This is a genomic window from Blastococcus sp. TF02-8, from assembly GCF_003319175.1.
Taxonomy (GTDB): domain Bacteria; phylum Actinomycetota; class Actinomycetes; order Mycobacteriales; family Geodermatophilaceae; genus Blastococcus.
The window spans coordinates 56,154-113,824 of the sequence record NZ_QOHK01000008.1; the positions used below are offsets into that span (position 1 = coordinate 56,154).

At 73.6% G+C, this 57,671-nt stretch carries 51 protein-coding genes and 1 tRNA gene (2 of these 52 cut by a window edge); 34 read left to right on the forward strand and 18 right to left on the reverse strand.

The features are described 5' to 3' along the window. Positions 1-2,732: the 3' portion of a PKD domain-containing protein gene (locus DQ237_RS15595; protein ID WP_113801052.1), read on the forward strand. The gene continues 811 nt to the left of window position 1, outside the view; 2,732 of the gene's 3,543 nt are visible here — the last part of the coding sequence; its start codon lies off the left edge, out of view; its stop codon occupies positions 2,730-2,732. A 64-nt stretch (positions 2,733-2,796) separates the two neighbouring features. Next, positions 2,797-4,059, forward strand: a complete 1,263-nt coding sequence (locus tag DQ237_RS15600; RefSeq protein ID WP_166509647.1) for a hypothetical protein — start codon at positions 2,797-2,799, stop codon at positions 4,057-4,059. Between the two features lie 8 nt (positions 4,060-4,067). On the opposite strand, the gene DQ237_RS15605 is transcribed toward DQ237_RS15600, so the two are convergent. Further along, positions 4,068-5,219: a glycosyltransferase gene (locus DQ237_RS15605; protein ID WP_113801053.1), complete on the reverse strand. Its 1,152-nt coding sequence runs from the start codon at positions 5,217-5,219 to the stop codon at positions 4,068-4,070. Between the two features lie 110 nt (positions 5,220-5,329). On the opposite strand from DQ237_RS15605, the gene DQ237_RS15610 reads away from it, so the two are divergent. After that, on the forward strand, positions 5,330-6,544 hold the full coding sequence (locus DQ237_RS15610) for a hypothetical protein (RefSeq protein WP_113801054.1): 1,215 nt from the start codon (positions 5,330-5,332) through the stop codon (positions 6,542-6,544). 32 nt (positions 6,545-6,576) lie between these two features. On the opposite strand, the gene DQ237_RS15615 is transcribed toward DQ237_RS15610, so the two are convergent. Then, positions 6,577-7,809 carry a YveK family protein gene (locus tag DQ237_RS15615; RefSeq protein WP_113801055.1) on the reverse strand — a complete coding sequence of 411 codons (1,233 nt, stop codon included), beginning with the start codon at positions 7,807-7,809 and terminating at the stop codon, positions 6,577-6,579. A 357-nt stretch (positions 7,810-8,166) separates the two neighbouring features. Between DQ237_RS15615 and DQ237_RS15620 the strand changes: the two genes are divergently transcribed. The 9 genes from DQ237_RS15620 to DQ237_RS15660 all read left to right on the forward strand — a co-directional run bounded on the left by DQ237_RS15620 (position 8,167) and on the right by DQ237_RS15660 (position 18,436). Then, entirely contained in the window at positions 8,167-8,625 is a 459-nt protein-coding gene (locus DQ237_RS15620) for an adenylyltransferase/cytidyltransferase family protein (RefSeq protein ID WP_113801056.1), read from the forward strand. Positions 8,626-8,729: 104 nt separating this feature from the next. Continuing rightward, positions 8,730-12,272: a transcription-repair coupling factor gene (gene mfd, locus DQ237_RS15625; RefSeq protein ID WP_113801057.1), complete on the forward strand. Its 3,543-nt coding sequence runs from the start codon at positions 8,730-8,732 to the stop codon at positions 12,270-12,272. 74 nt (positions 12,273-12,346) lie between these two features. After that, positions 12,347-13,354 (forward strand): SurA N-terminal domain-containing protein, encoded by a 1,008-nt coding sequence (locus DQ237_RS15630; protein ID WP_113801058.1) that lies wholly within the window; start codon positions 12,347-12,349, stop codon positions 13,352-13,354. Between the two features lie 4 nt (positions 13,355-13,358). Continuing rightward, positions 13,359-14,270: a MazG family protein gene (locus tag DQ237_RS15635; protein ID WP_113801151.1), complete on the forward strand. Its 912-nt coding sequence runs from the start codon at positions 13,359-13,361 to the stop codon at positions 14,268-14,270. A gap of 9 nt (positions 14,271-14,279) precedes the next feature. Then, the gene (gene eno / locus DQ237_RS15640) at positions 14,280-15,557 is read left to right on the forward strand and encodes a phosphopyruvate hydratase (RefSeq protein WP_113801059.1); all 1,278 of its coding nucleotides are present in this window, start codon (positions 14,280-14,282) and stop codon (positions 15,555-15,557) included. 10 nt (positions 15,558-15,567) lie between these two features. After that, positions 15,568-16,149, forward strand: coding sequence for a septum formation initiator family protein (locus tag DQ237_RS15645; RefSeq protein ID WP_113801060.1), 582 nt, complete (start codon positions 15,568-15,570; stop codon positions 16,147-16,149). 50 nt (positions 16,150-16,199) lie between these two features. After that, positions 16,200-16,721 (forward strand): DUF501 domain-containing protein, encoded by a 522-nt coding sequence (locus tag DQ237_RS15650; protein WP_113801061.1) that lies wholly within the window; start codon positions 16,200-16,202, stop codon positions 16,719-16,721. Further along, positions 16,718-17,668, forward strand: coding sequence for a Ppx/GppA phosphatase family protein (locus DQ237_RS15655; RefSeq protein WP_113801062.1), 951 nt, complete (start codon positions 16,718-16,720; stop codon positions 17,666-17,668). The genes DQ237_RS15650 and DQ237_RS15655 overlap by 4 nt, the downstream gene beginning before the upstream one ends. A 6-nt stretch (positions 17,669-17,674) precedes the next feature. Further along, entirely contained in the window at positions 17,675-18,436 is a 762-nt protein-coding gene (locus DQ237_RS15660) for a uracil-DNA glycosylase (RefSeq protein WP_113801063.1), read from the forward strand. Here DQ237_RS15660 and DQ237_RS15665 read toward each other — a convergent pair whose 3' ends face one another. Further along, a complete protein-coding gene (locus DQ237_RS15665) occupies positions 18,437-19,348 on the reverse strand; it encodes an alpha/beta hydrolase (RefSeq protein WP_205730243.1) in 912 nt (303 codons plus the stop codon). Between the two features lie 71 nt (positions 19,349-19,419). Between DQ237_RS15665 and DQ237_RS15670 the strand changes: the two genes are divergently transcribed. The 5 genes from DQ237_RS15670 (at position 19,420) to DQ237_RS15690 (ending at position 23,675) form a co-directional block, all read left to right on the forward strand. Beyond that, positions 19,420-19,493, forward strand: a tRNA-Leu gene (locus DQ237_RS15670). A gap of 82 nt (positions 19,494-19,575) precedes the next feature. Next, positions 19,576-20,160 (forward strand): TetR/AcrR family transcriptional regulator, encoded by a 585-nt coding sequence (locus DQ237_RS15675; protein WP_113801064.1) that lies wholly within the window; start codon positions 19,576-19,578, stop codon positions 20,158-20,160. A 13-nt stretch (positions 20,161-20,173) separates the two neighbouring features. After that, complete coding sequence (locus DQ237_RS15680) at positions 20,174-22,348, forward strand: MMPL family transporter (protein ID WP_113801065.1); 2,175 nt, start codon at positions 20,174-20,176, stop codon at positions 22,346-22,348. Positions 22,349-22,389: 41 nt separating this feature from the next. Continuing rightward, complete coding sequence (locus DQ237_RS15685; RefSeq protein ID WP_113801066.1) at positions 22,390-22,683, forward strand: hypothetical protein; 294 nt, start codon at positions 22,390-22,392, stop codon at positions 22,681-22,683. A 131-nt stretch (positions 22,684-22,814) separates the two neighbouring features. After that, positions 22,815-23,675 carry a Bax inhibitor-1/YccA family protein gene (locus DQ237_RS15690; RefSeq protein WP_113801153.1) on the forward strand — a complete coding sequence of 287 codons (861 nt, stop codon included), beginning with the start codon at positions 22,815-22,817 and terminating at the stop codon, positions 23,673-23,675. Between the two features lie 186 nt (positions 23,676-23,861). Here DQ237_RS15690 and DQ237_RS15695 read toward each other — a convergent pair whose 3' ends face one another. Then, the gene (locus tag DQ237_RS15695) at positions 23,862-25,082 is read right to left on the reverse strand and encodes an acetyl-CoA C-acetyltransferase (RefSeq protein ID WP_113801067.1); all 1,221 of its coding nucleotides are present in this window, start codon (positions 25,080-25,082) and stop codon (positions 23,862-23,864) included. A gap of 130 nt (positions 25,083-25,212) precedes the next feature. Continuing rightward, complete coding sequence (locus tag DQ237_RS15700) at positions 25,213-26,250, reverse strand: SGNH/GDSL hydrolase family protein (protein WP_113801068.1); 1,038 nt, start codon at positions 26,248-26,250, stop codon at positions 25,213-25,215. 85 nt (positions 26,251-26,335) lie between these two features. On the opposite strand from DQ237_RS15700, the gene DQ237_RS15705 reads away from it, so the two are divergent. Next, positions 26,336-27,682: a DUF2252 domain-containing protein gene (locus tag DQ237_RS15705; protein WP_240619673.1), complete on the forward strand. Its 1,347-nt coding sequence runs from the start codon at positions 26,336-26,338 to the stop codon at positions 27,680-27,682. Between the two features lie 5 nt (positions 27,683-27,687). Here DQ237_RS15705 and DQ237_RS15710 read toward each other — a convergent pair whose 3' ends face one another. Both DQ237_RS15710 and DQ237_RS15715 read right to left on the reverse strand, forming a co-directional pair. Continuing rightward, positions 27,688-29,673, reverse strand: a complete 1,986-nt coding sequence (locus DQ237_RS15710) for a VWA domain-containing protein (RefSeq protein WP_113801069.1) — start codon at positions 29,671-29,673, stop codon at positions 27,688-27,690. A 2-nt stretch (positions 29,674-29,675) separates the two neighbouring features. Next, a complete protein-coding gene (locus DQ237_RS15715) occupies positions 29,676-31,139 on the reverse strand; it encodes a sigma 54-interacting transcriptional regulator (protein WP_240619674.1) in 1,464 nt (487 codons plus the stop codon). Between the two features lie 132 nt (positions 31,140-31,271). Between DQ237_RS15715 and ilvA the strand changes: the two genes are divergently transcribed. Further along, the gene (ilvA, locus tag DQ237_RS15720; RefSeq protein ID WP_205730244.1) at positions 31,272-32,486 is read left to right on the forward strand and encodes a threonine ammonia-lyase; all 1,215 of its coding nucleotides are present in this window, start codon (positions 31,272-31,274) and stop codon (positions 32,484-32,486) included. On the opposite strand, the gene DQ237_RS15725 is transcribed toward ilvA, so the two are convergent. Continuing rightward, positions 32,473-33,051: a hypothetical protein gene (locus DQ237_RS15725; protein ID WP_113801071.1), complete on the reverse strand. Its 579-nt coding sequence runs from the start codon at positions 33,049-33,051 to the stop codon at positions 32,473-32,475. The genes ilvA and DQ237_RS15725 overlap by 14 nt on opposite strands. Positions 33,052-33,208: 157 nt before the next feature. Here DQ237_RS15725 and DQ237_RS15730 point away from each other — a divergent pair, with 157 nt between their 5' ends. From DQ237_RS15730 to DQ237_RS15745, 4 genes are all read left to right on the forward strand, one after another. After that, a complete protein-coding gene (locus DQ237_RS15730; protein WP_113801072.1) occupies positions 33,209-34,195 on the forward strand; it encodes an ATP-binding cassette domain-containing protein in 987 nt (328 codons plus the stop codon). Then, the gene (locus DQ237_RS15735; RefSeq protein WP_113801073.1) at positions 34,192-34,995 is read left to right on the forward strand and encodes an ABC transporter permease; all 804 of its coding nucleotides are present in this window, start codon (positions 34,192-34,194) and stop codon (positions 34,993-34,995) included. The genes DQ237_RS15730 and DQ237_RS15735 overlap by 4 nt, the downstream gene beginning before the upstream one ends. A gap of 68 nt (positions 34,996-35,063) precedes the next feature. After that, the gene (locus tag DQ237_RS15740) at positions 35,064-37,127 is read left to right on the forward strand and encodes a M3 family metallopeptidase (protein ID WP_113801074.1); all 2,064 of its coding nucleotides are present in this window, start codon (positions 35,064-35,066) and stop codon (positions 37,125-37,127) included. A 63-nt stretch (positions 37,128-37,190) separates the two neighbouring features. After that, positions 37,191-37,511 (forward strand): hypothetical protein, encoded by a 321-nt coding sequence (locus DQ237_RS15745; protein WP_113801075.1) that lies wholly within the window; start codon positions 37,191-37,193, stop codon positions 37,509-37,511. Here the strand turns inward: DQ237_RS15745 and DQ237_RS15750 are convergent. After that, entirely contained in the window at positions 37,508-37,840 is a 333-nt protein-coding gene (locus DQ237_RS15750; protein ID WP_166509648.1) for an RNHCP domain-containing protein, read from the reverse strand. The genes DQ237_RS15745 and DQ237_RS15750 overlap by 4 nt on opposite strands. Before the next feature lie 8 nt (positions 37,841-37,848). Next, entirely contained in the window at positions 37,849-38,352 is a 504-nt protein-coding gene (gene greA, locus DQ237_RS15755) for a transcription elongation factor GreA (protein WP_113801076.1), read from the reverse strand. A 224-nt stretch (positions 38,353-38,576) separates the two neighbouring features. On the opposite strand from greA, the gene mca reads away from it, so the two are divergent. From mca to DQ237_RS15780, 5 genes are all read left to right on the forward strand, one after another. After that, positions 38,577-39,464 carry a mycothiol conjugate amidase Mca gene (gene mca / locus DQ237_RS15760; RefSeq protein WP_113801077.1) on the forward strand — a complete coding sequence of 296 codons (888 nt, stop codon included), beginning with the start codon at positions 38,577-38,579 and terminating at the stop codon, positions 39,462-39,464. Further along, positions 39,461-39,772, forward strand: coding sequence for a hypothetical protein (locus DQ237_RS15765; protein WP_113801078.1), 312 nt, complete (start codon positions 39,461-39,463; stop codon positions 39,770-39,772). Before mca ends, DQ237_RS15765 begins: the two co-directional genes overlap by 4 nt. 91 nt (positions 39,773-39,863) lie before the next feature. Then, positions 39,864-40,451, forward strand: coding sequence for a hypothetical protein (locus DQ237_RS15770; RefSeq protein WP_240619675.1), 588 nt, complete (start codon positions 39,864-39,866; stop codon positions 40,449-40,451). 29 nt (positions 40,452-40,480) lie between these two features. After that, a complete protein-coding gene (locus DQ237_RS15775; RefSeq protein ID WP_166509649.1) occupies positions 40,481-41,146 on the forward strand; it encodes a maleylpyruvate isomerase N-terminal domain-containing protein in 666 nt (221 codons plus the stop codon). 41 nt (positions 41,147-41,187) lie between these two features. Continuing rightward, positions 41,188-42,438: a geranylgeranyl reductase family protein gene (locus DQ237_RS15780; RefSeq protein WP_113801080.1), complete on the forward strand. Its 1,251-nt coding sequence runs from the start codon at positions 41,188-41,190 to the stop codon at positions 42,436-42,438. On the opposite strand, the gene DQ237_RS15785 is transcribed toward DQ237_RS15780, so the two are convergent. Continuing rightward, positions 42,435-43,247, reverse strand: a complete 813-nt coding sequence (locus tag DQ237_RS15785; protein ID WP_113801081.1) for a hemolysin III family protein — start codon at positions 43,245-43,247, stop codon at positions 42,435-42,437. The genes DQ237_RS15780 and DQ237_RS15785 overlap by 4 nt on opposite strands. A 128-nt stretch (positions 43,248-43,375) precedes the next feature. Between DQ237_RS15785 and DQ237_RS15790 the strand changes: the two genes are divergently transcribed. The 6 genes from DQ237_RS15790 (at position 43,376) to DQ237_RS15815 (ending at position 49,226) form a co-directional block, all read left to right on the forward strand. After that, positions 43,376-44,155 (forward strand): isoprenyl transferase, encoded by a 780-nt coding sequence (locus DQ237_RS15790; RefSeq protein ID WP_113801082.1) that lies wholly within the window; start codon positions 43,376-43,378, stop codon positions 44,153-44,155. 22 nt (positions 44,156-44,177) lie between these two features. Continuing rightward, complete coding sequence (locus tag DQ237_RS15795) at positions 44,178-45,395, forward strand: DUF885 domain-containing protein (RefSeq protein ID WP_113801083.1); 1,218 nt, start codon at positions 44,178-44,180, stop codon at positions 45,393-45,395. A 3-nt stretch (positions 45,396-45,398) separates the two neighbouring features. Continuing rightward, on the forward strand, positions 45,399-45,758 hold the full coding sequence (locus DQ237_RS15800) for a hypothetical protein (RefSeq protein WP_113801084.1): 360 nt from the start codon (positions 45,399-45,401) through the stop codon (positions 45,756-45,758). A gap of 69 nt (positions 45,759-45,827) precedes the next feature. After that, on the forward strand, positions 45,828-46,817 hold the full coding sequence (locus DQ237_RS15805; RefSeq protein WP_113801158.1) for an ATP-binding cassette domain-containing protein: 990 nt from the start codon (positions 45,828-45,830) through the stop codon (positions 46,815-46,817). Continuing rightward, on the forward strand, positions 46,814-47,572 hold the full coding sequence (locus DQ237_RS15810) for an ABC transporter permease (protein WP_113801085.1): 759 nt from the start codon (positions 46,814-46,816) through the stop codon (positions 47,570-47,572). Before DQ237_RS15805 ends, DQ237_RS15810 begins: the two co-directional genes overlap by 4 nt. A gap of 361 nt (positions 47,573-47,933) precedes the next feature. Continuing rightward, on the forward strand, positions 47,934-49,226 hold the full coding sequence (locus DQ237_RS15815) for a PhoH family protein (RefSeq protein ID WP_113801159.1): 1,293 nt from the start codon (positions 47,934-47,936) through the stop codon (positions 49,224-49,226). A gap of 25 nt (positions 49,227-49,251) precedes the next feature. Here the strand turns inward: DQ237_RS15815 and DQ237_RS15820 are convergent, their stop codons facing one another. From DQ237_RS15820 to fliP, 7 genes are all read right to left on the reverse strand, one after another. Continuing rightward, the gene (locus DQ237_RS15820) at positions 49,252-49,515 is read right to left on the reverse strand and encodes a hypothetical protein (RefSeq protein ID WP_240619676.1); all 264 of its coding nucleotides are present in this window, start codon (positions 49,513-49,515) and stop codon (positions 49,252-49,254) included. Further along, on the reverse strand, positions 49,512-52,658 hold the full coding sequence (locus tag DQ237_RS15825) for a hypothetical protein (RefSeq protein ID WP_113801086.1): 3,147 nt from the start codon (positions 52,656-52,658) through the stop codon (positions 49,512-49,514). The genes DQ237_RS15820 and DQ237_RS15825 overlap by 4 nt, the downstream gene beginning before the upstream one ends. After that, a complete protein-coding gene (gene flhA / locus DQ237_RS15830) occupies positions 52,639-54,684 on the reverse strand; it encodes a flagellar biosynthesis protein FlhA (RefSeq protein ID WP_113801087.1) in 2,046 nt (681 codons plus the stop codon). Before flhA ends, DQ237_RS15825 begins: the two co-directional genes overlap by 20 nt. A 74-nt stretch (positions 54,685-54,758) precedes the next feature. Further along, positions 54,759-55,907: a flagellar biosynthesis protein FlhB gene (locus tag DQ237_RS15835; RefSeq protein ID WP_113801088.1), complete on the reverse strand. Its 1,149-nt coding sequence runs from the start codon at positions 55,905-55,907 to the stop codon at positions 54,759-54,761. Positions 55,908-55,910: 3 nt separating this feature from the next. Continuing rightward, the gene (fliR, locus tag DQ237_RS15840) at positions 55,911-56,675 is read right to left on the reverse strand and encodes a flagellar biosynthetic protein FliR (protein WP_113801089.1); all 765 of its coding nucleotides are present in this window, start codon (positions 56,673-56,675) and stop codon (positions 55,911-55,913) included. A gap of 5 nt (positions 56,676-56,680) precedes the next feature. Beyond that, on the reverse strand, positions 56,681-56,956 hold the full coding sequence (fliQ, locus tag DQ237_RS15845; protein WP_113801090.1) for a flagellar biosynthesis protein FliQ: 276 nt from the start codon (positions 56,954-56,956) through the stop codon (positions 56,681-56,683). A 2-nt stretch (positions 56,957-56,958) separates the two neighbouring features. Next, on the reverse strand, positions 56,959-57,671 hold the 3' portion of the coding sequence (gene fliP, locus DQ237_RS15850) for a flagellar type III secretion system pore protein FliP (protein WP_205730245.1). The gene runs 130 nt beyond the window's last position; the window shows 713 of its 843 coding nt (coding positions 131-843); the start codon falls outside the window, past its right edge; the stop codon is at positions 56,959-56,961.

Here is a 57,671-nt window from a genome sequence, read left to right on the forward strand (position 1 = left end):
TCGCGATCAACCAGAAGCTGACCAACCAGGGTGCGAACTCTGCGGTGTACAGCCTCAGCACCGACGGGCCGCGTGTCTTCGGTACCGCCTACGACTTCAGCGGGCCGGGCAACCTCGAGGGCAACTTCGTCGTGACGGCCGAGGGTGGCTCGATCCTCGAGATCAACGACTGCCGGGGCGACAGCTACTCCAGCTACCCCAGCGGCGACGTCCTCTACGTCTCCAGCCACGCGCACGACTGCGGCAGCATCGGTGGCTTCCCGGAGCAGAACCCCCGGGTCAACAAGTTCGGCAACGCCTTCACGATCAAGCCGACCGGCACGGTGGGCTCCCGGACGATCAAGAACAGCAACTTCCGCGGTCTCCCGGCCGGCTCGATGCTGCCCTGGTTCCCGACCATGACGCCCGGCACGTTCACCGGGCAGAGCCAGGCCGGGTGGTCGGTCACCGGCAACGGCCAGTACGTCGTGTTCGGCGGGGAGTTCCCGCGGGTGAACGGCGTCGGGCAGCAGGGCCTGGTGAGGTACGCGCTGCCCAACGCTGCGCCCAACAAGGTCGGTCCCGTCGCCTCGGATGCGCTCACGCCGACCGTCACCGCCGTGGCCGCGGGCACCGCCAAGCTCGCCTGGACGGCCACCAGCGACCAGGACAACGAGAACCTCACCTACCGGGTGTACCGGGACGGCAACACCACGACCCCGGTGTACGAGGTCGTGCAGGCTTCCCAGTGGTGGAAGACGCCGGCCATGTCGTTCACCGACTCGGGTCTCAGTGGCGGGACGCACACCTACCAGGTCGTCGCCGCCGACCCCTTCGGTAACCAGGTCGGCTCCCAGCTCGTCTCCGTCGAGGTGACGGGGGCGGTCCCGACGACCCCGCCGGCGACCGCAGGCAGCTACGTCGACGCCGTCAAGGCCGACGGGGCCACCGGTCACTGGCGTCTGGGCGGGACCACCGGTACCACCGCGGCCGACAGCGTCGGCACCGCCGCCATGAGCGTGGGCACGGGCGTCACCCGTGGGCAGGCCGGTGCGCTCGCCGGCGACACCGACACGGCCTTCGGCTTCAACGGCACCGCGAACGCCGCCCTGTCCACGCAGACCGCGGCGGCCGCTCCGAACACCTTCACCCAGGAGGCGTGGTTCCAGACGGGCTCGACGACCGGCGGCCGCATCCTCGGTTTCGGCAACGCCCGGACGGGGACCAGCACCGCCTTCGACCGCCAGGTGTGGCTCGACGCCCAGGGCAAGGTCAACTTCGGCGTCAACTCCCCGTTCCTCTTCTGGACCCAGAAGAGGGTCGTGACCAGCACCGCCAGCTTCAACGACAACAAGTGGCACCACGTGGCCGCCACGATGGGCTCGTCGGGCATGGCGCTGTACGTGGACGGTCAGCTGGTCGGCTCGCGCACCGACACGAAGACCGGGGAGAGCTACTCCGGCTACCTCCGCGTCGGCAGCGACAAGGCCATGGGGGGCGTGGACACGTTCAACGGCCGTATCGACGAGGTGGCGCTGTACCGGACGGTGCTGAGCGCGCAGCAGGTCGCCGCCCACAACAGCCTGGGCCGCACCGGCAAGCCGGCCAACGTGGCGCCCGCCGCGCGGTTCGGTGCGGTGGCCGACGACCTGGAGGTCGCCTTCGACGGCAGCGCGTCGACCGACCCCGACGGCACCGTGAGCGCGTGGGCCTGGACCTTCGGGGACGGCACCACGGGCAGCGGGCGCACCGTGTCGCACACCTTCCCGGCGGCCGGTACCTACGCCGTGAGCCTGGTCGTCACCGACGACCGCGGTGCGACGGCAACGTTGACGCAGCAGGTGACCGTGGTGGCCAACCAGGCGCCGACCGCCGTCTTCGGTTCTCAGGTGGCCGACCGCCTGGTCGCGCTGGACGCCTCCGCGTCGAGCGACACCGACGGCCGCGTCGCGTCGTACGCGTGGAACTTCGGCGACGGGAGCACCGGCACCGGCGCGACGACGTCGCACACCTACGCCGCCGACGGCACGTACCGGGTGACCCTGACGGTGACCGACGACGACGGGGCGACCGCCGTCAGCACGGCCGACCTCGCGGTCTCCGCGCCGGTGGTGCTCGCCGCCGACGCCTTCGACCGGACGGTGACCGGAGGCCTCGGCACGGCTGATGTCGGTGGTGCCTGGACCACCGCGAACGGGACCACGCGGCTGTCGGTGGCACCGGGCACGGCCACCATGGCGCTCGCCGCGCCGGGCAACCTGACCGGCGCCTACCTGGGTGCGGTGTCTCAGACCAGCGCGGACCTCCGCACGACGGTGTCGCTGTCCGCGGCGCCGACCGGAACCGGGACGGCGGTCTACGTGACCGGACGCCGGGTGGGCGCGAACCTGGAGTACCGGGCCCGCCTGCGTTTCCTCCCGAACGGCACCGTGGGCGTCATGATGAGCCGGCTGGCCGGCTCCAGCACGGAGACGGCGATCGGGTCCGAGGTCATCGTGCCCGGCCTGACGTACACGCCGGGCCAGCAGCTCGAGGTGCGGGTGCGTGCCTGGGGGACCGGTACGACGCAGCTGACCGCCTCGGTCTGGGCGGCGGGCGCCACGGAACCGGGCACCCCGACCGTGAGTCGCTCCGACGCGACCCCCGAGCTGCAGGCCGCCGGTGGAGTGGGTCTGTCGGCCTATCTCTTCGGCAGCGCCACGGCGCCGCTGGACGTGCGGTTCACCGGCTTCTCGGTGACCCAGGTCCGCTGAACCGCTCCCCGGGACCGTCCGCTCGCCGCGGGCGGTCCCGGGGCTGGGCCGGGAGGATCCATCCATGGTGCGAGGGCTCCGCGCGCTGCTGCGGCGACCGGCCACGGGGGCGGTGACCGGGCAGGCCACCCAGGCCCTGGCCGGGCTCCTGCTCCAGGTCGCCGCCGCGCGCTACCTGGGCGCGGCGGGGCTGGCCACCTTCGCGGTGATCTACGGGGCCGTCGTGCTCGTGACCGCGGTCGCCAGCGGACTGGTCGGTGACTCGCTGACCGTGCTGGACCGGGCGGAGCCCGGCACCCGAGCGGGCCTGCACGTCTGGGGGACCGCGGTGGCCGTCGTGGCCGGCCTCGTCGCGGGGTGCCTGGCGGCGGTCACCACGGTGGTCCCGCCCCTGGTGGGGGTGGTGCTCGGCGCGGCGGTCACCGCCTTCGTCCTCGAGGACACCTTTCGGCGGCTGCTGATGGCCGCAGGCCGCTACTGGTCCCTGCCGGTGGTGGACGGCACCAGCCTCGTCGTCTCCCTCGGTGTGCTGGTCCTCTGCGGTCTCGCCGGACCGCTGGAGCTCGCCCACTTCCTCCTTGCCCTGGTGGCCGGTCAGGTCGCGGCCGGTGTGGTGGCCTGGTGGGCGATACCGCTGTCGGAGCGACCCCGTGGGCCGTGGCGTTCGCCGGATCTGCGCGGGGTGTGGTCCTTCGGGATCTGGCGGGCCGCGGCGCAGATGGTCCGCCCAGGACTGCTCACCGGTCTGCGACTGGTCGTGGTCGTGCTGGCCGGGGCCGCCGTCTACGGTCCACTGGAGGCGGCGCGCGTGTACACCGCGCCGACCCTGGTGCTGGTGGCGGGACTGGGTTCGTACCTTCTTCCGCACTACGTGGCCATGCGCCACCGTTCCCCGGCGGCGGCGCTGCGGTCGGCGGACCGGGCAGCGCTCGGCCTGGCCGCGGTGGTGGCCGTGGTCACAGGGGTCACCCTGGCATGCCAGCCACTGCTCGAGCCGTTGCTCACGGGTGGCGCCTACGACGTGCCGGTGGCAGCCGTCGCTGGTTGGGGGGCCTACGCGGTGTCGGCTGCCCTCCTCCTGCCCTACTCGGGTCTGGCGACGGTCCACCGGAGGCAGCGTCGGGTGCTCGCGCTCCGGCTGCTCGAGTTCGCACCGCTGGCCGGTGTCGCGCTCCTCGCCTCCGGCAGCGTCGCCGCCCTCGCCTGGGCACCTCTGCTGCTGTCCGCGGGCCCCGTCCTCGTGGCGGTGGCCGTGCGCGCCACCGTGCTCCGGCCGCTCGTGCCAGGGGTCGCCCCCGCACCCGGTGAGATCCGCGTGTCGGCGTGACCGCGTGTTCAGGCCTCCGGCTGCTGGGTGAGCCCCGAGACCACGCCGGCGATCTCCTGCCGGTACCGCTCGACGATGAACCGGCTGCGCGCGGACTGCAGACCCGCCGCGGCGAGGGTGCGGGCCAAGGCCTCGTCACCGAGCACGACGGCCATGGCGTCGGCCAGCGCTCGCGCGTCCCCGGGCGGCACGAGCAGCCCGGTGCTGCCGGGGGTCACGATCTCCCGCAGACCCTGGACGTCGGACGCGATGACCGGCCGGCCGGCCAGCTGCGCCTCCACGGCGGTGTTCCCGAAGGGCTCGGCCCTAGAGGGGACCAGCACCAGCTCGGCCCGGGCCAGTGCAGGCCAGGTGGGCGAGGTGTACCCCGCGAGGTGGACGTGCCCCCGCAGGTCGGCCCGGGCGGCCCGCTCGCGCAGCTCCTCCTCGAACCATTCATAGCCGGGGAAGACCGAACCGTGCAGCTCCAGGTCGACGTCCCAGCCCTCGGAGCGCAGCAGTGCCACCGCCTCCACGGCGACGTCGCTGCCCTTGCGGGGGGAGAGCCGGCCGACCAGGGTGGCTCGCCGCGGGCCGCCCCGAGGTGGCGTCACGGGCAGCGGCTCCTCGTTCGGCCCGGCCACACCGTTGTGCACCACGCGGGTGCGGCGGCGCAGCCGCGGGAGGGCGCGGAACAGCGTGCCCGCCGCGGCATGGCTGTTGACCACCACGACCGTCGCGAGCAACAGGGGTGCGTTGAGCAGCAAGGAGATGAGCCGGGGGACGTCGTCCTCGGCCTCGTGGACGTGCGACAGCACCGGGCGGCCGGCCAGCCGTGCGGCCACCACCCACAGCGGGATGGTGACCGTGTTGACGTAGACGGCGTCGGGACGGAGCCGGCGCAGGGTGGCGATCAGCCGGGGCAGGCCGCGCAGCACCTCGGCGATCAGCCTGAGGAGGCCCACCGGGCTCAGCAGCGCCTTGCGCAGGACGGGGGAGCGGACGAACTCCACGTCCGCGCCGGCGTCGTGCAGGAGCGCGACGAGTGGTCCGGGGCCGGGGAGGCACGCGGTCACCTGCCGGCCGTCGGCGACCAGACCACGCACGCTCTCCACGAGCTGCAGGTCCGAGCCGTAGAGGTCGGCGGACGGATGCGCGATCAGGACGCGGCCGGTGGGCACGGATCCCCCTCGGGGTCGGTCCGACGCGGACGGTCGGATGCGCGGGTCATCGTCGCAGAGCGACTTACCATGCTGCGGCGCGGCAGCGCGCAGCCAGAGGATCGAGAGGCATGAGCATGGGGCGACCCCGTCCGCGGGTCCTGCTGGTGGTGCTGCTCCTGGTGGCCTGCACCGTCGGTTGGCGTCGAGGGCAGTACTTCACCGGTTCCCTGGACCCGGTGGTGCTCGCCAAGGCGGCCCTCTCGGTCCTCGCCCTCGTGCTGGCCGCCCGCGCTCCCGGCGCTCGGCGCCGACTGGGAACCGGGTCCCTGTGGGCGCTGGCGATGGTGCTGGCGCTGTCGGTCCTCGGCGCGCTCACTCACGGGACGTTCCTCGCCGGCGGTCTGGTCGCGGCGCGGGTGGCCGTGCTGGGCCTGGCGGTTTTCTGCCTCCTTCGCGCGGTGCCCGTGGAGGACGTGCTGGTCTCGCTCGCGTGGTCCTGCGGGCTGATCGGCGCGGCAGCAGTGGTCTCGGGTCTCCCGAGTGCGGCGTCCGGTCGGCTCGCCGGCGAGGTGCCGCCCCTGGCCCCCAACGAACTGGCCCTGTTGGCCGGCGTCGTGGTCCTGGTGGCGGCATGGCGGTGCCTCCTCGGGGCCCCTCGGCCGACGGCTCTGGCGGCCGCCGCGGTCGGGCTCGCGGTGATCTGGGCGACCGGCTCCCGCACGGGTCTGCTCGTCCTCGTGCTCGCGCTCGGCGTGGTGGCTCTGCACGCCCGCAGGGTCGGTGTCGGCCTGGTCGTCTCCGGACTGCTCATGGCCGCGCTGGGATCGGTGGCTGTGCTGGCCACCGGCGCGCTGGGGGAGTGGCTGGAGCGTGACGGCGACGGGGTCAGCACCCTGGAGTCACGGTTCATCGCCTGGCGGGCGGCGACCACCTGGGCCGGCTCCCTCTGGCAGACGCTCTTCGGCGGCGGTCTGTCGGTGAAGATCATCGAGGTGCGGGGGCAGTGGTGGACCACGCAGCCGCTGGACAGCAGCTGGGTCTCCCTGCTGGTGCAGTGCGGTGTGGTCGGCGTGCTCGTCGCTCTGGGGTGGGTGCTCTGGGCCGTGCGGGGCGCGCTGCTGGCTCCCCGGCGGCACCGGGCCCTCGTGCTGGGGATGCTCGCGTTCCTGGTTCCCCGGAGCGTCCTGGAGAGCGGCCTGTTCGACGCCACCCCGGCGTTCCTGTGCTTCCTGGTCGTCTCGCTCGCCGTGGAAGGCGGCTCCAGGCGCCGGTTGCTGGAAGAGGAGGGCGCAGCGCCCGCAGCCCCCTCCGATCGGGCGCGACCCGTGGCCGCCCCCGCCTGACCGCGGGGCGCGCGTGACCCGGTCCGGCCGTCCTACTGCCGGCCTGCTCCCTTGCGCTTGGCCGTCGGCGGGAGCGGGCGGTCGGGGCCGGTGATCCGTCGTGCGTCGTCACCGGAGGAGGCGTCGGCGCCGGTGCCCGGCGCGGCAGGCCCGGAGTCGGCCGGCGAGGTCGCGTCGGCCCGTGACGGGCGCCGATCGTGCGGGAGGAGCGCCACGGCCAGCGGCGTGGCGCCGGTCGCCTCGAGCAGGACGCGCAGCTCGCGCAGGTCGGACCGATCTGTCGCGCCCTCGGGCACGACGACGACGACGCCGTCGCATCGCTCGGCGATCCGCCGCCAGAAGGCGGCCGGCGCCGTCGGCTCGACGCAGAGCAGCGTGATTCCCTCGGGCGCTTCACCGGGCACGGAGTCCGGGCGCTCCACGACGGCGCGGACGCCGTGTCCCCGTAGCGCGGCGACCACCTGGTCGGCGGCGCGCGTGACGAACGAGGACCGGTCGGGCGCAGGCGTCACGAGGACGACGCAGACCGGGCGGTGCCGGTCCAGCAGCTCGATGCGCCGTGCCAGCGCCCGGACCACGCTGCTGGACGCCCCGGCCCGGCTGCCCCGCCGGTCGGCCACGAGAAGATCGGGCACGACGCCGGCTCCCCACGCCGCCCGGACCCCGGCCTCCTCGTACAGGGTCGTGTCCAGCCGGCTGCGCAGGACGGCGGCGGCCAGACCGAGGAAGAGGCCGACGAGGACGCCGAGGCCCAGGACGAACAGCGGCACGGGCGAGACCGGCGAGGTGGGCGGGGTGGCCGGGTCGCTGAGGGTCAGCTTCACGGGGCGGTCGCCGGAACGGGACTCCTCGAGCTCGGGGATGACCACGGTGACCTGCTCGGCGACGGCGTTGGCGATCTCGGTGGCCGCCTCGGCGTCCCGGCCGGAGACGGTGATGCGCAGCTGCGAGGTGTCGGCGGGCACCTCGGCCCGGACCCGCGCGCGCAGCGACGTGAACGACTCGGTGAGGTCGAGGTCCTCGATCACCGGCCGCAGCACCGGGGCGCTCAGCACGACGTCGGGGTAGCTCTTCACGCGCTGGTTGACGTACTGCGCGCTGTTGGGGATCGACGGCGAGGCGGAGACGAACACCTGGGCAGTGGCCTCGTACGTGCGCGGGGTGAGCGGCAGCGCGAGCGCGGCAAGGGCGACGCAGAGGGCGAGGACGCCGACGACGGTCGTCCAGTAGCGGCGGATCGCCGCGAGGTACTCGCTGAATTCCATGACCGTCCCTGCTCCTGGCGCCTGGTGGTCGCAGAACAGCTGGGAGCGGCACTCCGAGGCCGGTCCCCCCGCTGTCCCGCAGCCTCTCGACCTGGATGCTATGACCCGGAGCGGTGCGGCGACGCGGCTCGGTGCGCGGCCTCACCCCATCGGGCGGCCGGTCGGCGGACCCGGCGGTCCGGCGCCCACGCCCCTTCGGGTGAAGCCGGCCGATTTCGTCACCCACGGTGACGCGGAATGCGTAGAGTCCCCGGCTACGAGCGGCTGACCTGCGACTGGAGCAGATCGGTGTCACGCTCGGTGACCTTTTGGGCGCGTGCAGTGCGTGTGCTCGCGTCGTCGCTTGGGGGAGCTGACATGACGGTGATCGGATACGCGCCCGGGGCGTACGACCTGTTCCACATCGGGCACCTGAACATCCTCAAGCACGCCTCCGAGCACTGCGACCGGCTCATCGCCGGCGTCGTCTCCGACGAGATGCTCCTGCTCACCAAGGGGCGTGCCCCGGTGATCCCCCTCGCGGAGCGCATGGAGATCGTCAGCAACCTGCGTTTCGTCGACGCCGTCCACGCCGAGGTCGTCCCGGACAAGATCGACACCTGGCGCGAGGTCGGGTTCGACGTGATCTTCAAGGGCGACGACTGGCGGGGCACCCCCAAGGGCGAGAAGCTCGAGCGCGACTTCGCCGAGGTCGGCGTCCGGGTGCACTACTTCCCGTACACGATGCACACCTCGAGCACGATCCTGCGCAAGGCGCTGGCCGCCATCGACGCCGAGGAGCCCGTGGGCCGCGTCGCCCGCGCCCTCACCTCGTGATCACGACGACGGCGGGTGTCGGACCTGCCGTCTAGCCTGGGAGACCGGTCCCTGCCGCACTCGGCGGCACTGCGTGGCCGTACCAACCTCAGGAGTAGAGAAGCGTGACCCTGCGCGGCGTGCTCGACGTCGTCCTCACCGATCCTGCGATGGCCCGAGTGGTCGCCGCGGCGGGTAGCGCCGAGCTGGCCGTCACCGCGCCGCCGGCCGTCCAGCCGCTGGTCGCCGGAGCACTGGCCGCGGCCGGTGGCGGCAACGGGGTCCCGGTCCTCCTGGTCACCGCCGGCGAACGCGACGCCGACGCCGCCGCCGACCTGCTGCGCTGCTTCCTCCCGCAACGCCGGGTGGAGACCTTCCCCGCCTGGGAGACGCTCCCGCACGAGCGGCTCAGCCCCCGGGCGGACACCGTGGGCCGCCGCCTGGCCGTGCTGCGCGACCTCACGCACCCCGGCGCCAACGGCACGATCGACGTGCTCGTCGCCCCGGTCCGCAGCGTGCTGCAGCCGCTGGCCCCGGGTCTCGGGGAGCTCACGCCCGTCGAGCTGGCGCCGGGCGACGCCGCCGACCTGGACGACATCGCCCGCGCGCTCTCCAATGCCGCCTACACCCGGGTCGAGCTGGTCGAGAAGCGAGGTGAGTTCGCCGTCCGCGGTGGACTGCTCGACGTCTTCCCGCCCACCGAGCCGCACCCGGTCCGGGTGGAGTTCTGGGGCGACGAGGTCGACGAGCTGCGCTACTTCTCCGCCGCCGACCAGCGCTCGCTCGACGAGCGACCCGAACGGCTCTGGGCCCCGCCGTGCCGCGAGCTGCTCCTGACCGACGAGGTGCGTGCCCGCGCCGCAGCCCTGGCGGTGGAGCACCCGGGCCTGGTCGAGATCCTCGGCAAGCTGGCCGAGGGCATCGCCGTGGAGGGCATGGAGTCGCTGACCCCGGTGCTGGTGCCCGGGCAGCTGCAGCTGCTGACCGACCTCCTGCCCGTCGGTACGCACGTGCTGGTGGCCGACCCCGAGCGCGTGCGCAGCCGGGCGGCGGACCTCGTCCGCACCGCCGAGGAGTTCCTGGCCGCGTCCTGGGCGACCGCGGCCGAGGCGGGTGAGGCGCCGCTGGACCTGGGGGCGTCGTCCTTCCGCGACCTGGCCGACGTCGAGACCGCCGCGCGCACCCGTGGTCTGCCGTGGTGGACCACCGGGTCGTTCACGCTGGCCGCCGAGGACGACGACGCCTCCGTCACCCTGAACGCCACCGTCGTCGAGCGGTTCGCCGGTGACGTGGGCAAGGCGATCGAGCAGCAGCGTGCCTGGCACCGGGACGGGTGGCGGGTCGTCGTCACCTTCGCCGGTCCCGGCCCCGCCCAGCGCGCCGCGGACCAGTTCGGCGAGGCCGAGCTCGGCGTCCGCCTGGTGCCCGGTATCGAGACCGCGCCCGACGCGGGGCTGACGCACGTCACCCAGGGCAACATCGAGGCCGGGTTCGCCTTCCCCGGCATCGGCCTGGCACTGCTGACCGAGCACGACCTCACCGGTCAGCGCGGCACGTCGATGCGTGACGCGGCGAAGATGCCCGCGCGCCGGCGCAACGCCGTCGACCTCGTGCAGCTGCAGCCGGGCGACCTCGTCGTCCACGAGCAGCACGGCATCGGCCGGTACATCGAGATGATCAGCCGCACCGTCAACGGCGGTCAGCGCGACTACCTGATCGTCGAGTACGCGGCGTCGCGGCGGAACCAGCCGCCGGACCGGCTGTTCGTCCCGACCGACTCCCTCGACCAGCTCACCCGGTACGTGGGCGGTGAGGCGCCGGCCCTGTCGAAGCTCGGTGGGGCCGACTGGAAGAACACCAAGGCCAAGGCGCGCAAGGCGGTCAAGCAGATCGCGGGGGAGCTGATCCGGCTCTACTCGGCGCGCATGGCCAGCAAGGGGCACGCCTTCGGGCCCGACACCGTCTGGCAGCGCGAGCTGGAGGACGCGTTCCCGTTCCAGGAGACGCCCGACCAGCTGGCCGCGATCGACGAGGTCAAGGCCGACATGCAGAACCCCGTGCCGATGGACCGCATCATCTGCGGCGACGTCGGCTACGGGAAGACCGAGATCGCCATCCGCGCGGCGTTCAAGGCGGTGCAGGACGGCAAGCAGGTGGCCGTGCTGGTGCCGACGACGCTGCTGGCCAACCAGCACTTCAAGACCTTCTCCGAGCGGGTGGCCCAGTTCCCGGTGACGGTGAAGGTGCTCTCCCGGTTCCAGTCCGACCGCGAGACCACCGAGATCCTGCGCCAGCTGGCCGCCGGGGAGGTCGACATCCTGGTCGGCACCCACCGGCTGCTGCAGCCGACGACCCGGTGGAAGGACCTCGGGCTGGTCATCGTCGACGAGGAGCAGCGCTTCGGCGTCGAGCACAAGGAGTACCTGAAGACGATGCGGACGGCGGTCGACGTCCTGTCGATGTCGGCCACCCCGATCCCGCGCACCCTCGAGATGAGCCTCACCGGCATCCGCGAGATGTCGACGATCCTCACCCCGCCCGAGGAGCGGCACCCGGTGCTGACCTACGTGGGTGCGTGGAACGACAAGCAGATGGCCGCGGCCATCCGCCGGGAGCTGCTGCGCGACGGCCAGGTCTTCGTGATCCACAACCGCGTGCAGTCCATCGACAAGGCGGCGGCCAAGATCCGGCACCTCGTCCCGGAGGCGCGGGTCGCCGTCGGGCACGGCCAGATGAGCGAGGCCGAGCTGGAGAAGGTGATGGTCGGCTTCTGGGAGAAGGAGTACGACGTCCTGGTGGCGACGACGATCGTCGAGTCCGGTCTGGACATCCCGAACGCCAACACCCTGATCGTCGACCGCGCCGACACCTTCGGCCTCTCCCAGCTGCACCAGATCCGGGGTCGCGTCGGTCGCGGGCGGGAGCGCGCCTACGCCTACTTCACCTACGACCCGACGCGCACGCTGACCGAGACCTCGGTGGACCGGCTGACCACGATCGCGAACAACACCGACCTCGGCGCCGGGATGGCCGTGGCGATGAAGGACCTCGAGATCCGCGGCTCGGGCAACCTGCTCGGCGGTGAGCAGTCCGGGCACATCGCCGGGGTGGGCTTCGACCTCTACGTGCGGCTGGTCGGGGAGGCGGTCGCCGACTACCGCGCCCAGGTCACCGGCGAGGAGGCCCCGGCCGAGCCGGTCGAGGTGCGGGTCGACCTGCCGGTGGACGCGCACCTGCCGCACGACTACGTCCCCGGCGAGCGGTTGCGCATGGAGGCCTACCGCAAGGTCGCCTCGATCTCCGACGACGACCAGGCGCAGGCGGTGCTCGACGAGCTCACCGACCGGTACGGCGCACCGCCGGCCCCCGTGCTCAACCTGCTCGCCGTGGCCCGCTTCCGGGTGGCCATGCGGGCGCTCGGCATCACCGAGGTCTCGCTGCAGGGCCGGGCGATCCGGGTCGGGCCGGTGGCGCTGCCGGAGTCCAAGCAGATGCGGCTGGCCCGGCTGGCCGAGGGCGCCTCGTACAAGGCGGCGGTGGAGACGATCGTGCTGAAGATGCCGGTCGGCCCCGACCGCCGCACCCCGCTGCGCGACGTCGCCCTGCTGGAGAACCTGCACGCGACGCTCGCCGCCGTCCTCGACGCACCGGTCGCCGCGGCCAGCTGATCCGCCGGCCCGCTGCAGGGGCCTGCGGCGAGGCGTGGGGGGCAGCGGGGTCCTTTTCGTGGGAGTCTCCCGGCGTGCTGACGCGCCGACCTCCCCGCGCACGGGCCGCCGTCCTGCTGGTGGCCGCCGCTCTGCCGCTCCTCGCTGGCTGCCGCTCGGCGCCGGACGTCGCCGCGTACGTCGGCGACGAACGGATCACCGTGACCGAGCTCGAGGACGCGGTGCGCGCGCGGCTGGCCGACGACGACATAGCCGCCTTCGCCGAGGGACGGCGTGACGAGTACACCCGCCAGGTGCTCGACCGCCTCGTGCAGCGGGAGGTCGCCACGGAGGCCGCCCGTCGGGCCGGGCTGCGCATCGGGAACGACCAGGTCGCCGACCGGATCGAGGTGCTGATCGGGGACGACGACCCCGACGCCGTCTACCGGCAGCTCGCGCAGCAGGGCGTGAGCCGGGAGGACGTGCGCGACACGGTCCGCCAGCAGCTGGTGCAGCGCGAGCTCGCCGCCCGCGAGGGACAGGCGGACGCCCTCGACGAGGACGCGCTGCGTGCGCGCTACGACCAGGCCCGGGCCGACCTGGCGACCTACGAGTTCGGCTACGTCACCGTGCCGGACCAGGCGACCGCCGAAGCCCTCCTGGGGGAGCTCACCGCCGATCCCGCCCGCTACGGCGAGCTGGCCGCCCGCTTCCCCGGGCAGTACACGCTGCCCGCGCTCGAGTCCGAATCCCTCGACCGCATCCCCCCGCTGCTCGCCGACCAGCTGAAGGCCACCGCACCCCGCTCGGGGTTCACCCTGCCGGTGCAGGAGATCGGCGGCGTCGTGGTCGGCTACGTCGCCGGGACCGTCGTCCCCTCCTTCGAGGAGAGCCGGGTGCGGCTGGAGGAGCAGGCGGCGGGCCCGGTCGACGAGGCCGGTGCCGCACTGGTCGAGCAGGTGCGCCAGGACCTGGACGTCACCGTCAATCCCCGCTACCAGCTGACGGACGAGGGCGGCCGCCTGGTTCCGGTCGAGGGTGGCGTCGTCGACCTCCTCGACGACCCGGCCGCGGACGCCCCGGAGGGCGGCGCGGCAGACTGACCGCGTGCCCGTAGCGCTCGCCGTCACCGTCAGCCCCCGACTTCCCGGCCTGCTCGGACCCGCCGGCTGGCGGGCGCTCGGCTCCGGTGCGCCGCTCGCGGCCCTGCCCGGTGCGTCGGCGACCGCCGAGGTGCTCCGCGGCGAGGGTCTGTCGGTCACCGATGTGCCCGACGTCGAGGCCGCCCGGCGACTACCGGGCGACGTCGTCCTGCTGGTGCCCGCAGGCGAGGCGGTGGCGGGGCCCGTCGTCGAGGGCGCCCCGGAGCCGGACGGGGTGCGGTTGCTCGACGTGGTCGCGGTGATGGACCGGCTGCGCTCACCGGGCGGCTGCCCGTGGGACGCCGAGCAGACCCACTCCTCGCTGCGCGGCTACCTGCTGGAGGAGGCGCACGAGGCCTACGACGCGATCGTCGACGACGACCCGGTGGGGATGCGCGAGGAGCTGGGCGACGTGCTGCTGCAGGTCGTCTTCCACGCCCGGGTCGCGGCGGAGGCCGGGCCCGACCGGCGGTTCGACGTCGACGACGTCGCCGGGGACCTGGTGGACAAGCTGGTGCGCCGGCACCCGCACGTGTTCGGCGATGCCGGCCCGCGCGACGTCACGCAGGTCGAGGCCGGCTGGGAGGAGATCAAGAAGGCGGAGAAGCAGCGGCGCTCGCCGACGGAGGGGGTGTCGCGGTCGCAGCCGGCGGCGTCCTGGGGTGCCGCGCTGGTGCGCCGGGCCGGCCGGGCGGGCCTGTCGACGCCGGCGCCGGCGCAGCTCGGCTCCGACAGCCCGGAGGAGCTGGGCGAGCGGCTGCTCGCCGTCGTCGCGGCGGCCGAGGCGCGTGGGTGGGACGTGGAGGATGCGCTGCGCGAGGCCGTGCGGCGCTACGCCGGGGAACTGGACGCGGAAGCCGGCCTCGCGGCTGGCTAGGCTGCCCCCGTGCCGAGCATCGATGCCGTAGGCGCGCGGGAGATCCTGGACTCGCGCGGAAACCCCACCGTGGAGGTCGAGGTCGCGCTCGACGACGGGACCATCGCCCGGGCCGCCGTGCCCAGCGGTGCCTCGACGGGCGCCTTCGAGGCGGTCGAGCTGCGGGACGGAGGTGAGCGTTACGGCGGCAAGGGCGTGACCAAGGCCGTCGACGGCGTCCTCGACGTCATCGGCCCGGAGCTCGTCGGCTACGAGGCCAGCGAGCAGCGGCTGATCGACCAGCGCCTGATCGACCTCGACGGCACCCCGGACAAGTCGCGGCTGGGCGCCAACGCCATCCTCGGCGTCAGCCTCGCCGTCGCCCGCGCGGCCGCGGAGTCCACCGGTCTTCCGCTGTTCCGCTACGTCGGCGGCCCCTCGGCGCACCTCCTGCCGGTGCCGATGATGAACATCCTCAACGGTGGCGCCCACGCCGACAGCAACGTCGACATCCAGGAGTTCATGATCGCCCCGATCGGCGCGGCGACCTTCGCCGAGGCGCTGGCCATGGGCACCGAGACCTACCACGCGCTCAAGGCCGTCCTGAAGAAGGAGGGCCTGTCGACCGGGCTGGGCGACGAGGGCGGCTTCGCGCCGAACCTGTCCAGCAACCGGGCCGCGCTGGACCTCATCACCCGGGCGGTCGAGCAGGCCGGCTACTCGGTGGGCACCGACATCGCCTTCGCGCTCGACGTGGCTGCGACGGAGTTCCACGGCGAGGGCGGCTACACCTTCGAGGGCAAGCAGATCACCGCCGGCGACCTCGCCGACTACTACACCGAGCTGGTCGGCGCCTACCCGATCGTCTCGATCGAGGACCCGCTGTCGGAGGAGGACTGGGAGGGCTGGGTGTCGCTGACCCAGGCCCTCGGCGACCGCGTCCAGCTGGTGGGCGACGACCTGTTCGTCACCAACCCGGCGCGGCTGGCCGACGGCATCGAGCAGGGCGCGGCCAACGCCCTGCTGGTCAAGGTCAACCAGATCGGCACCCTCACCGAGACCCTCGACGCGGTCAACCTGGCCCACCGCAGCGGCTACCGCAGCATGATGAGCCACCGCTCGGGCGAGACCGAGGACACCACGATCGCCGACCTCGCCGTCGCCACCGACTGCGGGCAGATCAAGACCGGTGCCCCGGCCCGCAGCGAGCGCGTGGCCAAGTACAACCAGCTGCTGCGCATCGAGGAGGAGCTCGACGACGCCGCCCGCTACGCCGGGGCGTCGGCCTTCCCGCGGCTGAAGGTCTGAACGGCGGCAGATGAGCAGCGTTCGGGGGCGACGGGGCGGTTCGCCGGCCGAGGGTCCCCGTGGCACCGGCCGGGTCTCCCGTCCCACCGGCCGCGTGCCGCGGGTGCACTCGACCCGCTCGGTGCGCACCGGGCTGCGGACGGGCGCGTCCAGCCGGCCCGGCCGGCGGCGCACCGACCGTCGCCCCGAGCGCCGTCCCGCCTCCCCGGCGCGCCGCCGGCCGCTGTTCACCGGCCGTGCGGTGCTCCTGGTGGGGCTCGTGCTCCTGCTCGCGCTCACCCTGGCCGGCCCGGTGCGCCAGTACCTGGCCGGCCAGGCCGAGCTCGCCCGTCTCGCCGCGGAGGGCGAGGAGCTCGACCAGCGGGCCGCGGACCTGCAGGCCCAGCTGGACCGCCAGTCCGACCCCGCCTACACCGAACGGCAGGCCCGCGAGCGGCTGGCGTACGTGCTGCCCGGGGACCGGCTGGTGATCGTGGTGGACGGCGAGACCGTCGAGGGTGACGCCGGAACGCTGGCCGAGACGACCGAGGAGCCCGAGCCGCTGTCCTGGTACGAGGGCCTGATGGCCTCGGTGGCCGACGCCGACGGCTGATCGACGGGGCCGGTTCCAGCACGTCACCGGGGGTGCCGCAGACTCGTCGGGTGAGTTCTTCCCCAGTCAGCCCGGAGGACCGGGAGATCGTCGCCCGGCAGCTCGGCCGCCCACCGCGGGCGCTGGCCGGCGTCGCGCACCGCTGCCCGTGCGGGCAGCCCGACGTCGTGGAGACGGCTCCGCGGCTGGAGGACGGCACGCCGTTCCCGACGCTCTTCTACCTCACCTGCCCGCGCGCCTCGGCCGCGGCGAGCCGGCTGGAGTCCGCCGGCCGGATGAGGGAGTGGCAGGACGAGCTCGGCACCGACCCCGAGCTGGCCGCCGGGTACCAGGCCGCCCACGACGCCTACCTGGCCGCCCGGGACGCCAAGGACGTCCTGCCCACCCGCGCCACCGCCGGCGGCATGCCCGACCGGGTCAAGTGCCTGCACGCGCTGGCCGGGCACGCCCTGGCCGCGGGACCCGGGGTGAACCCCATCGGCGACCGTGCGGTCGAGGAGATGGGGGAGTGGTGGGCCAGGGGCCCGTGCGCGCTGCCCGAGGGTGACGACGCCACGGAGGGGTCGGCGTGACCCGCGTCGCCGCGATCGACTGCGGCACCAACTCCATCCGCCTGCTGGTGGCCGACGTGCCGGCCGACGGCGGGCACACCGACCTGCTGCGGCGGATGGAGGTCGTGCGGCTCGGCCAGGGCGTCGACGCCACCGGCCGGCTGGCCCCCGAGGCGATCGAGCGGACGCGGGTGGTGCTCGCGGAGTACGCGGCCCAGGCGCGGGAGCTGGACGTCGAGGACGTGCGGATGGTGGCCACCAGCGCGACCCGTGACGCCGCCAACCGCGCCGACTTCGAGGACATGGTCCGCACCACCCTCGGGCGCACACCGGACGTCGTGACCGGGCGCGAGGAGGCGGAGCTGTCCTTCCTCGGCGCCACCGGCTCGCTCGCCGCCGCCGCGGCGGCCCACGGTCTGGAGCCCGCCCCCGCGCCCTGGCTCGTCGTCGACATCGGCGGCGGCTCGACCGAGTTCGTGCTCGGCGGTGCCGGGGGTGTGACCGCCGCCCGCTCGGTCGACATCGGCTGCGTGCGGCTGACCGAGCGGCACCTGCACGACGACCCGCCCACGGCCGAGCAGATCGCGCTGACCGAGCGCGACATCCGGGCCGCACTCGCCGAGGTGACCGCCGAGGTGCCGGTCGACCGCGCGGCGAGCCTCGTGGGGCTCGCCGGCTCGGTCACCACCGTGGCCGCGCTCGCCCTCGGCCTGCCCCGGTACGACTCCGACGCCATCCACGGGTCGCGGATCGCGATCGACGACGTGCGGCGGGTCTCGCGGGGGCTGCTGGCCGCCACCCGGGAGCAGCGGGCGGCCGAGCCGGTCATGCACCCGGGACGGGTCGACGTCATCGGCGCCGGCGCGCTGATCCTGCGAGTGCTCATGGACGAGTTCGACCTGACCGAGGTGACCGTCAGCGAGCACGACATCCTCGACGGCATCGCTCTCCGCCTCGCGCGCGGCTGACACCCCGTGGCGCTCGACGCAGGCGGCTTCCCCGTCACGCGCACACCCGCCGGGGTGGTGCGCTCCGCGCGGAGCACCCCGGACCTGGCCGTCCTCGACGCCCGGATCTCGGGCTGCTACGCCTGCCCCCGCCTGGTGGCCTGGCGCGAGGAGGTGGCGCGGGTCAAGCGGGCGTCCTTCCGCGAGGAGGACTACTGGGGGCGGCCAGTGCCCGGACTGGGCCCGGCCGACGCGCGGATCGCGGTCGTCGGGCTGGCTCCTGCCGCGCACGGCGGCAACCGGACCGGCCGGGTCTTCACCGGGGACCGCAGCGGGGACTGGATCTTCGCCGCGCTCTGGCGGGCAGGACTGGCCAACCAGCCGACCTCGACCCACATCGGCGACGGGCTGGACCTGACCGACGTGCGGGTGGCCGCCGCGGTGCGCTGCGCCCCGCCGGCCAACGCGCCCACCCCGGAGGAGCGGGACACCTGCTCGCCGTGGCTGGCCCGGGAGCTCGAGCTGCTGCCCCGGCTGCGGGTGATCGTGGTCCTCGGCGGGTTCGGCTGGACCGCGCTGTGGCCGGTGCTCGCCGCCGCCGGGTATGCCGTGCCGCGCCCGCGACCGGCTTTCGGGCACGGCGTCGAGGTGGCCCTCGAGGGTTCGCGCGGTCCGCTCACGCTGCTGGGCAGCTACCACGTGAGCCAGCAGAACACCTTCACCGGCAAGCTCACCGAGCCCATGCTCGACGCCGTCCTGAGCCGCGCGACCGAGCTGGCGGCCGGTTGATCAGCGCGCCGGCAGGTGCGCCGTCAGCGCCTCCCCGAGGACGGTGACGGCCGTCGTGGCCTCCCGCACCGAGCCGGCCGACACCTGGAACACGTGCCACATGCCGTCGAACCGGCGCAGGTCCACGGGCACGCCGGCCGCACGGGCGAGCTCCGCCAGCCGGACCGCCTCGTCGAAGAGGATCTCCTCGCTGCCCACCTGGACCACCAGCGGCGGCAGGCCGGTCAGGTCGGCCGCCAGCGGGCTCAGCTCCCGGCCGCGCAGGTCGCGACCGGGAGCGAACTCGGCGGCGCAGCGCGCCAGCCAGGCCGGCTGCAGCATCGGGTCGGTCAGGTCGTCGCGTCGGTCGGCGCCGGAGAGGTCCAGCCAGGGGGAGATCAGCCCCAGCGCCGCCGGGAGCGGGCTGCCCTCGTCGCGCAGGCGGAGGGCCGCGGTCAGGGCCAGCCAGCCGCCCGCGGAGTCGCCGACGACGAGCGTGCGCCCGGGGTGCTCGGTCCGCTCGCGCAGCTCCCGGTAGGCGGCCAGCGCGTCGTCGAGCGCGGCGGGGAAGGGGTGCTCCGGGGCGAGCCGGTAGTCGAGCAGGTGGACCACCGCGCCGGTGGTCGCCGCCAGGTGGCTGGCCAGGGTGCGGTGGGTGGCCGCCGAACCCGTGGTGAAGCCGCCGCCGTGCAGGTACAGCACCTGGGCGGTCGTCGGCGTGGTCGCGGGGACCAGGACCTCGGTGGGCCGACCGCCCAGCCGGCCGGTGCGGATGTCGACGCCGGTCGCGGGAGGCGTCGTCCCGCTGACCGTGTCCAGCCAGCGCCGCTGCACGCCCACCGGGACCCGCGGGCCGAGGACCGGCCGGACGAGGGTGCGGACGACGGTGCGCATGACGCCGGCCGGCAGCTGGGGTGCTCTTCTCGCGGGCAACGGGTCCTCCGGTGCGGGATCGGGGGCAGCGAGGTCACCGTAGAGCCCCGGACGGATACCGTGCGCACAGCGCCCCCGTAGCCCAATCGGCAGAGGCAGGCCCCTTAAAAGGGTTCGAGTGTCGGTTCGAGTCCGACCGGGGGCACCGGGACCGCTGTGACGAAGGGCACCGACCCTTTCGTCCGGGAAACCGACCGATCCGGTCGGTCGTGCGTAACCTAGTTCTCGTGGCGCGACCGTTCCGGCAGCAGATCGACGAGGGCATCCTCGATCGTGCCGCCGCGCTGTTCGCCCGCCGGGGGTTCGCCAAGACCTCGATCCAGGACGTCGCCGACGCCGTCGGGCTGTCGAAGGCCGGGCTGCTGCACCACTTCCCGACCAAGGACGCACTCCGGGACGGCGTCGTGGCGCAGGTCGACACCGTGGCGCGCCGGGTGCTCGACTCCGTGCGCCACCTCCCCGTCGGGGCCGAGCGGGACCGCCTCGCGGTCGACGTCGTGCTGGACGCCGCACTGGCGCACCCTGGACTCGTGGCCCTGCTGCTCGCCCCGGCGACCCGGGCGGAGGACGAGGACCTCGCCGAGGACGCGTCACCGGAAGCCGCGGTCCTCGAGGCGTTCGGGGTCGACCCCGCCACGACCGCGCCGGAACGCGCCGTCCGCGTGATCGGCGCCCTGGGAGCCCTCGCCGTCCTCACCCTCGCCGCGCCCCCCGAGGACCAGACCACCGCCTGGCGGGCGCACGTGGCCGCCACCTGCTTCGACGCGCTCGGCCACCGCGGGCCCGTCGCTCTTCCCCGCTCCGACCAGTGAAGGCCCGATCACCATGGCTCTAGTCCTGTCCCGGCTCGGCGCGTTCTCGCACCGGCACCGGCTCGCCGTCGTCCTCGTCTGGCTGGCGGTCCTCGTCGGCGGCGGCATCGGCGCGGTCACGCTCGCCGGCGAGACGTCGAGCAGCTTCTCCATCCCCGGACAGGAGTCGACCGTCGCCCTCGACCGCATCGGCGAGGAGTTCGGCGCCGGTGGCGAGGGGGCCAGCGCGCGCGTGGTCGTCGTGGCCCCCGACGGCGGGACCGTCACCTCCCCGGAGGGCGCGGCCGCGATCAGCGACCTGGTCGCCGAGCTGGGGGAGCTGCCCGGCGTCGTCTCCGCGACCAACCCGCTCGACCCGGCGGCGCCCTCGATCAACCGGGAGCAGACGACGGCGTTCAGCACCGTCACCTACGACGAGCCCCGCGGCGAGGTCACCCCGGCCCAGCAGGACGCGCTGCTGGACGTCGTGGACGACGCGCGCGGCAGCGGCTACACCGTGGAGGTCTCCGGTGAGGCGACCGAGGCCCCGCCGCACGTGGGTGGACCGTCCGAGGTCGTCGGCGTCGTCGTGGCCCTCCTGGTCCTCGCCGTCACCTACGGGGCGCTCGCCGTGGCGGGGATGAACCTCCTGACGGCGACCGTCGGCGTCGGCATCGGCGTCCTCGGCGTCACCATCGCCACCGGCTTCACCGACCTGTCCTCGACCACCCCCACGCTGGCCGCGATGCTCGGCCTGGCGGTGGGCATCGACTACGCACTGTTCATCATCACGCGGTACCGGCAGGAGCTGCGCCACGGCGCCGACGTCGGCACTGCCATCTCGACCGCCGTCGGCACCGCAGGCTCGGCCGTGGTGACCGCAGGCCTCACGGTCGTCATCGCGCTGGCGGGCCTGTTCGTCGTCGGCATCCCGTTCCTGACCCAGATGGGTGTCGCCGCCGCCGCCACGATCGTCGTCGCGGTGCTGGTGGCCCTCACGCTGGTGCCGGCGGCGCTCAGCTTCCTCGGCCGCCGCGCGCTGCCGCGCAAGCAGCGAGCGGCCAATCCGGCCGGCGCACCGGCCGGGCGCGGCTTCCTCGCCGGCTGGGTCGCCCGGGTGACCCGCTTCCGCGTCGTCAGCCTGCTGCTGGCCATCGTCGCACTCGGGATCATCGCCGTCCCGTTCTTCTCGATGCAGACGACGCTCGTGCAGACCCCGCCGGCCGACAGCACCCAGGCGCGGGCCGACGAGCTGCTGGCGAAGGGCTTCGGCGAGGGCTTCAACGGCCCGCTCACCGTCCTCTTCGAGGGCCGGGGCGCCGCGGAGGCCGCGGCCGCGGTGACCGGTGCGGTCGGCGGGCTCGGCGACGTCGTGACCGTCACCCCGCCGATCCCGAACGCCGACGACACCGCCGCGCTGCTGACCGTCATCCCCGAGTCGGGGCCGACGGACCCGGCGACCGAGCAGCTGGTCGCCGACCTGCGCGCCGAGCTGGCCGACCTCGACGGCGTCGAGGCCTCGGTGACCGGGCAGACAGCGGTGAGCGTCGACGTCGCGAAGAGCCTCGACGACGCGCTGCCGGTGTACCTCGCCCTGGTCGTCGGCCTGGCGCTGGTCCTGCTCGTGCTCGTCTTCCGCTCGCTGCTGGTGCCGCTGGTCGGCGTCCTCGGCTTCCTGCTCACGATCGGCGCCTCGCTCGGCGCGACCGTCGCGGTGTTCCAGTGGGGCTGGCTGGCCGACGCGGTCAACCTCGACACCACCGGGCCCCTGATCAGCCTCACGCCGATCCTGGTCATCGGCATCCTGTTCGGGCTGGCGATGGACTACCAGATCTTCCTGGTGTCCCGGATGCACGAGGCGCACAGCCACGGCGCCTCGCCGCTGGACTCCATCCGCACCGGCTTCCGCCAGGCGGCGCCCGTCGTGGTCGCGGCCGCGCTGATCATGTTCTCGGTGTTCGCCGGCTTCGTGCCCGCGGGTGAGCCCACCATCAAGTCGATCGCGTTCGCGCTCGCGTCGGGCATCCTCTTCGACGCCTTCGTCGTCCGGATGGTGCTCGTCCCGGCGGCCCTGGCGCTGCTGGGGGACAAGGCCTGGTGGCTGCCCCGGTGGCTCCGCTGGCTGCCCGTCCTGGACGTCGAGGGTGCCGCGCTGGAGAAGTCCTCCTCCGGGCCCGCGGACCACCAGCTGGTCGCCGCCGATCGCTGACGGTCGGGGCGTGTCCGCCGTCCTGCGGGTACGCCCCACCCATGGCGGGCAACGCGGCAGTGGCGGCGACGGGGCAGTGGATCGATCCGGACGACGGGGTCCGCTACCCCTCCGGTGAGGTGCACGCCTGGCACCAGGGGCGCAACGAGACGGTCTGCGGGCTCGCGCTGAGCCGGTCGAGGTTGGTCCGGTTCCCCCACGTGCCCTGGGCCGACGCCCAGCCCGAGTCGGGCCGGCACGCCGAGGAGGTCCAGGCGGTGTGCCGGCGCTGCCGCGCCGGACAGGGTGCCCGCCGCGACGACCGCGGCTGGCGCCGCACGAACCCGCGCCCCTGAGGGACGCCAGGTCAGCCGCGGTCGAGCCACCCGGCGACGCGGAACTCTTCCGGGGTGCAGGGCGTTGACCAGACCGAGTGGAGTGCGCGAGGTTGGCTCCACGACCCACGAGTCCTCTCGAGGAGATGACGATGCCCAGTAGGAACCCGGCGTTCAGCCGAGGGTTCGGGAACAACGCCGGCCCCGGCCAGCAGTACGCCGGTTGGGGCAACGCGCCCCAGTACGGCGGCCCGCAGTACGGGGCCCCCCAGTACGGCGCGCCCCAGTACGGCGCTCCGGCCCCGCAGGACCAGTACGCCGCCCCGTCGCCCTACGGCACCACGTCGGCGACGCGCTACATGACGATGGACGACGTCGTCACCAAGACCGGGCTCTCGCTCCTGGTGACGGTCCTGTCCGCCGCGTTCGTCTGGTCGCTGCCGGGCTACACCGGCTTCAACCTCGCGCTCCCCGCGGTGCTGGTCGCCTTCGTCCTCGGCCTGGTCATCAGCTTCAAGCAGATCGCCAGCCCGGTCGCGACGCTCGCCTACGGCGCGCTGTACGGCGCGGCGCTCGGAGCGATCAGCGAGGCTTTCAACGACCGCTTCGACGGCATCGTGATGCAGGCGGTGATCGGCACCTTCGGTGTCTTCGCCGGCATGCTGGTCGTCTACAAGACCGGTGCCGTGCGGGTGACCCCCAAGTTCACCCGCTGGATGATGGCCGCCCTGATCGGCGTCCTCGTCCTGGCCCTGGCCAACATCGTCGCCGGCTTCTTCACCCCCGGCGGCCTGGGCCTGCGTGACGGCGGCCCGCTGGCGATCGTCTTCAGCCTGGTCGTGATCGGCGTGGCGGCCTTCTCGCTGCTGCTGGACTTCGACATGGCCGATGAGGCCATCCGCCGCGGCGCTCCGGCGAAGTTCGCCTGGTACATCGCGTTCGGCCTGCTGGTCACGATCGTCTGGCTGTACCTGGAGATCCTGCGCCTGCTGTCCTACTTCTCCGAGGACTAGCAGCCCCGGCACCACAGCACGGTGGCCCGGTCCCCTCGCGGGGGCCGGGCCACTGTCGTCTCGGGGGTGCTACCCGCGCCCCCACTCCGTCGCGATCATGAAGTTCGGGAGCAGACACGCCGCGCTCGGACGGCGCGTTGCTTCCCGAACTTCATGATCGCGGGGAGAGCGAGGGGGCGACTCGGCTCAGGAGAGGCGCTCCAGCACCATCGCCATGCCCATGCCGCCGCCGACGCACATGGTCTCCAGGCCGAACGTCTTGTCCTTGGTCTGCAGGCCGTTGATCAGCGTGCCGGTGATCCGGGCGCCGGTGCTGCCGAAGGGGTGCCCGACGGCGATGGCGCCACCGTGCACGTTCAGCTTGTCGATGTCGATGCCCAGGTCGCGGTAGCTCGGGATGACCTGCGCGGCGAACGCCTCGTTGATCTCGACCAGGTCGATGTCGTCGATGGTCATGCCCGCGCGCTTGAGGGCCAGGCGCGAGGCGTCGACCGGGCCGTAGCCCATGATCTCCGGCGAGAGGCCGGTGACCGCGGTCGAGACGACGCGGGCCAGCGGGGTGAGGCCCAGCTCGGCGGCCTTGGTGTCGCTCATGATCACCACGGCCGAGGCGCCGTCGTTGAGCGGGCAGGCGTTGCCGGCGGTGACCCGGCCGTCGGGGCGGAAGACCGGCTTGAGCCCGGAGATGCCCTCGAGGGTGGTGCCGGGGCGCGGGCCGTCGTCCTTCGTCACGACGGTGCCGTCGGGCAGCGTGATCGGGGTGATCTCGCGGTCCCAGAAGCCGTTGTTGATCGACTCCTCGGCGAGGTTCTGGCTGCGGACGGCGAACTCGTCCATCTCCTCGCGGGAGACGCCCTTGAGCAGCGCCAGGTTCTCCGCGGTCTGGCCCATCGCGATGTAGATGTCGGGGACCTGGCCGTCCTCACGGGGGTCGGTCCACGAGTCGGCGCCGCTCTCGGCGACCTTGGCGCCGCGCGCCTGGGCGTCGGCGAAGAAGGGGTTCTGGGTGTCGGGCAGCGAGTCGCTGTTGCCCTTCACGAACCGGGACACGGTCTCCACACCGGCGGAGATGAACACGTCACCCTCGCCGGCCTTGATGGCGTGCAGGGCCATGCGCGTGGTCTGCAGCGAGGAGGAGCAGTAGCGGGTGATCGTCGTGCCCGGCAGGTGGTCCATGCCGAGCAGGACGCTGACGACGCGGCCCATGTTGTGGCCCTGCTCGCCGCCGGGGAGGCCGCAGCCGAGCATCAGGTCGTCGATGTCGCGCGGGTCGAGGGCGGGCACCTTGTCCAGGGCGGCCCGGACGACGGCCGCGGCCAGGTCGTCGGGTCGCATGTCCTTGAGCGAGCCCTTGAACGCGCGGCCGATGGGGGAGCGCGCGGTCGAGACGATGACGGCTTCGGGCATGGGTCCTCCACGATGAGGGGGTCCGACACGGGTCGCCGGACATCGGTCATCTCGGAAAGTACCCCGGCGTCGCAGCGACGCATCCCGCTGTCGGGGGAGGGAACCCCCGGGTGTGCCGTGGGTCACGTCCTCAGGAGGCGGCGGTCGGCTCCGCTTCGGACTCGGCCCGCTCGGCCTCCTCCGGTGTCGGGACGCCGGTCGGCCGCGGCCGCCGCAGCAGCGCCCACGGGCCCCGGGGGCCGGTGCCGGAACCGGCGACCTCGGTGCCCTGCACCTCGGTGCCCGGACGGTTGGCGGCGCGGGCGGCGGCACGGGCCACCGGGCGCACGCTGTCACGGCGCAGCGACCGCAGGCCGCGCTCGGCGCCGGCCGGCCACACGTCGACCGCGTCGGCGACCGCGGGCAGCAGCACGGCGGCGGCCGCGGCGTAGCCCGCGGCGCTCGGGTGGAACTCGTCGTTGCTGAACATGCCGTGGTCGGAGGCGAACGCCGGCCCGAGCAGGGAGCCCAGTGAGACGGTGCGCCCACCGGCCTCGACGACGGCGATGGTCTGCGCGGCCGCCATCTGCCGGCTCCAGCGCCGGGCGAGGGTGCGCAGCGGCTGGGCGATCGGGCGGATCGTGCCCAGGTCGGGGCAGGTGCCGACGACGACCTCGCAGCCGACGGCGGTGAGCCGGCGGACGGCGTCGGTCAGGTGGCCGACCGAGACGGCGGTGGGCGTGCGGCTGGTGACGTCGTTGGCGCCGATCATGATCAGCGCGACGGTCGGCTTCTCCAGCAGCGCGCGGTCGACCTGGGCCTCCAGGTCTCGGGCCCGGGCGCCGGACACGGCGAGGCGGACCAGCCGGACCGGGCGCTCGGCGAGCTCGGCCAGGCCGGCGGCCACGAGCACGCCGGGGGTCTGCGAGGCGCGGGTGACGCCGAGGCCGACGGCGCTGGAGTCACCCAGGACGGTGAGCACGATCGGCTTGGCCCGCCCGCGCCCGCGCCCGTAGACGCCGTCGCCCGACGGCGGGTCCTGCTTGTCGGTCCGGGCCTCGACCTTGCGGCGGGCCGACCGGGCCTCCTCGCGGAGCAGGGCGAACAGCGCGGCCCCGGCGATCGTCACGCTGCCACCGCCGTAGGCGGCGCCGGTCGCGAGTCGTCGGGCGGTGTCGGTCTGCATCATCGTCCCTCCGTCCCTGCTCGTCGGCGCCCTGTCGGCGGTTGCCCCGGGGCACCACTGACGTTATCGGCCCCCTACGGTGCGACCTGTGGCCCCTTCCTCAGCTGATCTGACCCGTTCGGGCGACACCGGCGAGCGCGCCCGGCAGATCGTCGAGGTGCTCGTCGACGCGTTCGGCGACCTCATGGAGGCCGATGCCGAGGCCTTCCGCACCAAGTTCCGCAAGATGGCGGCCGACCCCTTCGCCTTCTACCGGGGGAGCGCACCCCTGTTCTACGCGGACATGGCGACATCCCGGGACCCGTGGAGCGACGAGCGCACGTCGCGGGTGTGGATCCACGGTGACCTCCACGCCGAGAACTTCGGCACCTACATGGACTCCACGGGGCGGATCGTCTTCGACGTCAACGACTTCGACGAGGCCTACCTGGGCCACGTGAGCTGGGACCTGCGCCGGTTCGTCGCCAGCTTCGCGCTGATGGCCTGGCGCAAGGCCTTCTCCGACGGCGTCATCGCCGATCTGATCCGGGTGTACCTCGACGCGTGGCTGGACCAGGTGGAGGCGTTCAGCCGTTCGGACGCGGACCGCGAGTTCGCGCTGACGGTGCACAACACCGAGGGCGCGGTCCGCGCGCTCGTGCAGGAGACGGCCACCCGCACCCGGCTCTCGCTGCTGGACCGGATGACGGTCGTGGAGCGGCACGAGCGACGGTTCGTGGACGGGTCGCGCAACCGGCGACTGGACGACGCCGAGCGCCGGGAGGTGCTCGAGGCGCTGGAGCGGTACAAGGACACGCTGCCTCCGCGGCCGTGGCGGCGGGAGGTGGCCTACGGCGTCAAGGACCTGATCGGCACGGGTGGTTTCGGGATCGGCAGCGCGGGGCTGCCCGCGTACAACGTGCTGCTCGAGGGTTACGACGAGGCGCTGGAGAACGACGTCGTCCTCTCGGTGAAGCAGGCCAACGTCCCGGCCCCCAGCCGGATCGTGACCGATCGCCGGATCCGGGAGTACTTCGCGCACGAGGGGCACCGGACGGTGACCAGCCAGCGGGCCCTCCAGTCGCACACCTCGCAGTTCCTCGGCCACACCGAGATCCGCGGAACCGGCTTCGTCGTCGCCGAGCTCTCGCCCTACGAGCTCGACCTGGACTGGGAGGACCTGACCGAGCCCGACGAGATCCGCCCGGTGCTCGTGCAGCTCGGCCGGGCCACCGCGAAGCTGCACTGCGTGGGCGACGCCGACAGCGACCACGACCTCGTTCCGTTCCAGACCGAGGAGGCGGTGCTGACGATGATCGGCGACCGGCGCGCGGAGTTCGTCGCCGACCTGGTGGAGTTCGCGCGGTCCTACGCGCTGCGCACGATGGAGGACCACCGGCTGTTCGTGGACGCCTTCCGTGCCGGGCAGATCCCGGGCATCAGCTCCAGCGACTGACGGGCCTAGCGGGCGCGGCGGCCGCGTCTGGTGCGGAGGTAGTCGGCGACGACGTACTCGCCGAGCCGCTCGGCGTCGGGCTGGAACACCCGCCCACCGGCCCGCTGGGTCAGGTCGTGCACGAAGTGGACCAGGCCGGGGTCGGGGTCGAGCGCGAACACGTTCACGGTCGCCCCGGACCGGGCGACCCGCTCGACCTCGGCCACGGTGCGCGCGATGGTCTCGGGCATCGGCGGCCAGCAGAAGAACGGCGTGCCGTCGTCCTCCAGGTGCGCGGTCGGCTCGCCGTCGGTGACCACCAGGACCACCGGTTCGGCGTCCCGGTGCCGGGCGAGGAACCGCCGGGCGAGCATCAGCCCGTGCTGCAGGTTGGTGCCCTGCAGGGTGTCGACGGACAGCTCCGCCAGCGTCTCGGGCCGCAGCACCTGAGCGGTGGAGGAGAAGCCGATGATCTCGATGGCATCCTGCGGGAACTTCGTCGTCACCAGCGAGTGCAGCGCCATCGCCGTCGACTTCGCCGCTCCCCACGTGCCGCGCAGCGCCATCGAGTAGGAGAGGTCCACCAGCAGGGCCACGGCCGCACCGGTGCGGCGCTCGGTCTCGACCACCTCGAAGTCCTCGACGGCGATCCGCACGGCGCGGGCGCCGTCCTCCCGGGGCTGGTGCGCCGTGCGCAGGACGGCGTTCTTCACCGTGCGGACGACGTCCAGCGGCTGCTCGTCGCCGAACTGCCACTCCCGCGAGCTGCCGGTCAGCTCCCCGGCCGCGCCGGCGTCGGCGACGTCGTGCTCACCGCGGCCGGTGGCGTCGAGCTTGGCGAACACGCGGCGCAGCGCGGTGGCGCCGAGCCGGCGGACGGCCTTGGGGGAGAGCTCCAGCTTGCCGTCGGAGCGCTCCAGGTAGCCCTGCCGCTCGAGCTCGCGCTCCAGCTGGCGCAGGGCGGCCAGGTCGTCGGCGGCCGAGCGGCCGAGCGCCCGCTCCAGCAGCTCCTCGTCGACGTCGGAGAGCGAGGCGCCGGCGTAGCCCTGGGACAGCTGGTTGGACAGCGCCTCCAGGTCGGCCAGCTCCGCGACGGCGCTGGTGGCGTCGCCCAGACCCAGGGAGGGCTCGCCGTCGGGCACCTGGCCGCGCTGGCCCCACGGGAGGTCCGGCCGCGCCTGGCGGAGCGCGTCGGAGAGGCGCGCCATCTCGCTGGCCAGCCCCATGTCCTCCATGGTCTGGGCCATGAGCTCGCCGAGCTCGGCGCGCTGCTCGGGGGAGAGCCCGGCCATCATGCGTTCCTGGGCGGCGGCCCGGCGGGCCAGGGAGTCGATCAGCTCCTCGACCGACTCCGGCCGGTCGGGGAAGAACTGGCCGTGCTGCTCCATGAACTCGGCGAACTGCTGGTCGGTGTCCTCGCCGCGGTTGTGCGCGTCGACCAGCCGGGACAGGTCGGCCACCATGTCCTTGACCGCCTGCAGGTCCTGCTCGCTGGCGTTCTCCAGCGCCTGCTTCATCGAGGCGAAGGAGCTGTCGAGCACCTCCCGGCGCAGCAGGTCCTGGATCCGGTCGTAGGCCTGCCTGGCCTCGGCCGACCGCCAGTCGTAGTCCTTCAGCTCCCGGACCGCCCCCGCGGTGTCGCCGGGCAGCGCGTCGAGCTCGGCCTCCTTGAGCCGCGCCATGTCGTCCGGGTCCGGGAAGAGCTCGCGGCGCTCGGCCTCCAGGGCCTTGTCGAGCAGCTCGCGCACCTCCTGCAGGGTGCCGTCCATCCGCCCGGCGGTGCGGGCCTTGCGCAGCCGGTCGCGCACCTGGCGACGGAGCTCGTCCAGGCCGCGACGCCCCTCGGTGCCCCGGCGCAGCAGCTCGCGCAGCGCCTCGCGCACCCCGCTGCCGCCGAGCACGGAGTCGCCGATCTCGTCGACGGCGTTGCCGAGGTCGTAGGGCGGGGTGAGCGGATCGGCGCCGCCCCGCCACCGGCCGTACCGGTAGCCCTTCGGTGCCCGGTGCGCCACGGTCAGGCCCCGTAGACCGTGCGGCCGCCGTCGGTGTCCTTGGCCAGCCGCCGGGTGAGGTAGAGGCCTTCGAGCGCGAACTCCACCGCGGCCGCCGCCTGCTCGGCGGACTGCTCGCCCTCGGGCACCCCGAGCCGGCCCAGCAGCTCCGCCAGCTTCGGGATGGTGCCGAGCTGGCCGAGCAGCGCCGGGGCCGGCACCAGGTCGCCGGACTCCACCGTGTCCCCGCCGGTGAAGTGCTCCTGCAGCCCGGTCAGGTCCAGCCCGGCGCAGCGCGCGCGGAAGGTCTGCGCCGTCGCCTGGCGGAGCAGGTGGTCGAGGATCTCCAGCTCGCGGTCGTCGTCGGGGTCGGACCCGGCGTCGGCGAACTCCACCTTGCCCCGGCTCGCCGGGACGATCGCCGGCAGGTCGACCACCCGGGCCACCGGTCGGGTCTCACCGGCGACGGCGGCACGGCGGACGGCGGAGGCGGCCACGGTCTCCAGCCCGGCGATGGCGAAGCGGGCGCTGACACCGGACCGCTGGTCGACGTGGCCGGACTCGCGGACCAGCCGCGTGAACCGGGCGACGATCTCGACCAGGTGCTGCGGGACGACCGGCTGGGCGAGGTGGTCGGCACCGAACGCCGTCGGCCAGCTCACCGCGGCCTCCTGCTGCAGCAGCCGGATCTCGTCGGCCAGCTCGATCGGGTAGTGGGTGCGCACCTCGGCCCCGAACCGGTCCTTGAGCGGGGTGATGATCCGCCCGCGGTTGGTGTAGTCCTCGGGGTTGGCGCTGGCCACGAGCAGCAGGTCCAGCGGCAGCCGCACGCGGTAGCCGCGGATCTGGATGTCGCGCTCCTCGAGGACGTTGAGCAGCGCGACCTGGATGCGCTCGGCGAGGTCGGGCAGCTCGTTGACGCTGAAGATGCCGCGGTTGGTGCGGGGCACGAGCCCGTAGTGGACCGTCTCCGGGTCGCCGAGCGTGCGGCCCTCGGCGACCTTGATCGGGTCGACGTCGCCGATCAGGTCGCCGACGCTGGTGTCCGGCGTCGCCAGCTTCTCCCCGAACCGGTCGCTGCGGTGCAGCCAGCCGACCGGGGTCGCGTCGCCGTGCTCGGCGATCTGCCGGTGCGCCCAGACGCTGATCGGGGCCAGCGGGTGCTCGTTGAGCTCGCTGCCGACGAGCACCGGCGTCCACTCGTCGAGCAGCCCGACCAGCGTGCGGATCAGCCGGGTCTTGCCCTGGCCGCGCTCGCCGAGGAGCACCAGGTCGTGGCCGGCGATGAGGGCGCGCTCGACCTCGGGGAGCACGGTGTCCTGGAAGCCGACCATGCCCGGGAGCGTCGGCTCGCCGGCGGACAGGCGGGCGAGCAGGTTGGCGCGGATCTCGGCCTTGACCGGCCGGAAGGAGGCCCCGGTGGCGCGCAGGTCGCCGAGGGTGGTCGGTGCGGGTGAGGGGGTGGCTGGTGCGGGCGTCTCCGTCACCCCCGCCACGGTACGACGGGCGCGGCTCCGGTGGAGCGGTGACGACGCCGCGTTCCGGCCGGAACGCCGGGTCGACCCGCGCGACCGTCGCGCCTCATCCGCGCGGTCGATGCGTGCTGCGAGGATCGGGCCGTGTCCGTCCCCCTGGTCAGCGGCGCGGAGGTCGAGGCCGCCGCCGAACTGCTGGACGGCGTCGTGCGCCGCACGCCGCTGGAGTTCTCCGGTGCCCTCGCCGACCGCGTCGGCGGGCCGGTCTGGCTCAAGTGCGAGAACCTGCAGCGCACCGGTTCCTTCAAGATCCGCGGGGCCTACACCCGGATCGCGCGGCTCACGGAGGAGGAACGCGCTCGGGGCGTCGTCGCGGCCAGTGCGGGCAACCACGCCCAGGGCGTCGCTCTGGCCGCCCGGCTGCTGGGCGCCCGGGCCACGGTCTACATGCCCGAGACGGCGCCACTGCCCAAGGTCGCGGCCACCGAGGCCTACGGGGCGCAGATCGAGATGTTCGGCCAGTCGCTCGCGGAGCCGCTGCTGGCCGCCGCCGAGCACGCCGAGCGCACCGGCGCGGTCTTCATCCACCCCTTCGACCACGCCGACGTCATCGCGGGGCAGGGGACGGTCGGCCTCGAGGTGCTCGAGCAGTGCCCGGAGGTCGCCACGGTGCTGGTGTGCGCCGGGGGCGGGGGGCTGGTGTCCGGCGTCGCCGCGGTGGTCAAGGAGCGCCGTCCCGACGTCCGGGTGGTGGCGGTGCAGGCGGAGGAGGCCGCGGCCTTCCCCGGCTCGCTCGCGGCCGGCCGCCCGGTGGCGCTCCCGTCGATGAGCACGATGGCCGACGGGATCGCCGTCCCGAAGCCGACCGACCTGACCTTCGCGCACGTGCAGGGGCTGGTCGACGAGGTCCGCACGGTCAGCGAGGAGGACCTCTCCCGGGCGCTGCTGTTCTGCCTGGAGAGGGCGAAGCTCGTCGTGGAGCCGGCCGGGGTGGCCGCGGTGGCCGCCGTGCTGGCCGATCCGACCGCGTTCCGAGCGCCGGTGGTCGCCGTCGTCTCCGGCGGCAACATCGACCCGGTCCTGCTGCTGAAGGTCGTCCAGCACGGCATGGCCGCGGCCGGGCGCTACCTCTCGCTGCGCCTGCGGGTGCCCGACCGTCCGGGCTCGCTGGCCGCCGTCCTCGCGGAGCTGGCCGCCGTGGGTGCGAACGTGCTGGAGGTCGAGCACGAGCGGACGACGACGCGGCTCGGCATCGGCGAGGTCGAGATCTTCGTCGTCGTCGAGACCCGTGGGCCGGTGCACGCCGGGGAGGTCATCGGCGCCCTGCGCAGCGCGGGGTACGCCGTCACCCCGGAGTGACGCCGTCCCGGCCGGCGGGCTGGTCGACCTCGCCGAGCAGCCCGCCCGCTGCATCCAGGACCCGTACGGTGAAGGGGTACCGCGAGTCGGCGCAGACGACGAGCAACCCGACCGGCGCCTCGACCGGGCGCCGCGTCGCCCGGCCCTCCTGGGTCACCTCGACGGTGGCGGCGTCGGTGCCGACGGGGCCGAAGAGTGCCGTGCAGCCGCGATCGTCGGCCCAGCCGGCGGTCATGCCGTCGAGGGCGGCGGTTCCCGGGGGGACGGCGACCCGATCCAGGGTCGGCTCGTCCGTCCAGTTCCCGCCGCCACCGCCCCAGATCTCCCACTCCCCGTCGACGAGGCAGAAGAGCTCGACGTCCACCTGGGGGAACGGCTCCTCGTCGTCGTCCCATCGCAGGTAGCGCACGTGGGCCACGGCTGCGGTGTCCGGGCCCACCCAGCAGCCGACCGGGACCGACCGGCCGAGGGGGAGGTCGCGCCCGGGCAGTTCCGGGAGGCCATGAGCGAGCACCCACCGGCTCCACTGCTCGGCCAGAGCGGCGTCGAAGCTCCCGGGGCGCACCGCAGCAGCCTGACACGCGCGGGAGCGATGAGTCCGGTCCTCTCGCGGGGTCTTCGTTGCTGTCCCGTGTCCGCGGGGCGGGAACGGAGGACTGCGCGTGTACGCGACGGAGAAAAGCGGTGGGGAACTGTCGGGGGGTGGGCCTAGCGTCCGCGGCATGACCGACGCGATCGTGGTCGAGGGGCTGGTCAAGCGCTACGGCGCCACCACCGCGCTCGACGGAGTGGATCTGACCGTCGCCGAGGGCTCGGTCCTCGGGCTGCTCGGCCCGAACGGTGCGGGCAAGACGACGGTGGTGCGCACGCTCACCACGCTGCTCGCGCCCGACGCCGGGCGGGCCGAGGTGCTCGGCCTCGACGTGGTGCGGGACGCCGACCGGGTGCGGGCCGTCATCGGCCTCACCGGCCAGTACGCGGCCGTCGACGAGTACCTCACCGGGTTCGAGAACCTGGAGATGGTCGGGCGGTTGTACCGACTGGGCAAGCGGGAGGCGCGGAAGCGGGCCGGCGAGCTGCTGGAGCGTTTCGACCTGACCGACGCGGCGAACCGGCCGGCGAAGACGTATTCGGGCGGCATGCGGCGGCGGCTGGACATCGCCGCCTCGCTGATCAACCGGCCCCGGGTGCTGTTCCTGGACGAGCCGACCACCGGCCTGGACCCGCGCAGCCGGCTGGCGATGTGGGAGTTCATCGCCGAGCTCGCCGACGGCGGGACGACGATCCTGCTCACGACGCAGTACCTGGAGGAGGCCGACCGCCTCGCCGACCGCATGGTGGTCATCGACTCCGGCCGGGTCATCGCCCGGGGCACCGCCGACGAGCTCAAGGCGCAGGTCGGCGGCCAGCGGTTGGAGTTCACCGTCACCGACGCCGCGGTGCTGCCCCGCATGGCGGTGCGGCTGCGCCCGCTGGGCCTCGACGACCCGGTGGTCGACGAGCAGGCCCGTCGGCTGTCGCTGCCGGTCAGCGGCGGCGCCGAGGTGGTGGCCGAGGCGCTGCGCCTCCTCGACGGCGACACCTCGCAGATCTTCGACGTCGGGTTGCGCCGCCCCGACCTCGACGACGTGTTCCTGGCCCTCACCGGCCGGGTCGCCGAGACCGACACCGCCGCGAGCGACGCGACGACCGTGGGGAGTGCCCGATGAGCTCGTTGTCCATCGCCGTCGAGGACGGCCTGACGATCACCCGCCGCAACCTGGTCAAGGTCAAGCGGGTGCCGGAGCTGATCGTCTTCGCGACCCTGTCGCCGATCATGTTCGTGCTGCTCTTCCGCTACGTGTTCGGCAGCGCCATCCCCATCGAGGGCATCAGCTACGCGGAGTTCCTGCTGCCGGGCATCTTCGCCCAGACCATCGTCTTCGGGAGCACGATCACCGGCGCCGGGCTGGCCGAGGACCTGCAGAAGGGGCTCATCGACCGGTTCCGGTCCCTGCCGATGGCGCCGTCGGCCGTGCTCGTCGGCCGCACGGTGGCCGACCTCGCCCTGAACGCCCTGTCCATCGTCGTCATGGGCGTCACCGGGCTGATCGTCGGCTGGCGGATCCGCTCCTCGTTCGGCGAGGCGCTGGCCGGTCTCGCGCTGCTGCTCCTCTTCGCCTACGCGATGAGCTGGCTCATGGCGACCGTGGGGTTGCTGGTCCGCGCCCCCGAGGTGGTCCAGCAGGCCAGCTTCATCGTCATCTTCCCGCTCACGTTCATCGCCAACACGTTCGTGCCGACGAACAACTTCCCGGCGGTGCTCAAGTGGATCGCCGACTGGAACCCGGTGTCGGCGGTCGTGCAGGCGGCGCGTGAGCTCTTCGGCAACACCGCGCCGATCCTGCAGACCTCCGACGTCTGGTCCCTGCAGCACCCGGTGCTCTACACGCTGCTGTGGTCGGCGGTCCTGCTCGCCGTGTTCGTGCCGCTGTCGGTGCGCATCTACCGGCGGACCGCCAGCCGCTGAGCACGCTCCCGCGGCCCGACCCCGGGTGGCGAGGTCGCGAAGCGGGTGGGGGTGGAGACTGGCGCTCGATGAGCGTCGACTCCGCCCCCGCCCTCTCCGCCGACAACCCGCTGGCCGCGCCGTCGGAGCTGCCCTTCCGGCTGCCACCCTTCGCCGGCGTCACCCTCGAGCACTGCCGCGAGGCGCTGCTCGCCGGCATGGCCGCGCACCGCGAGGAGGTCGCGGCGATCGTCGCGTCGGCCGAGGAGCCGACCTTCGAGAACACCATCGTCGCCCTGGAGCGGTCCGGTGCGCTGCTGGACCGGGCCTGGTCGGTGTTCGGCAACCTCTCCTCCTCGGTGGCCACGCCGCGGCTGCGCGAGATCGAGCGGGAGGTGGCCCCGCTGGCCGCCGCCCACGACGACGCGCTGCGGCTGGACCCGGCCCTGTTCGCGCGCGTCGACGCCGTGCACGCGGCGAGGGAGTCGGCGGGCCTGGACCCCGAGTCGCTGCGGCTGGTCGAGCGCTACCACCTGGACTTCGTGCTGGCCGGTGCCCGGCTGGACGACGCCGGCCGAGTGCGGCTCAGCGAGCTCAACCAGGAGCTCTCGGAGCTGTCCACGAGCTTCGGCCAGAACCTGCAGCTGGCCACCGACGCAGCGGCGGTCCGGGTGGACGACGAGGCTGAGCTCGACGGGCTGAGCGAGGAGGAGATCGCCGCCGCGGCCCGGGCGGCGAGCGACCGCGGGCTCGACGGTCACCTGCTCACCCTGGTGCTGCCCACCGGTCAGCCGCTGCTGGCCAAGCTTCGCGACCGGGAGCTGCGGCGCCGGGTGTTCGAGGCGTCGACGAGCCGCGCCGCCGGCGGTGAGCACGACAACCGCCCGGTCGCCGAGCGGATCGCCCGGGCACGGGCCGAGCGAGCCCGGCTGCTGGGCTTCGCCACCCATGCCGACCTGGTGCTCGCCGACCAGACCGCGGCCACCACCGAGGCGGTCGACCGGATGCTCGCGTCGATGGTGCCCGCCTCGGTGGCCAACGCCGACGCCGAGGCCGAGGTGCTGCGGGAGTACGCGCTCCGTGACGGGGTGGAGCTGGCCCCGTGGGACTGGGCGTTCTACAGCGAGCGGGTGCGGGCCGAGCGCTACGCCGTCGACACCACGGCACTGCGGCCGTACTTCGAGCTGGACCGGGTGCTGGTCGACGGCGTCTTCCACGCCGCCGAGCTGCTCTACGGCTACCGCTTCACCCTCCGTCCGGACCTCACGGGCTACCACCCCGACGTCCGGGTCTGGGAGGTCACCGACGCCGACGGCGCCGAGGTCGGCCTGTACCTGGGTGACTTCTTCGCCCGGGAGGGCAAGCGCGGCGGGGCGTGGATGAGCTCGTTCGTGCGGCAGTCCGGCCTGCTCGGCACGAAGCCGGTGGTGGTGAACAACCTCAACGTGACCCGGGCCCCCGAGGGGCGGCCGACGCTGCTCACCCTCGACGAGGTCAACACGCTGTTCCACGAGTTCGGTCACGCCCTGCACGGCCTGAGCTCCGCGGTCACCTACCCCCGGTTCTCCGGCACGAGCGTGCCGCGGGACTTCGTCGAGTTCCCGAGCCAGGTCAACGAGATGTGGGCGCTCTGGCCCGAGGTGCTCACCCACTACGCCCGGCACGTCGAGACCGGCGAACCGCTGCCGCGCCCGGTGGTGGACGCCATCGACGCCGCCCAGCTCTGGGGCGAGGGCTTCGGCACGCTGGAGTACCTGGCCGCCACCCTGCTGGACCAGGCCTGGCACCGGATCACGCCGGAGAGCGAGGTCGGCGACCCGGTGGAGTTCGAGGCGCAGGCGCTCCGCACGGCCGGCGTGGCGTCCGAGCTCGTGCCGCCCCGCTACCGCACCACGTACTTCCAGCACATCTTCGCCGGGGGCTACTCGGCCGGCTACTACTCCTACATCTGGTCGGAGGTGCTCGACGCCGACACCGTGGAGTGGTTCAAGGAGAACGGAGGGCTACGCCGCGAGAACGGGGACGCGTTCCGGCAGCGGCTGCTCGCCGTGGGCGGTTCGGTCGACCCGCTGGCGGCGTTCCGTGCGGTGCGCGGTCGCGACGCCGACCCGGGTCCGCTGCTGCGTCGTCGCGGGCTGGCGCCGACCGCCTGAGCCGGCCATCACCCCCGCGTGGGTGATGGCCGCACGCCGCCACCGGGGGCCAGGATGACCGCCATGGACGTCGTGCTCGGTCTCCTGGCGATGCTCGTCCCGGTCGGTGCCCTCGCCGTGGTCGCGCTACCGCCGATCCTGCTGCTCGGGCGCCGTGGCCCCATCGCCTCGTCGTTGCTGCTCTACCTCGCGTCCCTCGCGCTGCTCGCGGCGTGGGGGGTGGCATGGCTGGCCGACATGGACCGGGCCGACCGCACCGGGGACGCCGGCAGCATGTTCGCCGGTGGCGGGTGGCTGCTCCTCGCTGTGGCGGCGGCGACGGCTTCGGTCGTCGTCTCACTGCGGCACGCCCGGCGGGCTCCCGCCGTGCCCGGGCGCGACTAGAGCCAGGGGAGCGAGAGCACCAGGTCGAGGTCGTCGGGGGCAGCGCCGTCCCGGACGAGCCGGTTGGGCTGGCGGTGACCGCACGCGGTGCAGCGGTGGACCACCTGCCAGCCCTTGCCCGACTTCTCCACCAGGCCGATCGGCTCCATGGGCTGCCGGCACTGGCTCGCCCGGTCGCCGGGCAGGTCGTCGACGTGCAGCGACCACAGGCAGAACGGGCAGTGGTTGCGGTAGTGCCCGTCGGTGTTGGCCGGCACGCGTGCGGTGCAGTGCACGCACGGGAAGCCGGTGTTCTCCGCCCGCCGGGAGCGGGCGCGTGGTGCGGTCACCGGACGGGTCAGGGGACGAACGGCTCGATGCCGACGACCTCGACGGTGATGTCCCGCCCGTTGGGGGTCTGGTACGTGACCTTCTTGCCGGGCTCGGCGCCCATGATGGCCGCGCCCAGCGCCGACTCGGGGGAGTAGACGGTCAGGTCGGTCGTGCCGGCGATCTCGCGGGACCCGAGCAGGAACTTCTCGGTGTCGTCGTCGCCGTCGAACCGGATGGTGATGACGGTGCCGGTCGCCGCGTGGGTCACCTTGGTCGGGGGCTCGCCCACGTGCGCCTTGCGGAGCAGGTCGGTGAGCTGGCGGATCCGGCCCTCCTGCTTGCCCTGCTCCTCCTTCGCGGCGTGGTAGCCGCCGTTCTCCTTGAGGTCGCCCTCCTCGCGGCGGGCGTTGATCTCGGCGGCCATGGCCGGGCGGTTCGCCACCAGCTGGTCGAGCTCGGCCTTCAGCCGGTCGTAGGCCTCCTGGGTCAGCCAGATGGCCTGGTTCTGCTCGTCAGTGGGGGTGGACACGGGGGAGAACTCCTGGAACTCGTGGGTGGCCGCCGAGAGCGACGGCCGCTGGTCGATCCGGCCAAGCTAACACCGCACATCGGGCCGGTGCAGTCGTGCGACGCGAGCGGAACCGAAACGTACCGGCACCGCACGGGGGCTGCGGGACGCCCGTCCGGGCGAGTTGTCGGCCACACCTGGTGGGCATCCGTCATCCACGCCCCGCGGCGAGGGACACTGTTGCGGTGACCCAACCCGACCAGCTGCGCCTGCTCGCCGTGCACGCACATCCGGACGACGAGTCGAGCAAGGGCGCCGCCACGATGGCGAAGTACGTGGCCGAGGGCGTTCGCGTCATGGTGGCCACGGCCACCGGCGGCGAGCGGGGCTCGGTGCTGAACCCGGCCATGGACCGTCCCGAGGTCTGGGAGCGGCTGCCCCAGATCCGGGCCGAGGAGATGGAGCGGGCGCGGGAGATCCTCGGGATCGAGCAGGAGTTCCTCGGCTTCGTCGACTCCGGCCTGCCCGAGGGCGACCCGCTGCCCCCGCTGCCGGAGGGCTGCTTCGCCCTGGTGCCCCTCGAGGAGGCGGCGGCCCCTCTGGTCGCGCTGATCCGCCGGTTCAAGCCCCAGGTGATCACCACGTACGACGAGCGCGGCGGTTACCCGCACCCGGACCACATCAAGACCCACGAGATCTCGATGCACGCGTTCGAGGCGGCCGGTGACCCGGAGCGGTATCCCGAGCTGGGTGAGCCCTGGCAGCCGAGCAAGCTCTACTACCACATGAGCTTCACGCTGCCCCGGACGAAGGCGCTGCACGAGGCGATCCTCGCGACCGGCGCCGAGTCGCCCTACGCGGAGTGGCTGGCCAACTGGGACCCGGCGCACGACATCTCCCACCGGGTCACCACACGCGTGCCGTGTGCGGAGTACTTCCCGGTGCGCGACGCCGCACTGATCGCGCACGCCACCCAGATCGACCCGCTGGGCCGCTGGTTCGCCTGCCCGGTGGAGACGCAGCAGGAGGTGTGGCCGACGGAGGACTACGAGCTGGCCCGCTCGCTGGTCGACGCCACCACGCCCGAGGACGACCTGTTCGCCGGCATCCGCAGCGAGGTGACGGTCCGATGAACGGCCTTCTCGCCGCCGCCGGGGAGCAGCTGCCTGAGGACGTCGGCAAGGCGGGTCCGCTCGGCCTCCTGCTGCTGGTGCTGCTGCTGATCGCCGCCGCGCTGCTGGTGAAGTCGATGAGCGGGCACCTCAAGAAGCTGCCGCGCAGCTTCGACCCGGCCGACCGCGAGGATCCGGTCCACGTCCCGGACACCCCGGCCGAGCTGCTGGAGGAGCCCGCCCCGGGGCAGGAACTGCTGGACACGCTGCGTCGGGCGCCGCTGGCGATCGAGCCGCCGCGCGACGACGACGGCCGTCCGCGGAACTGAGGCCCAGGGAGGGCCCTAGGACCCTCGTCCCCCTCGGCGACCCTACTTACGGTGCAAGCGTGTAATCACACGCTCTCACCGGGAGGCTGCTGTGCAGGGACACCGATTCGCCGATGCGATGTTCGCGGCCGGCGCAGGCCGCGCGGGTCGAGGCCGGGGACCGGAGGCACCCCCGCCGGTCGAGCGCGCCGAGGTGGCCGGCTGGTTCGCCGGGCGGCTGCCCGACGGCTGGTTCACCGGCCCGGTCGACCTGGTCGTCGACCGGGACGAGATCACCGTCGTCGGCAGCCTGGCCGAGCCCGAGGCCGGCGATGGGGACGCCGCCGCCGCGCGGGCGGGCCGGATCTCCCGGTTCCGCGCGGAGACCCGCGAGCAGCGCATGGCGATCGCCGACGCCGCCCAGGAGCGCTACGGACGGTCGGTCGCCTGGGGCGCGGCCTGCGGGGACCTTCGGGAGATCTTCACCAACCTCTCGGTGCCGGTCATGACGCGGCTGCGCCAGCCCGAGCGCCTGGTGCTCGACACCCTGGTCGACGCGGGCGTGGCCCGCTCGCGCTCCGAGGCGCTGCTCTGGGCCGTGCGCATGGTCGGCCGGCACGCCGACGACTGGCTGCGGGAGCTCCGCGAGGCCATGGCGACCGTCGAGGAGGTCCGTGCGCGGGGGCCGCAGCCGGGGTGACCGCGGCGGTGGTCTGCCAGGCTGCCCCGGTGACCGAGCCGCTGGAGCTGCTGCGCGAGGCGTACGGAGACCTGAGCGAGACCCTGCACGCGGTCGCGCGCGGCGGTGACCCGTGGGCGGCCACGGGGTGCCGCGGCTGGGCGGTCCACGACCTGGCGTTCCACCTGCTCGGCGACGCCCGCCGCGCACTGGTCGCACTGAACACGCCCGTGGCCGGTCCGGTCGACCGGGACGCCGTCACCTACTGGCGGGCGTGGGAGCCGCCGGACCGGGACGACGACGAGGCGCTCGTGCGCACGCGCGCCGTGGCCGCTGTCGCGACCGCCCATGCCGACCTGGTCGAGCTCTACGCGGAGACCACGGCGGCGGTGCTCGTGGCGGCCGGGCGCGCGCCGGCCGGGGTGCCGGTCCGCACGCAGGGATGGGTGATGTGGGTCGACGACCTGCTCTCCACACTGGTGGTCGAGGCGTCCGTGCACCACCTCGACCTGGTGGCGCAGCTCGACCGTCCCGGTCCGGGCGCCGCCCCGCTGGGCGAGGTCCGCCGGGTGCTGGCGGGGCTGGCCGGAGGGGCGCTGCCGCCGGAGTGGGACGACGTCACGGCCGCCCGCCGCGGAACCGGCCGGGAGCCGCTCACCGACGTCGACCGGGCGTGGCTCGGTGAACGGGTGAGCGCGTTCCCGCTGTTCGGCTGAGGGGTGCGCGCCCTGGAGGCGCGACCAGGGACACTGGGGCGGTGACCGCCCCGACCGTGCCCTCCGCGACCGACGTCCTCGTGGTCGGCGCCGGGCCCGCCGGCTCGTCGGCCGCCGCCTGGGCCGCGCGGGCGGGACACGACGTCGTCCTCGTCGACGCGGCGGTCTTCCCGCGTGACAAGACCTGCGGCGACGGGCTCACACCGCGGGCGATCGCGGAGCTGGACCGGCTCGGGCTGGGGGAGTGGGCGCGGTCGAAGGCGCGCAACCGCGGTCTCCGGGCGGCGGGTTTCGGCCGGCAGTGGGAGCTGCCGTGGCCGGGCGGCGAGTTCCCCGACCACGGCAGCGCCGTACCGCGCACGGAGCTCGACGCCCGCATCCGGCAGGTCGCGGTCGAGGCGGGCGCCACCCCGTGGGACGGCGCCCGGGCGGTCGACGTCGAACGGGACGGCGAGCGGGTGACCGGCGTCGTCCTCGAGCTCGCCGACGACCGCCGGGTGACCGTCGGCTGCCGGCGCCTCGTGGTCGCCGACGGCGTCCGCTCCCCGCTGGGCCGGGTGCTGGGTCGTACCTGGCACCGCGACACCGCCTACGGAGTCGCCGCACGGAGCTACGTCCGCTCGGGACGCAGCGACGACGAGTGGATCAGCTCGCACCTGGAGCTCCGGGGTGCCGAGGGGGAGCTGCTGTCCGGCTACGGCTGGGTCTTCCCGCTGGGTGCCGAGGCCGGCGAGGTGAACCTAGGTGTCGGCACACTGGCGACCTCGAAGCGGCCCGCCGGGGTGCAGCTGAAGTCGCTGCTGGAGTTCTACGCGGAGAGCCGCCGCGAGGAGTGGCAGCTGGACGGCGCGGTGCGCGACGTCGCCTCGGCGCTGCTGCCGATGGGCGGCGCGGTCTCCGGCGTCGCGGGCCGTAACTGGGCGCTGGTCGGCGACGCCGCCGGCTGCGTGAACCCGCTCAACGGCGAGGGCATCGACTACGGCCTGGAGACCGGCCGCACGCTGGCCGGGATGCTCGACGAGGACGACTGGACGACGGCGTGGCCGGCCACGCTGCGCCGGCACTACGGCGAGGCGTTCTCCATCGCGCGGCGCCTGGCCGGCCTGCTCACCGTGCCGCGGTTCCTACCGGCGGCCGGCCCGGTCGGCATGCGGTCACGGCCGCTGATGACGGTCGCCCTCCGGGTGATGGGCAACCTGGTCACCGACGAGGACCGCGACCTCACCGGCCGGCTCTGGCGGCTGGCCGGCCGTGCCTCGGTGAAGCTCGACGACCGGGCCCCGTTCGCCTAGACGAACGGCGAGTTGAAGACCGCGAAGTACACCGCGATGTAGTGGCAGATGGCCGCGACGACGGTCATCGCGTGGAAGACCTCGTGGTAGCCGAAGGTGCCCGGCCACGGGTTGGGCTTCTTCAGCCCGTAGGCGATGCCGCCGAGCGTGTAGAGCACGCCGCCGACGGCGAGCAGGACCATCGAGGTGACGCCGGCGATGTGCAGGATGTCGGTGAGCACGAAGACCGCGACCCAGCCCAGCCCGATGTAGAGCGGCACGCCCACCCACCGCGGCGCCGTCGGCCAGGTCATCTTCAGCGTCACCCCGGCCAGGGCGCCGGCCCACACGGCGGCGAGCACCACGAAGCCCGTCGACTGGTCGACGGCGAGCAGCGCGAACGGGGTGTAGGTGCCGGCGATGAACAGGAAGATCATCGAGTGGTCGAGCCGCTTCATGATCTTCCAGCCGCGCGGTGACCAGCGGCGGCGGTGGTAGAGCGCGCTGATGCCGAAGAGGCCGCAGATCGTCAGGCTGTAGACCGACACCGACCAGCCGGCCCGAGCGCCCTGGACGGCGGCCAGCGGGATCAGCACTGCGCCGGCCACGATGGCACCGAAGAACGAGAACAGGTGGATCCAGCCGCGCGCCCGGGGCCGGGTGTCGGGGTGCGTCCAGTCGGAGTCGGCGAAGTCCGACGCGTCCCACGCGCGCTCGACCTGCTCGCCCTCGGCGACGACGGTGGCGACCGCCTCCGGAGCCGGGGCCTCGAGCTCGGACCCGTCCGCCTCCACCCGGACTGTCTCGCGATCGTGGGGAGAGACGCTCATGAGGTGAGGTTACGGAGCCGTAGGTACGCCGTCATCCGCAGCGGCCTGTGACCTGCGCGGCCCTGCCCCGGGGGCTCGCCGAGCGGCGCGTGACGAGCGGGACGGCGTCCGGTCACTAGGCTGGCCGCGTGGGGGTGCGTCGGCAGGTTCGGGACGCGCTGATCCAGGTGTACGAGCGACGGCTGGCCCGGGCGCTGGAGGACGCGGAGCTCCCGCGGCACGTCGGCGTGATCATCGACGGCAACCGGCGCTGGGCCCGGGACATGGGCCTGGACGACGTCAGCGAGGGCCACCGGCGCGGCGCCGGCATGATCGTCGACTTCCTGGACTGGTGCGACGAGGCCGGCGTCGAGGTGGTCACGATCTTCATGCTGTCCACCGACAACCTCACCCGACCGGAGCCGGAGCTGCTGCCCCTGCTGCGCATCATCGAGGGCGTCGTGGCCGACCTGTCCTCGGCGAGCCGGCGCTGGCGGCTGCGGGCCGTCGGGGCGCTGGAGCTGCTCCCGGACGAGACGGTCGCGGTCCTCGAGCGGGCCGAGGAGATCACCCGGGAGCGTCCGGGAGCGACCGTGAACCTGGCCGTCGGCTACGGCGGGCGCCGCGAGATCGCCGACGCCGTCCGGTCACTGCTGGCCGAGCACGCCGCACGGGGCACGACCCTCGCCGAGCTCGTGGAGGTGCTCGACGTCGAGCACATCGCCGAGCACCTCTACACCAAGGGCCAGCCGGATCCCGACCTGATCATCCGGACCAGCGGGGAACAACGGCTGTCGGGCTTCCTGCTCTGGCAGACCGCCCACGCCGAGTTCTACTTCACCGACGTGTACTGGCCGGACTTCCGCCGCGTGGACTTCCTGCGGGCGCTGCGCGACTACGCCGCCCGGCACCGCCGCTTCGGCGGATGACCCGGGCTGCGAAACTGCGTCCATGACCGCCGCTGCCCTCGACCTCGCTCTCGAGTACGTGCGGCTGGGGCTGCGCTTCGACCGGCTCGAGGCGGGCTTCGTCGACGCGTACACCGGCGACCCGCGGATCCGGGCGCAGGTGCAGGACGAGCCGGCGCCGACGCCGCAGCAGCTGCGCGACCGGGCCCGCGAGCTGCTGCGCGAGGTGGACGCCTCCGGCCTGCCCGAGGACCGCGCGGAGTTCCTGCGCGGTCAGCTGACCGGCCTGGAGTGCAGCGCCCGGAAGATGAGCGGTGAGCCGGTCGGCTTCGTCGAGGAGGTCGGCAGCTACTTCGAGGTGGACGTCGAGCTGGGCGACGAAGCGGCCTACGCGGCCGCGCACGCCGAGCTGGACACGCTGCTGCCCGGCGAGGGGGCGCTCGCCGAGCGGTACGCCGCCCACCGGCGCCGCGAGGAGTGCCCGCCGGAGCGGCTGGAGGCCGCCGTGCACGCGCTGTCCAGCGCGCTGCGCGACCTGGTCCGCGGGCAGTACGGCCTCCCCGAGGTCGAGACGGTGCGCTACGAGGTCGTCACCGACAAGCCGTGGTCGGGCTTCAACTACTACGAGGGCGCGTTCCGCTCGCGGGTGGCGATCAACGCCGACCTGCCGCACCGGCTCTCGCAGCTGCCCCACCTGGTGGCGCACGAGTCCTATCCCGGCCACCACACCGAGCACTGCCGCAAGGAGAGCGGTCTGGTCGAGCGCGCCGGACGGATCGAGCACACGGTGTTCCTCGTGAACACCCCGGAGTGCCTGATGGCCGAGGGGCTCGCCGACCTGGGCGTCCAGGCGGCCATCGGACCGGGCTGGGGGCCGTGGGCGGCGGAGATCCTGGGTGACCTCGGGCTGCGCTTCGACGGGTACCTCGCCGAGCGCGTCGCCGCCGCCGCGGGACCCCTGAACCGGGTGCGGCAGGACGCCGCCGTGCTGCTGCACGACCGGGGGGCGGACGCCGACGAGGTCAGCGCCTTCCTGCAGCGCTGGTCGCTGGTGAGCCCGGAGCGGGCCCGGCAGCAGATCCGGTTCCTGACCGACCCGCTGTGGCGGGCCTACACCTCCACCTACGTCGAGGGCTTCGCGCTGCTGTCCCGCTGGCTCGACGCCCGCCCGGACGACCAGCCGGTGGCCGAGCGGTTCGTCCGCCTCCTCGACGAGCCGCTCACGCCCCGCCGCGTCGCCGCCGAGCTCCGGGCCGCCTGACCCGTGTCCGGCCCGTCGCGAGCACGGTTCCTCGGTCTGTGGACCGCGGCCTGGCTGGCCGTGCTGCTGGTGCTCGGGATGCTGCGCTTCGGCGATCCCGCCGTCCAGTGGCCGGTGCTGCTGGTCCCCGCGCTGTGGGCACTGGTCGCGCTGCGTCCGCGTCGTGGACCTCGCCCTGCCGGGGCCCGGCCGGAGCGTCGGCCCCGACGGGCGTCCAGGGCGGACGAGGACGACCCGGGCCGGTACGAGGACCGGTACGAGGACCCCTACGAGGAGCAGCCCCCGCTCCCGCCGGGGATGCGGACCGACACCGTGGAGCGGCCGGCCCTGCGCCGGCAGCACGGCGAGGACGACCGGTGGTGAGCCCGACGGTCTGACGCCGTCGGAGAAACCGCTGGAAACTTGTCGGTGGGCTGCCCGATGCTGTCGGCCGTGATCCACGCCCGCGGGCTCGCCCGCACCTTCCGGAAGCGCAAGCAGGAGGTGCACGCCGTCGTCGGCGTCGACCTCGACGTCGAGGCCGGTGAGATCGTCGGCTTCCTGGGGCCCAACGGTGCCGGGAAGACGACGACGCTCCGCATGCTCACCACCCTGCTGGAACCCACCGCCGGCGAGGCGACGGTGGCCGGCTGCGACCTGCGGGCCGATCCGGTCGGCGTGCGCAGGCGGATCGGTTACGTCTCCCAGAGCGGCTCGACCGCGCCCGAGGCTCGCGCGGGGGAGGAGGTCGTCGACCACGCCCGGCTCTACGGCATGAGCCGCGCCGAGGCGACCGCGCGCGGGCAGCAGCTGTTCGGGGAGCTGGACCTCGACGGCATGTGGGAGCGCCAGCCGAAGGCGATGTCGGGTGGCCAGCGGCGGCGTCTGGACATCGCCATGGGCCTGATCCACCAGCCGGGCCTGGTGTTCCTGGACGAGCCCACCACGGGGCTGGACCCGCAGGCGCGCGCCAACCTCTGGCAGCACATCCGGGCCCTGCGCGAGGAGCGGGGCACGACGGTCTTCCTGACCACGCACTACCTCGACGAGGCCGACGCCCTGTGCGACCGGATCCTGGTGATCGACCACGGCTCGATCGTCGCCGGGGGAACGCCCGACGAGCTGAAGTCCCAGGTGGGTGGCGACGTCGTCACCGTGACCGTGGACCGCGAGCTGGTGCCGGAGGTCGCCCGCCTGGCCGCCGCGCTCCCCGGCGCGGAGGAGCCACAGGTGCTCGAGGACCGGGTGGTGGCACGGGTCCCGCACGGCGGCACGGCCCTGGTCGAGCTGGTCCGCGCGCTGGACCGGGCCGGCCTCGTGGTCAGCGGCATCGAGAGCCGCCGGCCGAGTCTGGACGACGTCTTCCTCGGCCTCACCGGTCGTTCCCTGCGCGAGGCCGGGGCACCCGCGGCCGCGCCGGCCCCGGAGGTGGCCGTCCGATGAGCACACTGCTGCGCGACACCGGCATCGTCTTCAACCGCGCGATGCGACTCTCGCTCCGCAACCCGGCCTGGTTGGTCATCAGCCTCATGCAGCCGATCCTCTACATCCTGCTGTTCGGCCCGCTGCTGGAGCCGCTGTCCGGGCAGCTCGGCTCGGGCAACGCCTACCAGATCTTCGTGCCCGGGATCCTGGTGCAGCTCGGCATCTTCGGAGCGCTCTTCGTCGGGTTCGGTCTGATCGCGGAGTACCGGGCCGGCGTCGTGGAGAGCCAGCGCGTGACCCCGGCCAGCCGGACCGCCCTGCTGCTGGGGCGGGTGCTGCGCGACGTCGTGGTGCTGCTGGTCCAGGACACCCTCCTGGTGCTGGTGTCCCTGCCGCTCGGGCTGCGGGCGCCGGTGCTCGGTGTCGTGCTGACACTGGTGGTGATCGCCCTGCTGGGAGCGGCGTTCGCCTCGGTCTCCTACGCGCTCGCGCTGACCCTCAAGAGCGAGGACGCGTTCGCGCCGCTGCTCAACGCCTTCGTCCTGCCGGTCCTGCTGCTGTCCGGGATCCTGCTGCCGATGTCGCTCGCGCCCGGCTGGCTGCAGGCCATCAGCGACGTGAACCCGCTGAAGCACGTCGTCGAAGGCGCCCGGGCCTTCTTCGACGGGGGGTACGACACCTCCACCGCCTGGTGGGGTGTGGCGATGACGCTGCTGCTGGCGGTGGTGGGCTGGTTCTTCGGCGTCCGTCGTTTCCGTCGCGAGTCGAGCTGATCCCGGTAGCCGTGCCGTCTCCTGGGGTCGATGTGACGGCGGTTACCTACTTGGGGTGAACATCAGGTTCCGAACCGGGTCGCGGAGGCGCCTTTGTCGGCGGGCGGGCCTACCGTCCGCAGTGGAAGGCGAGCCACCCTCGCCGTCCGCGGGAGGCCCGGTTGGTGCTGACGAGTTCGTCGACCAGGGGGGCCGGCACCCGGCCCCTGCGCCGGGGCCCGGCCACCTTCGAACCGGGGCGCGCCTCTGCCGTGAGGCCGCGTCCCACGGGAGCCGACACATGACCGAGCTCGCGAGGTCCGTAGAGCACAGCACCTCTGGGCACGCCCGGGACGAGCGCCAGCGAGGACCTGGCGTGACCATGTCTCGCCGTTCGTTCGTCCTCGACACCTCCGTGCTGCTCTCCGACCCGCGGGCGCTGCTGCGCTTCGGCGACGCCGACGTGGTGCTCCCGCTCGTCGTCATCGGGGAGCTGGAGGACAAGCGCAACCACCCCGAGCTCGGCTGGTTCGCGCGGCAGACGCTGCGCACCCTCGACGACCTCCGGGTCCTGCACGGCCGACTCGACGCCCCGGTCCCGATCGGCGACGCGGGCGGCACGCTGCACGTCGAGCTCAACCACAGCGACCCCTCGGTGCTCCCGGCCGGCTTCCGCAACGACAGCAACGACTCGCGGATCATGGTCGTCGCCCTCAACCTGCGGGCGGAGGGCCGCGACGTCTGCCTGATCACCAAGGACGTGCCGCTGCGGGTCAAGGCGGCCGCGGTCGGGCTGGACACCGACGAGTACCGCGCCCACGACGTCGTCGACGCGGGCTGGACCGGCATGGCCGAGCTCTCGGTCGACGACGCGGTGCTCGACGCGCTCTACGACTCCGGCGAGGTGTTCCTGGCGGCAGCCGCCGAGCTGCCCACGCACACCGGGCTCGTGCTGCTCTCCTCCCGGGGCTCCGCACTGGGCCGGGTGACCCCGGACAAGCAGGTGCGCCTGGTGCGCGGGGACCGGGAGGCCTTCGGTCTGCACGGGCGCTCGGCCGAGCAGCGGGTGGCGCTGGACCTGCTGCTGGACCCCGAGATCGGCATCGTGTCGCTCGGCGGCCGGGCGGGCACCGGCAAGTCGGCGCTCGCCCTGTGCGCCGGGCTCGAGTCGGTCATGGAGCGGCGGGCGCACAAGAAGGTCGTCATCTTCCGGCCGCTGTACGCCGTGGGCGGGCAGGAGCTCGGCTACCTGCCCGGTGGCGAGGGCGAGAAGATGTCGCCCTGGGCCCAGGCCGTCTACGACACCCTGGGTGCGCTGGTCTCCACGGAGGTCCTGGACGAGATCGCGGCCCGCGACCTGATCGAGGTGCTGCCGCTGACGCACATCCGCGGGCGCTCGCTGCACGACTCGTTCGTCATCGTGGACGAAGCGCAGTCGCTCGAGCGGGGCGTGCTCCTGACCGTGCTGTCGCGGCTCGGCACGAACTCGCGGGTGGTGCTCACCCACGACGTGGCCCAGCGCGACAACCTGCGGGTCGGGCGGCACGACGGCGTCACCGCCGTCATCGAGAAGCTCAAGGGCCACGTGCTCTTCGCGCACACGACGCTCACCCGGTCCGAGCGCTCGCCGATCGCGGCCCTGGTGACCGAGATGCTCGAGGACCTGCCGCTCTGACCTCGGGGGAGTCGGCCGCCGCCGGTCAGGCGGCGGCCGGCTCCTCGTCGGCCTCGTCGTCGACGGCGGGTCGGGCCGTCGGACGACGCTTGGGCTTGGGCTTGGGCTCGGGCTTCGGCGGGGTGGCCACGGCGCGCACCAGCGCGACGGCGGCCCACCCGGCGAGCAGGCACCACGGCAGCCGGCTCACCATCTCCTCGGTGGTGAAGTCCCCGCGCAGCCCGAGGGCGAGCACCGGAACGGCCAGCACGAACCCGACGAGGAGGACGTCCCAGCGGAAGGGGCTCATGCCTGCGGGTTCTCCAGGCGCTCGCAGAGCAGCGAGGCCCAGCGGTGCGGCGTGGCCCGGACACCATCCAGGAGGGCCACGGGCGTGTCCAGGTGACGCAGCACCGCCGCCGGGTCCGCGCTCAGGTCGGTGTCCTGCACCGCGAGCGCGTCCACGCGGGTGAGCCCGGCCAGCCAGAGCTCGACGTCCTCGGGCTTGCGGGTCGCCTCCACCAGGGCCCAGACGGCGGCGGGGGACCAGACCGCGAGCATCTGCTCCATCCAGTAGGCGTCGCCGCGCAGCGGGGCGTCGACGGCGACGATCGTCAGGGTGCCGCTGGCGGCGGTCTCCTGGCGGCGCTCGATCGCGGTGTCGATGGTCGAGACACGGCTGGCGCTGGGCGCCAGGCCAGCCAGGTCGCCGCGGGTCGCCCACTGCACCCGGTCGGGGTCCAGCCGCAGGGTCGCCGCGAGGGACTGCGCCGCCCGCAGCGTCTCCACGCCGGGGCCCACGACGAACAGCACGTCGCCCGCGCCGGAGGGCAGCTGCGGGATCGCGGGCAGGCTGCCGGCGAGGGCGCGGGTCAGCGCGGCGTACGTCCCGTGCGAGAGGACCTGCTCCGCGAACCCGGCGCCGAGCAGGTCGGCGGGCAGACCCAGGGTGCGCAGCCGGGCGGCCACCTCGGCGCCGCGGCCGGCGGCGGGAACGTCCTCGTCGGTGTCGTCGAGCTCCGGCATCTCCGGCAGGTCGGGGCCGGCCATGAGCGGCGCCACCGGGAGCCGGGTCACCGTGGCCAGCGTGCGCGCGGGGGCGCGGCCCGCCTCGTCGCGCGAGGGCGGCACCGCCTCGGTCTCGGTCTCGGCCGCGAGGGGCTTCTCGGGGCGCGGGCGGGCCGGCGGGACCGCCGGACGGGACGCCGACGGCGGCACCGGCGGCAGTCCGCCACGCGTGCGCGAACCGGGCAGCGGGGGCAGCAGGGAGACGCGGGGCATCACGGTCGTGGCGTCCATGGACATGGTCATGGGCGCGGGGTCGCTGGCCGTCCGGGCGAGCAGCGGGGCGAGGTCGCCCGCTGCCTCGGAGCCGGCAGAGACCTGGTCCTGCGCCTCCTCGACCGCGGCCGCCTCGACCGCGGCCGCCTCGACCGACCCGGCCTCGTCCTCGATCTCGACCTCGACCTCGAGCCGGGCCTCGTCCTCGCCCGCGTCCGCGACCTCGAGGTCCGCAGCCGCCTCGGCGGAGGGGCTCTCGACCGGCTGCGCCTCGATCGGCTCGGCGGCGGTGACCTCGGCGGCGGTGACCTCGGCAGCGGTGATCTCTGCGGCGGTGTTCCCGACGGTGGTGGTCTCGGCCCAGACGTCGGCGGCAGGATCCGCTGCCTCCGCCGTCACCTCGTCCGGAGACGCGGGTGCCTCGGCGGGCTGTTCGGTGCCCGATCCGCTCTCCTGCCGGAGCACCTCTGCCCAGATGGGGGCATCCGTGCTCGACACCGGAGCGGACTCCTCGATCACCGGCTCGCCCCAGAGGGGGGTGTACCCCGGTGCCGGCGCGGGCGCGTCCCAGCCGAGGCCGGTGCTGCCCGACGTCGGCAGGGGGATGCCGAACAGCGAGTAGTTGGCGGTCAGGTTCCAGTTCGACGACGGCAGCTCCGTCGGCGCGGGCTCCTGGGGCGCGGGCTCGTCGGACGAGGGCGCCTCGGGGGTGAGGTCGGTGGGAGCCGCGGCGGAGAGCTCGACCTCGACGGGAGCGGGCTCGGTCCCGGTGGCGACGACGGCCGGGGTCACGGCCTCGATCGGGGCGGCGGGGGCGACCACCGGCGCCGCCTCGACAGCGGCCGCCTCGACGGGAGCGGGCGCCGCCGCCTGCTCGACGGGCTCGGCGAGCGCCTCCTGCGGGGAGTCACCGGCCAGCATCTTGCGCAGGATGCCCGCCAGCGCCTCGTCGGACTGGCCCTGCGCGAGCGCCGAACGCAGCACCTCGGCGATCTCCTCCTGCCGGGTCGACACCGGAGGGGCGGGAGTCTCCTCCGCGGCCGCCCAGGCGGGGACGGTCGAGGACGTGCTGGTGGAGGGCGCCGTGACGACCTGTTCTTCCACGGTGGTCTCCTCCTGCGCAACGGCCCTGGACCGCGTCGACGTGTCTGCTGAACGGATGGCCGCGGCGAGGGACGGCCGGGGAGTGCGGGTGTCGGGCGCGGCGGCTCCGTGCTTCTCGCGCTGGCGGGAGGCGGGTTCCGGGGCCAGACGCTCCGGCTCGAAGGCCTTCGGTCCGGCGGGCTCCTCCAGGGCGTGGGCGACCGCCTGCTGCACCTCTCGGTCGCCCGACACCATGCGGGCCAGGGCAGCCGTGAACGGAGAGGGCGCGTCGCCGGGCTCCGCAGCCGCCGCGAACGGGGAGGCGCCGAACGGCGACGGAGTGGCCGTGGAGCTCGCGCCCACGAACGACGAACCGTCGGACGCCGAGCCACCGGACGCCGACCCAACGGACGCCGAACCAACGGACGCCGAACCAACAGACGTCGATCCCCCGAACGCCGAGCCACCGGACGCCGACCCGCTGAAGGGGGAGCTCGGTGCGGGGGTGCTGACCTGCGCCGGCGCCGGCCGGGGTGCCCGGCTGGTCGAGGTGCGCGGGAACGCCGCGCGCGACGCCTCCGCCGACAGCGCGGCGGACGACGTGGCCAGGGCGCCACCGGCGGGGGAGGAGGCGCGCGGGGCGGCCGCGGGCAGCCCACCGAGCAGACCGGCGAGCTCGTCCAGGCGGTCCTGGTCGTCGGCCGCGGGAGCCGGCGCGGCAGCCGGGCGGCTGCCGGTCAGCGGACCCCGCGCGGACTCGACCGGGCGGGCGGCCTCGGCGGCCCAGGCGGCGGCGCCGTTGCGGGCAGGCGCCGTGGTCCGCGCGCGCGCCGGCGCGGCGGCTGCGAGGGGCGACTCGAACGAGCTGACGCTCGCGGCGGGGGAGGGACCGGTCGACGGGGTCGGCGCGCCGGGACGGGCGAACTGGTCGGCCACCTCGGCCACGTAGCGCTCGGTGGCGAAGAACCCGAGCACCCCGCCGGAGCGCACGCGGCGGACACCCACCACGCGCGCGTGGGGGCCGAACTGCTCGCGCGCCGCCGCGATCGCGTCGTCGCGCGTGGCGGCCTCAACGGATCGCAACGGCACCGCTCACCACTCCCAGCGACTCGATCTGCGCTGTCCGGGACACCTCCGCGTAGGAGATGACGGGCAGCCGGGGAAGAATCTGGCGCATCAGGCGCGACAGGGCCGCGCGGACCTGGGGCGAGCAGACGAGCACCGGGGACAGCCCCGACCGCTCGGCCTCCTCGAGCATCCCGCTGCAGCCGCTGACCAGGGCGTCGACGGCCCCGGCGTCCAGGGCCAGGACGGCGCCCATGTCGGTCTGGCGGACCGCCTCCAGCAGTCGCTGCTCGAAGCCCGGCTCGAGGGTGAAGACGTGCAGCCGCTCGTCGGGAGTGACGTAGGGCTGGCTGATCGCCGAGCCGAGAGCCGACCGGGCCGCCTCGACGAGACCGTCGAGTTCGGTCGAGGACTTCGCACGTACAGAGAGTGCCTCGAAGATGCGGACGAGGTCCCGGATCGACACACCCTCGGCGAGCAACGCGTGCAACACGCGTTGCACTTCTCCCAGCGTGAGCAGCGTGGGGGTCAGCTCCTCGACGACGACGGGGTGCGAGCGGCGGATCATCTCCACCAGCAGGCGCACGTCCTCGCGGCCGAGCAGCTCGGCACCGTTCTGGCGGACGACCTCGGCCAGGTGGGTGGTGATCACCGAGGACCGGTCGACGACGGTCGCGCCGGCCATCTCCGCGGCCCGCTGGAGCTCGGCCGGCACCCACTTGGCAGCCAGCCCGAACACGGGCTCGCGCGTGGGCTTGCCCGGCAGGCCGTCGAGCGCGTCCCCGATGGCGAGGACCGTGCCGGCGGGGGAGCTGCCCTTGGCCACGGGGACGCCGTTGAGCCAGATGACGTACTGCGAGGACGGCAGGTCCAGGTTGTCGCGGGTGCGGACCAGCGGGATCACCAGGCCGGTCTCCATGGCGACCTTCCGGCGCAGCGCCTTGACCCGGTCCAGCAGGTCGCCGCCGCGGGAGGCGTCGACGAGGTCGACCAGGTCGAAGGCGACCTCGAGCTCCAGCGGGTCCACCCGCATCTTCTCGGCGATCGCCTCCGGGGAGTCCGGTGCAGGCTCGTTCTCGGCGGCCTCCGCGGCGGCCTCGGCCTCCTCGTCGACCTCCTCGACGTCGGCCATCCGGCTGGCGATGAACAGGAAGATGCCGCCGACGAGCAGGAACGGCAGCTTGGGCAGGCCGGGGATGAGGCACAGGGCGAGGGCGGCGCCGCCGGCGATCCGGACCGGCAGCCGGAACCGGCCGAGCTGCGCGAGCAGGTCGGTGCCCATGTCGCCCTCGGTCGCCGACCGGGTCACGATGATGCCGGTCGCGGTGGACATCAGCAGCGCCGGGATCATCGAGACCAGGCCGTCGCCGACGGTCAGCAGCGAGAAGGTCGAGACGGCCTCGCCGGGGGCCATGCCGCGCTGCATCACGCCGATGGCGAAGCCACCGATGAGGTTGACCAGCGTGACCACGATGCCGGCGATCGCGTCGCCCTTGACGAACTTCGAGGCACCGTCCATCGAGCCGTAGAAGTCGGCCTCGGCGGTGACCTCCTGGCGACGCTTGCGCGCCTGCTTCTCGTTGATCAGGCCGGCGTTCAGGTCGGCGTCGATCGCCATCTGCTTGCCGGGCATGGCGTCGAGGGTGAACCGCGCGCCGACCTCGGCGACGCGGCCGGCACCGTTGGTGATGACCACGAACTGCACGATCGTCAGGATCAGGAAGATCACCAGACCGACGATCAGCGAGCCGCCGATGACGATGTGCCCGAAGGCCTCGATCACCTTGCCGGCGTAGCCGTCGGTCAGCACCAGCCGCGTCGAGGAGACGTTCAGCGAGAGCCGGAACAGCGTCGCGATGAGCAGCAGCGACGGGAAGACCGCGAAGTCCAGGGGCCGCTTGATCTGCATGGCGACCAGCAGGACCAGCAGCGCGATGGCCAGGTTCAGGCCGATCAGCAGGTCCATCAGCGGCGCCGGGAGCGGCACCACCAGCATGAGCACGATGGCGACGACGCCCACGGGGACGGCGACCTTGCTGAGCCCCTTCACTGGCCCACCTCGGGCGCGGACGACGGACGCTGGCTCACCCCTCCCTCATCGGCAGGCCGGTGCCGGGCCGGTACCTACGCGGCCGTCGCCGTCCGGCGTCGCCCGGCCTTCGGCAGGCCCTCGACGTCGGGGGCCTCGAACCCCGGCCGGTGGAACCCACCCCGGACCCCGCGCACGCCCAGGTGCATGACGAACGCCAGCACGCGCGCCACGGCGTTGAACAGCTGCGGGGGCACCTCCTGGCCGATCTCGCACGAGGCGTGCAGGGCGCGGGCCAGCGGGATGTCCTGGACCAGTGGCACGCGGGCCTCGGCGGCCCGCTCACGGAGCTTGGCGGCGACCTCGCCGGCGCCCTTCGCGACCACCCGCGGCGCGCCCTTGGCCGCCTCGTACTTGAGCGCGACGGCGACGTGGGTGGGGTTGACCAGCAGCACGTCGGCCTCGGCGACCTCGCTCATCATCCGGTTCCGCGACATCTGCATCTGGATGCCGCGGCGGTGGGCCTTCATGTGCGGGTCGCCCTCGGACTGCTTGTGCTCCTGCTGGATCTCGTACTTGCTCATCTTGAGCTGCTTCATCATCTTCGTCCGCACGACGACGTAGTCGGCGACGGCCAGCACCAGGCCGGTGACGGCGACGACGCGGAACATGAGGACCGCGGAGTCGGCGAAGGTGGCCGCGACCGCCGACAGCGGCAGGGCGCCCGAGGCCGACACGAGCTCCTGTGCCCGGTCGCTGGTGACGATGACGACGGTCCCCAGCGCAGCGGTCTTGATCAGGGCCTTGCCGGTCTCCCAGAGCCCCTGGGTGCCGAACATGCGCTTGAGGCCGGGGACGGGGTTGAACTTCTTCAGCGTCGGCTTGATCGGCTTGCTGGCGAAGTGCACCCCGCCCTGGGAGGCGGACGCGACGATGCCGACGACCATCAGGCCGAGCGCCGTGGGGAGGAGCGTGGTCAGGAACGTCGTGAGGGCCTGACCGAGCAGCGCCGTCACGGTGTTCACGTCGGGGTTCTTCACCACGGTGGCGACGTGCACGAACAGCTCCTGGACCGCGTCGAACGCGCTGCCCACGAGCATCGGCAGCAGGGCGCTGGCCGCTGCGATGCCCAGCCACGTCCCCAGTTCCTGGGTCCGCGGGATCTGGCCTTCCTTGCGCGCCTTCTTCAGGCGCTGGGGAGTCGGCTTCTCTGTCTTCTCACCACCCGGGCCGTCCTTGGCCATGGCTCACCCGCTCCGCAGCGACATCATCGCCCGGGCGCCGTGCTCGAGCAGGGCGTCGAGGGCGGGCGGGAGCAGCGGGAAGGTGAGCCCGAGCATGGCCAGCGTGAGCATGATCTTCACCGGGAAGCCCATGGTGAAGACGTTGAGCGCGGGTGCGGCGCGGCTGAGCAGGGCGAGGGCGACGTCGGCCAGGAGCAGCACGGCCACCATCGGCCCGGCGATCTGGATCGCGGCCAGGAACATCATCGAGAAGGCCTTGATGAGGACCGCGGCGATCTGGTCGGTCGGCACGTCCCCGCCCACGGGCAGCCCCTGGTAGGAGGTGGCGAAGCCCTTGACCATGAGCAGGTGCCCGCCGCTGGTGAACAGCAGCGTGCTGGCCAGCAGGTAGTGCAGCCGGCCCAGCGAGCTGTTCTGGGTCATCGCCATCGGGTCGTAGCCCGGCTGCAGGGAGAAGCCGCCGGCGACGTCGAGGATGTCGCCGGCCATCTGCACCGCGGTGAACAGCACCTGGACGACGAAGCCGAGCGCCGCCCCGATCACCACCTCCGTCACCGCGGTGACCACGAGGAAGCCCGCGGTCGGTGCCGGCAGGGTCGGGGCGATCTGGGTGGAGAGCAGCACCGAGAGGGCCAGGGCGAGCGCGCCCTTGACCGCACCGGGGATGACGCGGGAGTTGAAGGGCGGCGCCAGGAGCACGAAGCCGGCGGCACGCGCCGTCCCGAGCAGGAGGGCCGCGAGGGTGACCGCCGGGACCGAGAGGTCCATGGCCGCTACGTCCGGTCGAGCAGCGCCGGCAACTGGTCGAACAGGGTGTGGGTGAAGCTGACCAGCTCGGACAGCACCCAGTTCCCGGTCACCAGCAGGGCGATCGCGACGGCGATCATCTTGGGGACGAAGGAGAGCGTGGCCTCCTGGATCTGGGTGGCCGCCTGGAACAGCGAGATCAGGAAGCCGACCAGGAGGGCGGTCAGCAGGATCGGTGCGGCCACCTTGGCGGCGACCATCATCGTCTGCGCCGCGATGTCGGTGACGTCGGCGTCACTCATGGTCAGCCACCCCCGTACGAGCCCACGAGGGCCGTGGTGATCAGCGCCCAGCCGTCGACGACGACGAAGAGCAGCAGCTTGAAGGGCAGCGACACGATGGTCGGCGGGACCATCATCATGCCCAGGGCCATCAAGGCGGCGCTGACGAGCATGTCCAGCACCAGGAACGGGATGAAGATGACCAGCCCGATGATGAACGCGCTCTTCAGCTCCGAGAGCACGAACGCCGGGATCAGCGTGGTCATGCTGACCTGCGACGCGTCGGCCGGGGCCTCCTCGCCGGACAGGCCGACCATGAGCTTGAGCTCGTCCTCGCGGGTGTTGTCGAGGAGGAACTCCCGCAGCGGGACGACGCCGGCGTCGTAGGCCTGGGACACCGTCATGGTGCCGTCCATGTAGGGCTGGACGGCGACGTCGTTGATGTCGGAGAACACCGGGCCCATCACGAACAGCGTGAGGAACAGGGCGATGCCGGTGAGCACCTGGTTCGGCGGCGAGGTCGCCATGCCCAGCGCGTTCCGGGTCAGGCCGAGCACCACGATGATCTTGGTGAACGAGGTGGCGAGCAGCAGCACCGAGGGCGCGACCGACAGGACGGTGATCGCCAGGATCAGCGTGATCGAGCTGGACGGCGAACCGTCGCCGATCGAGATGTCCACGTTGCCGTCCACCGCAGGGGCGGTCGGCGCAGTGGGAGCGGTCGGGGCGGTCGGCG

Bases quoted from the DNA above. Each gene is read 5' to 3' on its own strand.
- DQ237_RS15680 (WP_113801065.1), top strand. From the start codon at position 20,174: ATGGCTCTAGTCCTGTCCCGGCTCGGCGCGTTCTCGCACCGGCACCGG.
- DQ237_RS15695 (WP_113801067.1), bottom strand. From the start codon at position 25,082: ATGCCCGAAGCCGTCATCGTCTCGACCGCGCGCTCCCCCATCGGCCGC.
- DQ237_RS15765 (WP_113801078.1), top strand. From the start codon at position 39,461: ATGAACGGCCTTCTCGCCGCCGCCGGGGAGCAGCTGCCTGAGGACGTC.
- DQ237_RS15690 (WP_113801153.1), top strand. From the start codon at position 22,815: ATGCCCAGTAGGAACCCGGCGTTCAGCCGAGGGTTCGGGAACAACGCC.
- DQ237_RS15700 (WP_113801068.1), bottom strand. From the start codon at position 26,250: ATGATGCAGACCGACACCGCCCGACGACTCGCGACCGGCGCCGCCTAC.
- fliQ (WP_113801090.1), bottom strand. From the start codon at position 56,956: ATGAGTGACGCCGACGTCACCGACATCGCGGCGCAGACGATGATGGTC.
- DQ237_RS15735 (WP_113801073.1), top strand. From the start codon at position 34,192: ATGAGCTCGTTGTCCATCGCCGTCGAGGACGGCCTGACGATCACCCGC.
- DQ237_RS15615 (WP_113801055.1), bottom strand. From the start codon at position 7,809: ATGGAATTCAGCGAGTACCTCGCGGCGATCCGCCGCTACTGGACGACC.
- DQ237_RS15815 (WP_113801159.1), top strand. From the start codon at position 47,934: ATGTCTCGCCGTTCGTTCGTCCTCGACACCTCCGTGCTGCTCTCCGAC.
- DQ237_RS15810 (WP_113801085.1), top strand. From the start codon at position 46,814: ATGAGCACACTGCTGCGCGACACCGGCATCGTCTTCAACCGCGCGATG.
- DQ237_RS15740 (WP_113801074.1), top strand. From the start codon at position 35,064: ATGAGCGTCGACTCCGCCCCCGCCCTCTCCGCCGACAACCCGCTGGCC.
- DQ237_RS15795 (WP_113801083.1), top strand. From the start codon at position 44,178: ATGACCGCCGCTGCCCTCGACCTCGCTCTCGAGTACGTGCGGCTGGGG.
- DQ237_RS15610 (WP_113801054.1), top strand. From the start codon at position 5,330: ATGAGCATGGGGCGACCCCGTCCGCGGGTCCTGCTGGTGGTGCTGCTC.
- DQ237_RS15685 (WP_113801066.1), top strand. From the start codon at position 22,390: ATGGCGGGCAACGCGGCAGTGGCGGCGACGGGGCAGTGGATCGATCCG.
- DQ237_RS15600 (WP_166509647.1), top strand. From the start codon at position 2,797: ATGGTGCGAGGGCTCCGCGCGCTGCTGCGGCGACCGGCCACGGGGGCG.
- DQ237_RS15620 (WP_113801056.1), top strand. From the start codon at position 8,167: ATGACGGTGATCGGATACGCGCCCGGGGCGTACGACCTGTTCCACATC.
- DQ237_RS15820 (WP_240619676.1), bottom strand. From the start codon at position 49,515: ATGAGCCCCTTCCGCTGGGACGTCCTCCTCGTCGGGTTCGTGCTGGCC.
- DQ237_RS15645 (WP_113801060.1), top strand. From the start codon at position 15,568: ATGAGCAGCGTTCGGGGGCGACGGGGCGGTTCGCCGGCCGAGGGTCCC.
- DQ237_RS15785 (WP_113801081.1), bottom strand. From the start codon at position 43,247: ATGAGCGTCTCTCCCCACGATCGCGAGACAGTCCGGGTGGAGGCGGAC.
- DQ237_RS15835 (WP_113801088.1), bottom strand. From the start codon at position 55,907: ATGGCCAAGGACGGCCCGGGTGGTGAGAAGACAGAGAAGCCGACTCCC.
- DQ237_RS15730 (WP_113801072.1), top strand. From the start codon at position 33,209: ATGACCGACGCGATCGTGGTCGAGGGGCTGGTCAAGCGCTACGGCGCC.
- DQ237_RS15745 (WP_113801075.1), top strand. From the start codon at position 37,191: ATGGACGTCGTGCTCGGTCTCCTGGCGATGCTCGTCCCGGTCGGTGCC.
- fliR (WP_113801089.1), bottom strand. From the start codon at position 56,675: ATGGACCTCTCGGTCCCGGCGGTCACCCTCGCGGCCCTCCTGCTCGGG.